The organism is Prevotella sp. MGM2, from assembly GCF_002933955.1.
In the GTDB taxonomy this organism is placed as follows: Bacteria; Bacteroidota; Bacteroidia; order Bacteroidales; family Bacteroidaceae; genus Alloprevotella.
Genome location: NZ_BEWW01000259.1, coordinates 1 through 57545 on the forward strand (window position 1 = coordinate 1; position 57545 = coordinate 57545).

Sequence of the window (57545 nt, forward strand, 5' to 3'; positions counted from 1 at the left end):
ACCCTGGACCCACTGATTAAGAGTCAGTTGCTCTACCAACTGAGCTAAGAGTGCAAATGGCCTTTCCGTTTTGCGAGTGCAAAGTTACATGTTTTTTATATATCAGCCAAATGAATTTATATTTTTTTGAAATTACTTTTCAGGTAACCTCCATATTGGAGGGATGAAGCAGAATAAACTGAACCGATGAGGAAAAACAAAAAGTGTAAGAATAACATTTTCCGTATTCCGAAGTCAGGAAAAACTGAAAGAATTATATCGGTAAAAACTTACCACAGAAAAAAAACACATAAGATTTTAAAAATCAATTATATATACAATACACACAAAACAGGACAACATTTTAACACTATTTGCTTTCGGCGAAAAAAAGTCGTATATTTGTAACAGCGAAGCGGGGCCTTGCATGAGGAGGTCCCGCTTTTTCTATGTTTTTCAGACATATTCCAATCATTTTCCGCCCTGTTTTTCCTGAAAAATCCCCGTATTGCAGTTAAAACTCCAAGTATTCGTGTTAAAATTTCGATACGGACTTTTTTCTCACCATTACTTTAAACCTATATTTTAACACATCGAAATGTAACGGAAGGTTAAAAATGTTAAAGTCCTATTTTCAACAAAAAATCACCATTCAGCAGCACTATCAATCCCATAGCGCATAACACCATTACTCTTGACTGGAATTTACTAAGAAGACAAGAACCATCTCACCTCATCGGCTATCGAGATGCAGGAAACGGCAATAAAGGGCAGCAGGACCATACAGAAGACCATACGGTTATACGTAAAGTTTTTGAGTGGCATACTTCAGAACCTCCGGACGATGGGTGATAAAAATCAATGTACGTCCTGTGTTCATCGAAACGATATTGCGTATCACCGTCTGCTCGGTGGCCGCATCAAGTGACGATGTCGCCTCATCGAGCAAAAGAACCGGAGCCGGCCGAAGCAACGCACGCGCAATGGCTATACGCTGTGCCTGCCCTTCGGAAAGCCCCTCTCCCATTTCACCACAAACGGTGTCAATGCCTTTAGGCAAACTCTCAACAAAGTCAGCTCCGGCCATTTGGAGTGCCTGCTTCATTTCCTCACGGCTGGCTTGAGGATTGCCCATTTGAAGATTTTCCAGAATAGTACCGCTCAGAAGCGTATTGCCTTGAGGCACATATGAAAAATTACATCTGGTAGCCGGCGAGACTCTATAAGTCGTTTCCTCTTCTGAGGCATAAAGCCCGATATCACCACTTGCAGGAGTCAACAAAGCCAGCATCATACGTATGAGAGTGGTTTTACCGGAACCTGTCTCACCAAGAATAGCTGTTATACTCCCCGGAGGGAAGTCGTAAGAGAAGTTATCGAAAATAAGACGGCTGTCCCGTGCATAGGAAAATGACACATCGGAAAAACGTATGCCAATGCTTCTAGTACAAAAGCGCTGCGGTTCGTTTTGCTCTTCACAGGGAATACGCTCAAGTTCCATTAGACGTTCAGATGCCGTAAAAGCCGTAATAAATACCGGAACAAACTTTGAGAATGTACGGACAGGTTCTTGAATTTGCCCGACCAACTGCACAAAGGCTATCAACATACCATAAGTGATGAGTCCTTGCTCCAGATTTGTCACTCCCCAAATGAACGCTACCAGATATCCCGCAGCAAAACCGGCATTCATAATGACAGATGACACCGTAGCATACTTTGTTTTTCCAATAACCATCGAATGCAACTGAGCCTGAAGTTTTTTCAGGCGTCCGACCATATTGCTGGCCTGTTCCAAAGTTTTTATCACCAGTGTATGTTGCAATCCTTCCTGAATCGTAGTCTGCACACGGCTTTCCGTTTCACGGATTTCATGCGTGAGGCGACGCATTTTCCTCACATAAAGCCTGCTGCAGACAATGAAGAACGGTATGATCAAAACAATTACACAGGCCAATGTCCTGTCCATCAGAAACAGGAATACAAACGAACCTATAAATTTCAAGAAGGTATTCGCCAAAGCAGGAATGCTTTCTGTAAGAAACGTAATGACATCTGTCACATCCCGCTCCATGCGGTTAAGGAGATTACCGGTATGAAAACTTCTCAGCCTTTTCCACCGGCACGCAAGCAGACGGCCCAAAAGTTTTTGGCGCATATTATTTTGAGCTTTAACCCCCAGCATGGCTTTGACCCACCTAGAGGCTATCCCCAGCAATATTTGCAGCACTATAATACTGACAAGCAAAGGAATGGACGTATGCAAGGACATGGATGTATTCACACCTGTAGCAATGTCAATAGACATTTTCGTTGCCCAAACAAAAGCCAAGTCCGACAAAACGGTAAGGCAACCTATCAACATATTAAGAAAAGCCTGCATACGATAACCTTTCCATACTCCCCATAACCAAACGGCTAGTTGCGGTACGCCGCTAAAGGACGCCCTGCTTTTCCTTGATAAAACCGACACTATAATTCTATTTAAAACATAATAAAAACTACCGGCACCAGAGCTTAGAACCTCTGGTCTGCCCCCCACATCATTTTATCGCGCAAGGTTTCAAAAAAATTCTTATGCTTAATCTTCATCACTCCTATAGTATAAGGCGCACGGCGTAATGTTATAACCGTTCCGTCTGGGAAGCTCTCACTTCGTCCGTCTACGGATATAAGAAAATTCCGGCTACGGCTGTGCACTTCAAGCGAGATTTCCACATCATCGCAAAGAATAACCGGCCGTGTACTCAAACTATGGGGTGCAACAGCAGATATACAAAAAGTACCTGACCGCGGCACTATTATAGGACCTCCAACACTAAGAGAATAACCGGTAGAACCGGTCGGCGTACACACAATAAGACCATCGGCCATATAATTAGTCAGCAAAGCACCGTCAATACATGTCTTGATCTCAATGAGCGAAGAATTGTCATGTTTCAACACTGCAACCTCATTAAGGGCATAGGGATATCCTCCAAGTGGTTTGCCATCCTTACTGACGGCAATGACTGCACGCTGTTCCACATTATACTCCCCACGCCAAACCGCATCAAGGGCACTATCAATAAAATCCGGAGAAACATCAGCCAAAAAGCCCAACCGTCCGGTATTGATACCTAATATGGGGATACCTCTTTCGCCTATACGGGCCGCAGTGTTGAGAAAAGTGCCATCTCCTCCCATTGATATCGCTAAATCCGGAGATATGGCATCAGTATCCGTCGTTGCATGCTCTGTCGATATTTTCAAACGCTCCTTTATAAAACCGGCAAATTCAGGTTCTATGCAAATATCTGCTTTGAGTTGCTGCAATTTTCTCAACACAGCCTCCACATAAATATTTTTTTTCGTCTGATAGACATTTCCGTACAATGCAACTTTCATATTCTCTTATAATATAAGGATGAAAACAGTTTCACCTATCGCTCCTCAAAATAAACAGACATATCAACTTTCCCTATTGGCGAAAACACCGGAAAGCTTATATTATGCCTCATTTTTGCTTAGTATGCGATATGTTTATTTTTGCTAAATATAAAATCTAGATAATGACAAGACGGAAACTTTTAGTAATTTTGTACAGACTTAATATCGACCGGCATAAAACGCACCCAACAAAAGCAGAGTGCATCATCACCAAGTTCTAAGAATGAAAATATAAAATTCCACGCCTGCCGAGCAAAATTAGTTATTATTTTTCATACGAAAATACTCTGACATGACAAAGTTAAGTGTAAATATAAACAAAATTGCCACTTTACGTAATGCACGAGGGGGCAATAACCCTAATATCATAACAGTAGCACTTGACTGCGAACGTTTTGGAGCACAAGGCATCACTGTGCACCCGCGCCCAGACGAACGCCATATTCGCTATCAGGATGTACGTCACATAAAACCGGAACTTAGTACAGAATTCAATATTGAAGGATTCCCGAGTGCAGATTTCTGTGAATTGGTGACAGAGGTAAAGCCTGCTCAGGTTACTCTGGTACCAGATGCTCCCGGACAAATCACCTCCAATCACGGATGGGACATACCGACCTACGAAAACTTCCTGAGTGAAACCATCCACCTGTTCAAAAGCCATGGCATCCGAACTTCAATCTTCATCAATCCCATACCGGCCATGGCAGAAGCCGCAGCCAAAATCGGAGCCGACCGTATAGAAATGTATACGGAACCCTATGCCGCCGGATTTCATACAGACAAGAAAAAGGCTATCACTCCATTCATCGAAACAGCTAAAGTTTGCCGCAAGTTGGGATTAGGATTAAACGCCGGACATGACCTTAGTCTGGAAAATCTGACCTACTTTCACGAAATGATTCCCTGGACTGATGAAGTCAGCATCGGACACGCACTGATCTGCGATGCACTTTATTACGGACTGGAAGATACCATTTGCCGCTATTTAGCTTGTCTGAACAATTGATATTCCTTAAATTTACATTTCATCACTTCACGTTACATTTTCAAACTGAATTATGTTAAGTCTATTCCTTGCTGAAGGTTTCGAAGAAATCGAAGCACTCACCACACTGGATATTTTACGCCGCTTAGGACTTGAAGTTACAACTGTCAGTATCACAGGCAAACGTCTCATACACGGCGCACACAACATTCCTATCATGGCCGACAGCCTTTTTCGCCGTTCCGTCATTGAACAAAGTGAAGGCCTCATACTACCGGGCGGAATGCCAGGAGCTAAAAACCTTATGATTTATGAAGGCTTGCGCAAAATGCTCATAACCCATAACAAAAGAGGCAAACTTATTGCCGCCATCTGTGCAGCTCCTATGATTATTGGCCGGCTAGGCATTCTCGAAGGACGACGAGCCACTTGCTATCCCGGCTTTGAAAGCCATCTCACAGGCGCAAAAATCGTAGAAGATTATGTTGTAGAGGACAACAATATCATTACAGCAAAGGGGCCGGCCGCTGCTGTTGACTTCGCTTTCACTATAGCTGCACGTTTTGTCAATAAAGATGCTATTATGAAAGTCAAGAATGACATGCTGATGCATATCACAGAAGAAAGAGACTGAAACTTCCACACACATCTTTATATAAAAGGCATCCGCCACTTCTGAAAAGGAAGACATTGGATATCCTCTCACAAAACATAAAATACCTCAAGGGAGTGGGGCCAGCCCGCGCAAAAACACTCGGTGATGAGTTCAAGATTTTCACCGTGCGCGACTTATTATATACTTTTCCTTACAAATACATCGACCGGACGGTTATACATACCATCAACCGTTTACAAGAAGATATGCCTTACGTACAATTGAAAGGACATATCATCAATCTGGAGACAGAAGGCTTCGGCCGGAAATTGCACTTGGTGGCTACTTTTACCGACGGCACCGGCTATGTCGATCTGGTATGGTTCAATTCCATAAAACGCCTGCAACAGACTTTGCGTGTTGACCAAACCTATCTGCTGTTTGGAAAACCATCAACTTTTAACGGCCGTTTTTCTTTCACCCATCCGGAATTAGACGTTCTGCAAACCGGCAACAGCGGAACAGACAACTGCAACAAAGTACCGGCTCTCCTGCCCCATTTCACCAGCGGCCTGCAACCCTACTATCACACTACGGAAAAGATGAAGCGTAACTATTTCACTTCACGCCTCATTTCCGAAATTATACACAACGCATTTCTTGCCATCGGAGAAAAGACGGAAGAAACCCTGCCCCATCATATTATCGCCGAACACAACCTCATGCCTTTGCATGAAGCTCTCCGGACAGTCCATTTCCCAGCATCGTCAGAAGCACTGCCACCGGCACGCCGCCGTCTTAAATTCGAAGAACTTTTCTATTTGCAGATAGACATACTCCGCTACGCAAAAAACCGCCGCCTCAACTACGCCGGTTTCACATTTCCACAAATAGGCGACCTGTTCAACACATTCTACACCGAATGCCTGCCGTTTCCACTCACCGGCGCCCAAAAACGCGTCATCAAAGAAATCAGGCGCGACCTCAACACCGGCCGACAAATGAACCGTCTTTTACAGGGAGACGTTGGGAGCGGCAAAACAATGGTTGCACTGATGGTTTCCCTAATAGCCCTCGACAACGGCTACCAAACTTGCCTGATGGCTCCTACAGAAATTCTGGCAGAACAGCACCTATCCACGTTGCGCCGCCAGCTGAAGGATCTTCCCGTTGTGGTTGAGTTGCTGACAGGAAACGTAACCGGCAGCAAACGGCGCGACATTCTCGAACGCACCGCCAACGGTGAAATACACCTCCTAGTAGGGACACACGCCCTCATTGAACCCACAGTAAAATTCCGTAATCTGGGCCTGGCCATCATTGACGAGCAACACCGTTTTGGAGTGAAGCAGCGAGCAAAACTCTGGAACAAAAACGTACGTCCGCCACACATACTCGTCATGACCGCCACGCCAATCCCCCGTACATTAGCCATGACAGTTTACGGCGACTTGGAAGTATCAGTCATCAACGAACTGCCCCCCGGCCGAAAGCCAGTGGAAACCCTCCACTACACCATCAACGACACTCCTCAACTCTATGAAGGCATACGCCGGCAACTGGCTGCCGGCAGACAGGTTTATGTGGTATACCCCCTCATAGCCGAAAGCGAAAAAATAGACCTGCAAGACCTGGAAAACGGCTATGGACACATTTGCTCCGCATTTCCTGGATACTCCGTAGGACGTGTTCACGGCCGTATGCAACCGGTAGAAAAAGAGGCTGCCATGCAGGCTTTCAGCCATGGGGACACACAGATTTTAGTATCAACTACAGTCATAGAAGTCGGTGTCAACGTACCCAACGCCACCGTCATGGTTATACAGAACGCCGACCGCTTCGGCCTTTCACAGCTCCACCAGTTGCGCGGAAGAGTCGGGCGGGGAGCCGACCGCAGCTACTGCATTCTGGTCACACAAGGCCGGCTTTCCGACAACACCCGACGGCGCATCGGCATCATGACCGAAACAACTGACGGATTTCTCATAGCCGAAGAAGACTTACGGCTGCGCGGCCCCGGCGATTTGCAGGGAACAGCCCAAAGCGGCCTGCCCTTTGAACTGAAGATAGCAGATGTTGTGCGTGACAACGAACTCATGGCCGTTTGTCGCGAAGCTGCCGCAAAGACACTCCAACAAGACCCCTACGAGCAGCTATCGCAAAACGCCGTCATCTGGCGCCAGCTGAAAGTAATGACTGAGCGCCGGACCAACTTCTCAGCCATCTCATAACCCATAAACCGACAATCCCTCTACTCCCCACTTCCTGACAAATCCACGCCGGCAGTCAGCCATTAAAGCATTTCACCGGACTTCTCACACAATCACTCAGAACGTATTAAAGAGACATCACGGCACTTCCAGCATTAACATTTTTAACCTTTAGAAACATCTTCCACCATCAAAAAACAGGTGGCAAATATTAAAATCACCAAAATCCGTATTCGAATTTAAACTCCAAGTATTGGTTTTTAAATTCCAAGTAATGCTTTTTGAACTCTAAAAACAACATTTCTGACAGAAAAATCACCTGAAAACAACGTAAAAGCGGGCAATCTTCCAGAGACTGCCCGCTTCGCTGTTACAAAGATACAACATTTCCACTCCAAAAGCAAGAAATGTTAAAACGGGCAATCTCACCAACAGCAAGGATTCAGAGAAACAGCTCCTAGAGTTGACATCTCTTTTTTTGGCAGATAAAAAGACCGCAAATATTTTATATTTTCGTATCTTTGTCAGTCGGAACACACCTTTCAAAAAAGGCCTGCATCCACGTGCTGAAACTATAAAAACAACACTATATGAAATTTGTAATCTCCAGTTCAACCTTGTCATCGCGCCTGCAAATCATCGGACGCGCCATCGCCTCGAAAAACAATCTGCCCATTCTGGACTGTTTCCTGTTCGAAATCAAAAACGGTCGGCTCACACTGACGGCTTCCGACAACGAAACAACGCTTACCACATGGGTAGACCTAGTGGAAAACGATGCAGACATCTCTTTTGCTGTAGGCGCCAAAACGATTCAGGACGCAATGAAGGAAATTCCTGAACAACCACTCGATTTCTATGTCAACGACAACACACTGGAAATCACTGTGGAATATCAAAACGGGAAATACAATTTCATGGGCCAGCCAGCCGATGAATATCCCCAGCCGCCAGCCGACGATGAACAGGCCGCCCAACTCAGTATGCCGGTGCCAGTGCTGCTGTCAGGTTTGGGACGCGCCCTCTTTGCCACAGCCGACGACACCTTAAGACCGGTAATGAACGGCATCTACTTCGACATTGCCGAAAGCCAAGTAACAGTAGTTGCCAGCGATGGCCACAAATTGGCCTTGAGCACGCTCAATGGCATCGGCATTTCATCTGCAGGCTCTTTCATCCTCCCCAAAAAACCCGCCACCCTTGTACGCAACATACTGCAAAAAGAGGAAGGAGACACAGTTATCCGATTTGGCAGCCGCAATGCCGTCATCTCCACCGAAAGTTACAAAATGAACTGCCGCCTCATCGAAGGCCGCTACCCCAACTACAACAGTGTCATTCCGCAAAACAACCCCAATGAAGTAACCGTGAACCGGGCAGCCATGCTGAGCGCTCTGCGCCGCGTACAGGTATTCTCCAGCGTCAACAGTTCCCTTATAAAATTGCGTCTTGATCCTGGAAAAATGACTGTATCAAGCCAGGATATAGACTTTTCAATGTCCGCTGAAGAAGCCCTGCTCTGCGACTACAACGGCATGCCTATGAGCATCGGTTTCAAAGGCACTTTCCTGCTTGAACTGCTCGGCAACATCGACAGCGAAGAAATTATCATCAAACTGGCAGACTCCAGCCGGGCCGGCCTCATACTGCCGGCCGTACAACCGGAAAACAGCAGCGTGCTCATGCTGCTCATGCCCATGATGCTGAACGACTGACAATCACTGCCGGTGGGCGGTCACATTCCAAACGACCACCCACCGACATAAACTCTTTCCAATGAAACTCCAACTCAACCGCCCCATCGTTTTCTTCGACATAGAAGCAACAGGGCTCAACACCGCAACCGACCGCATCGTAGAACTGTGTTTCATCAAAGTCCACCCAAACGGCAATGAGGAATCACAAACGCTGCGTTTCAACCCCGGCATACACATTTCGGAAGAAGCAACAGCCGTAAACGGCATCAAAGACGAAGACGTTGCCGACTGCCCGAAATTCAAAGAGAAAGCCGAAGAACTGGCTGCAATGTTCAAAGACTGCGACATAGCCGGCTTTAACTCCAACCATTTCGACATCCCCCTCCTTGTGGAAGAATTCATCCGCGCAGGAGTCAATTTCGACATTTCAGGTTGCCGGTTCGTTGACGTACAGACCATCTACCACAAAATGGAGAAACGTAACCTCTCTGCCGCCTATAAATTCTATTGCAACAAAGACTTGGAGGACGCACACACCGCACTGGCCGACACACGGGCCACTTATGAGGTATTGCAAAGCCAGCTCGACCGTTATACAGATGAGTTGCATAACGACATCGGATTCTTGGCAGAGTTTTCACGCCGCAACAACAACGTGGATCTGGCGGGACGTATTGTACTCAATGAGCAAAAAGAACCGGTCATCAACTTCGGGAAATATCGCGGCCGGGCCGTACGCGAAGTCCTACAACGCGACCCCGGATATTTTGCATGGATCATGCAAGGCGACTTTACCCAAAACACCAAACAAACATTCATGCGTCTGAAACTCCAGATGGGCCTCTGAAAAAACACAAATGGTACAAGAAAAACCTTCCCCTCTCACCAATCTTCTGCCACCACTGAAGGGCCGCCACATTGTGCTTGGCATAACCGGCAGTATAGCCGCCTATAAGTCCTGTACGCTCATACGTTTACTCATCAAGGCTGGCGCCGAAGTACAAACCGTCATCACCCCGGCCGGAAAAGAATTCATCACTCCGGTAACATTGTCTGCCCTGACTTCAAAACCCGTCATCAGCGAGTTCTTTGCCCAACGTGACGGCTCATGGCACAGCCATGTAGACCTGGGGTTATGGGCTGATGCCATGATCATAGCACCAGCCACAGCAGCCACTATAGGTAAAATGGCAGCCGGCGTGGCCGACAACATGCTTATAACAACCTATCTATCGATGAAAGCGCCTGTCTTTGTAGCACCAGCCATGGACTTGGACATGTATGCTCATCCTTCCACGCAAGCCAATCTTAACCGCCTGCGCAACTACGGCAACATCATTATCGAACCAGCCACTGGAGAATTGGCCAGTCACTTAGTTGGAAAGGGAAGAATGGAAGAACCGGAAAACATTTTCAACGTGATAAACGGCTTCTTTTCCCAATCTGGCCGATTATCGGGTAAACACGTAGTCATAACGGCCGGACCGACTTATGAACGTATAGACCCGGTACGTTTCATCGGCAACTATTCCAGTGGCAAAATGGGATTCGCATTAGCTGAAGCCTGCGCAGACGAAGGTGCCGATGTTGAACTGATAACCGGTCCTGTAAACCTCACAGTCAACCATCCCCGTATTAACCGCACCGATGTAGAAAGCGCGGCAGAAATGTTTGGAGCCGCAACGGAGGCGTTCAAAACAGCCGATGCAGCCATACTATGTGCAGCCGTGGCAGATTTCGCCCCAGCTACACAAGCCCAAGAGAAAATGAAACGGGGAAAAGAAAACCTGACACTTCAGTTACATCCCACTCAGGATATAGCCGCGGCATTAGGAAACATGAAAAGTGACAAACAAAAACTGGTGGGGTTTGCACTGGAAACAACAGATGAGCGTGCCAACGCACAACGCAAACTGGAAAATAAAAAATTAGATTTTATAGTACTTAACTCCCTCAATGACAAGGGGGCGGGTTTTGCACATGAAACCAATAAAATAACAATCATCTCACACGACAAAGAAACAGCATTCCCGCTCAAGTCTAAACGGGAAGTTGCCCGCGACATCATCGACTGCTTATGCAAGCTCTACGACTGACAGCCTTCATCGGCTTCATACTCCTATCTGCCTGCTTCATCCGAACAACACAGGCACAGGAACTTAATGCACGTGTTACCGTCAATCATCAACAGGTGCAGGGAACGAGTGTGGGGGTCTTTGAAAATCTGGAAACGCAATTGGCAGAACTGCTCAACGACAGGCAATGGACAAACATGCAATACAAACGCAACGAGCGCATCAACTGCACATTCAACATTACTGTAACAAAGCACGATGAAAGCAAGAACCTAATGGAATGCAAACTCATTGTACAAAGCACACGCCCCGTCTTCAATTCCAACTACACCTCTACAGTTTTCAGTACACAGGACGGCAATTTCAATTTCACCTTTCAAGAATTTGACAAGCTCGACTTTCGGGCTGATGTCATAGACAACGACCTGACCGCCATGATAGCCTATTACGCTTATCTCATCATTGGATTAGATATGGACACTATGGCACCTTCCGGTGGTACGGAAATGTTACGTATGGCACAAACCATTGTCAACAATGCCCAAAGTCTCACCATTTCGGCCAAAGGTTGGAAAGCTTTCACTGACGGCAAAAATCGCTATGCTGTCATTAACGATTATCTTGACAGCGGTATGGAAACATTTCGCAAAATGCACTATAAATATTACCGAGAAGGATTCGACATTATGGCAGAAAATCCCGACCGCGGACGGGCAGCCGTAACAGAAGCAATAACTTTGCTGAAACAATCGCATGAAAACAAACCTTTGAGTATGTTGCCACAACTTTTCACAGAATATAAACGCGATGAAATTATCGGCATTTATCAAGGCAAAGGCACAGCAAAAGACAAAGAAAACATTTACGAAACACTCATGGCCATTAATGCTTCACAAAGCAGTTATTGGAATAAAATAAAGAACTAAGCAAATCTTTTTCTATGCTTAAGAATTTACACATCTCCAACTACGCACTTATCGAGAAATTAGACATAAATTTTCCCGAAGGTTTTTCTGTCATAACAGGTGAAACCGGAGCTGGGAAAAGCATCATTCTAGGAGCATTAGGCTTATTGCTTGGAGGACGTGCCGATGCCAAAGCCATCAAAACCGGTGCCTCAAAATGCTGCGTAGAAGGTACATTCGATGTAAAAAAACTGGATTTGTCCGCTTTCTTTGAAGAAAACGACATAGATTTCGATGGAGAGGAATGTATCATCCGAAGAGAAGTCAATGCTGCCGGAAAGAGCCGCGCGTTCGTCAACGATAGTCCGGTATCATTAGCTAAAGTCAAAGAAGTCTGCCAGGCCGTCATCGACATACATTCTCAACACCAGAATCTCCTGATGGGAAATGAGATGTTCCTGACAGACACATTAGACACGATAGCCGGCAATAAAAACATATTCGAACAATACCAACAAGCCTACAAACTATGGATTGCAGCCCGAAAAGAACTCGAAGAACTCAAAGCACAAGCTGAAAAAGACCGGACGGACAATGACTATCTGCAATTTCAGCTGCAACAACTAGTAGATGCCAATTTACAGGAAGGAGAACAGGAGGACTTGGAACAAGAGTCTGAAACATTAGGACACGCAGAGGAAATAAAAGAAGCCTTATTCCAAGCGGCTAATGCTTTATCGGAAAACGATAATGAACAAAGTCCGGTCAGCCGTCTAAAACAAGGCATACAAACGTTAGAAGGAATTGCCAGAGTGTCCAACACAGCATCTTTATTGGCGGAACGGCTGGAAAGCATACGAATTGAATTAGAAGATATTTCCTCTGAATTGGAAAGGGCCGTAGACCGTATAGAATTTGACCCTGAACGACTGGCCTTTGTTGATGACCGCCTAGGACTGATCTATGACTTAGAGAAAAGACATCATGTTGAAAATATTTCACAACTGCTGTATTTGATTAAAGAATTACGGCAACGCCTTGACCTGACAGAACAGATTGATGAAATAATAGCAAAGAAAGAGGCCGAAACGGAAAATCTTTTCAAAAGCCTTATCATTTGTGCCAAACGTTTAACTGAAAGTCGACAAAAAGCTGCCGACCACACGTCTTCAGTACTCTCTGAATCTATAGCCTTTTTAGGAATGCCCAATGCAAAACTACACTTTGAGTTCAAGCAGCGTCTACACCCAGAAACCTCTGGATGTGATAATATTACATTCTTTTTCAGTGCCAATAAAAACGTTCCGGAACAAGATGTAACTCAAATAGCTTCGGGCGGAGAAATAGCCCGTCTTATGCTGGCATTGAAAGCCTTAACCTCAACCAAAAGAAATCTGCCTACTATTATTTTCGATGAAATTGATACAGGGGTATCAGGTACAATGGCTGAAAAGATGGCCAATGTCATGCAAAAAATGGCTCAAAACTGTCAGGTTATCTGTATTACTCACCTACCACAAATCGCTGCACTCGGCGACAGCCATTACCGCGTATATAAATCAGAAAATGAGAACAACACGACCAGCCATATCGATCAGCTCAACAACGATGAGCGCATAAAAGAAATCGCAAAGATGCTAAGCGGTGCAGAAATCACCCAAGCTGCCATTGACAACGCCCGATCTTTATTACATCTAGCCCTCTAAGAAAATCATCCCCATTACATAACAAATGAATTATCATCATGAAAAAAACAATACTTCCATTTTTACTTATCTTCTGGATGCTCATTCCTAACAGCATCTCCGCACTCCAATATGCTGAAACTGGAAAAATACAGATAGACGAAATAAAAAATGCTTATAAAGCCATCGTAAAAATAACTACATACGCATTAGAGGGTAACATTCTTCATACCGGAACTGGAGTATTCATCAACGAAGATGGCACCTGTCTGGCTCCGTATTCCCTTTTCAAGAATGCGACACATGCTGAGATCACAGACTTCAGAGGCAATAAACTAACAGTGAAACGTATTTTAGGTGCTAACAGCAACTATGACTTAGTAAAATTCTCCACTGAAGGCGGAAAGAAAGTTGAAGCGCTCACAGTGTCTGATGCTTCAACTGTCACCACAGGCACTCCAGTGCATCTCATGCACTATACGACTAAAAAGAAAGAAATAATGCCAACGGTGCATATTCTTAAAGTAGAAGAGTATGACAATTATAAATATTTTCGTGTATCCGTAGACAACACCAAAGAAAATTTCGGACGTCCATTGGTTTCCTCTACGAGACAACTCATTGCCTTTGTACAAAAAAACGAGGCAAAAGATGACAGTTTGGCCTGTGCCATCGACACTCGTTTTGCCAACGATCTTACCATCACCGCAACCAGCGCCATAAACGCCGATTTGCGTGCCATTAATATTCCCAAAGCACTCCCAAGTAAAGAAAAGGATGCTCTCACATATATTTACATGTTAGGCACACGCGACTCTGTTTCTGCTCTTACAGCCCTTAACGACTTCATTGACACTTATCCCGAAAATGCAGAAGGCTACACCAACCGAGCCAATTACTATGCTTCACATGGAGAATACATAAAATGTGAACAAGACTACCTCACAGCTCTGACAAAAGCCCCTAATACGCAATCCACTCTCAAAGCAGACGAAGTGCATAACGAATTCAGCAAACAAATATATAAAAGAGCAACAGCCACAACAGAACATCCTGTTGAGGGATGGACTTTCGAGCGTGCCTGTGAAGAAGCGGAAAAGGCCCATTCCCTGGTTCCAAATCCTTACTATCTCTTGCAACAAGGACGCTGCTACTTCGCTCTAAAAGAATATCAAAAGGCCTACCAGAAATTTGTAGAACTGGCTTCAAGCGACAACACAACCGATTCACTGTCATGGTCACAAGTGGCACGCGCAGAAGCATGGTTCTATGCCGCCCGTTCATTAGAGATGGCCGGAGGCGACAGTCTGAAGGTCATTGCATTAATGGACAGCACAATATCTAAATTTCCTATACCATATACTCAAGATGCAGCCCCCTATCTGCTCTACCGAGCACAACTGCTAGAGCAGGCTGGCGAATATCGCAGAGCCGTAACCGACTACAACGAATATGAAAAAGCCATCGGCCCTAAAAATCTCAATGCCAAATTCTATTATCTGCGCGAACAAATAGAACTCCGTGCCCGTATGTTCCAACAAGCTCTCGATGACATCCGTACAGCCATCAACTATGCCCCAGAAGAACCAATTTTCCGCATAGAAGAAGCATTAGTACTTCTGCGTGCCGGACTCTTTGAAGAAACCGTCAGCACTTGCCAGAACTTACTGAAAACATATCCCAAAGCAGCCAATATACATAAAATTTTGGGCATAGCCTACGGCGAATTAGGCAAAAAATCACAAGCCATAACCGAACTCAACAAAGCGAAAGAACTAGGCGACTCAAATGCCGAGACATTCTTACAAAAATACAAATAAACACATGCTTTCAGCAGAATAAAAAACTCTGCTTCATGAAAACGCTACAGTCATTAGTCCGTCCCAACATACAAGCACTCGCACGCCGCAAAAAAACAGGTTCTCTTATAAAGGAAACAATAACCTTACATCTGGACAAAGGCGAAAGTCCTTTCAATGCCCCTTACAACCGTTATCCTGACAAAACATTAGAGCTGGAAATGGCAACTGCAATCTCTGCCATGCGGCAACTGACGCCAGAATATACCGCACTGACAAACGGGACTTACCAATCCATAGACCTACTCATACGCATATTCTGTATCCCTCAACGTGACAATATCATAATTCCCGAACCGTCTTCTGAAAAAACAAATCAAATTGCAGCAATCAACGATGTTGAATGCCGTCATATACATCTTGACGAAAACTTCGATATTTATGCAGAAGACGTATTGAAATTAGCAGGTCCACACACCAAAGCCGTTATTCTGACCTCTCCCAATATCCCGACAGGTAATCTTATTGCCAAAGATGAAATTCTAAAACTTGCCAACCTGTTTCAAGGCCTTATTATTGTTGACGAATCTTACATCGACTATGCCCGAACTCCTTCTTTAGCAAAAGAAATACCCCAAACTCCCAATCTAATCATTGTCGGTTCACTTTCCAAGGGCTTCGCCTCTGCCGCCCTTCGCATAGGATTCATTTTAGCACATCCAGAAATTATACACTATGTCAGCATAGTCACCCCTCCACATCCCCTGCCAACAAACTCACTTCAGGAAGGCATGAATATACTTCGCCATCATTTTGATGTAGATAAATGGGTAAAATGGCAACTTGAGGAACGTACAAAAGTTATTGCAGCCATCAAACAGTTGCCTTTCTGCCAGAAAGTCTATCCCACTGACACCAATTTCTTTATGCTTAAAGTTACTGACCCACAATCCCTGCAAAATTATCTGACATCTCAAGGTATTAAGGTACACGACTGTTCCTCATTATCCGGATGCGAAAACTGTCTGGCAATAACCATTGGACTGACAGGTGACAATAACACCTTGCTTGGGGCTCTTCGCCGATACAGCGAGAACCATCATTAACCAATCCTTACTCTCATCATGCCATTGCGTATCCTTCCGATTTTCCTCCTTTTATTAGCTCTTCTGCCTTCAGCCTGTGGAAAAATAGAACTGCCGGACGAAGAAAATAGTGATACAGGCAATAACCAAGAGGAAGTTCCAACCGAACAAACAGGAGACACCCTCCTTCCCAGCCAAGTACTAAAATGCCAGACAGATACGTTCATCTGTGTCAGCGGCTATATCGTAGGATACATACGAGGGACCAGTCTCACTCACGCCATATTCGGCATACCAAACGATGCTCCCAATAGCAATATGCTACTGGCTGATAGGCCCAGCGAAACCTCTATAACTAATTGTCTGGTCGTTGAGCTAAGCAAAAATAATGATGAAGTACCACGAGAAATAATCAATCTCTATGATCATCCAAGAAATTACAAAAAACGCATCATACTAATCGGATATGTTACCGAATACTTCAGAACAATTGGACTTAAAAATTTATATTCATACGAATGGGCTGACAGTAAGCCCACTGATAATGAAAGTGACAATGATACTCCACCCCCTTCCGATAAACCAACTCCAGGGATTGATGACAATCCACAACTCATTCCAGATGGCCGATAAATGCCGTAATCAAAAAAAATCGTAAAATCCTTCTTCAATATTTCTTGTTTTTGGCAAGAAAAGCACTATCTTTGTCTCAATATAATAATTTTAATTTAAATGAATGTAGCAAAAAGAAAATATATCCAGCCAGAAAGTTTGGTAGTATCTATGATTAGCGAAAGCCCGATTCTTGCAACTTCTCTAAACGCTAATGATAGGCAATATCAAACCCCTTCTGATGATAGTAGTACTAGTGGATGTGGCGATCAGTTGTCTAATAGGTATTCAGGATGGAATTCTGATCAATGGAGTGATGACTGACATAAATTGGTAAAATATTTAACCTTGAATCCTTAATATGAAACAGAATATTTTTCGTCTTATTTCTTTGATAGTATCTTTGATAATAGGTACTGTAATGGCTTTTGCTCAAACTTATGTTTATGAACTAGTAACTTTGGACGAAGTTAAATTAGGTGGCGAATTTATTGTAGCTACTTCTAATGATTTGAAAGCAGAAGGAACTTACGTTATGAATGGAATTGGAGGGACGGATAAGAATGGAATTATTTCAGGCAGTCTTTCAAAAGAACTTGTTTCTTATCATAAATTAAAGATAACTCCGAAGAGTAGTGGTACCTATTTTGATTTAAATATTGATGGTACGAATATATTTCGATTGGAAAACAATTTATGCTGGAAAAATTACTCCGGTTATAATAAAGAGTGGTTATTGGAAGATGGACTCAACTCCAATGCCATTGTTATAAAAATGAAGAAACCGGAAACTCGCTTTTTAGCTTTTAGTGATGGAGTTACAGGATTTAAACTTTACACAGAAGGGTATGGCGTGTCGGAACTTTATTTTTTCAAAGAAGTCGAATATCATGAACCGGAACAGACTATAGGAAATATCACCATGAGTGATGCAGGATTTTCAACTTATTATGTAGACCATACTTTTATTATGCCAGAAGGATTGACTGGAGGTATCGTTACAGAAACCGTAGAAAATATCAATGCGGGAGAAACTCCAACGTATCAATTGATTTATGATTGGGGATATACATCTGGTACCATTGTTCCAGCTTTTACACCTATCATTTTAAGAGGTAAGAGTGGAATTTATGTTTATGAAATTTGTGATGAAGACGGAATTGTTTTAAACGGCAATAATCTTCTCCATGGAACCCTGAAAGAAGAAGCAACTAATGCCTCAGGACTTGCTGATGAGAATTATTATTTTTACTTATTGACCTACAGTTGGAATGATGTTACGAATTGTCGGGATTTAGGCTTTTGGTGGGGACAAGAAGATGGTAGTTCCTTTCTTAATGCGCCCAACAAGGCTTTTTTAGCACTCCCTAAAGAGCGTAATTATTCTGCCAATAGCTTTAAATTTAGTGGACCCACTACTAGTGTGGATAAAGCCCATTATGAATGTAAATCAAAAATTACTGAAGTCTATACATTGGCCGGTAGATTACTGCTCAAAGCAGAAAACATTAAAGAGAGCATAAAAGATTTGAACCCGGGATTATATCTTATTAACGGTCAAAAAGTTCTTGTTCGATAAAAGATTCTTATTGAACTCTATAAATAAAAAAGAAGTTGCATAATCTACTTGATTTGATGCAACTTCTTTTATATGTAAGAATGTAAAATAATTTTCTATAGGGATTCTTCAAAATCCATATAATACTCTACAATCGGAATCAACTCCTCTGCGTCAACGGTGCAGACACCTTCTTTTTTTGCCTTTTCAGCTATGTATGCAGCTACCTCATAGAGATTTACATCTATAAACCCCTCGGCATCAGGATCATCATCAAGAATACCACTATCTGCATAATATTCTACCATAACATCAATGAAATAGTAAAGAATATCATCAGTAAATTTATCAGTTTGTTCTCGTTTCAGATGTTCACGGATATAAGCAACCGCTTTGGCATCTTCTTCTGCGTCTAGCAACAATTCGTCATCGAAAGAACTCATTGTCTTTTATATAATTAAATCAATGCTTCGATTTTTTCAACGAAATCTTTCTTCGAAGCAACTCCTACATGCTTGTCAACAATGTTTCCGTCTTTGTCCATGAAGATGACTGTTGGTACATTGCGGATTCCGTATTTGGCCGTTAGTTCATCGTTTTCATCGACATCGCATTTGTAAATGTTCACACGACCATCATAATCACCGGAAAGTTGCTCTATAATTGGAGCAATTTTTTGGCAAGGGCCGCACCATGTCGCGGAGAAATCTATTACAAGAGGAAGTCCTTCTGCAAGTACATTCTCAAAATTTTTGTCAGTGATAATTTTTTCCATTGTGTTCAGGTTTATTATTGTTTCAATAATTCAGATAATACTCAAGAAAAAAGAAAAGTAAGACTTCTTCTGTCTTTGAGCACAACAAAGATACCAAAATAATTATAGCTGTACAAATATATATATCGGTTTACAACAGTTATTGGTTTTATTTATAGCCTGTTTCAACTTACGTTCATAGAATCTCAAGCCTATTTACATTATATAGTTATACGTTATTTAGTGTTTTTCAGGATATTTCTAAAGATAGAGCTTCGTTATTTTCTATGTAATCAACAAGAGTTTTTGAAATATTAATATTGCCAGCGTTGCACTTTAAAGTTATGTTAGACTGTAATTCAACATCAAAGATTTTGAACAAGATCTCTGATGACCCTGTTCCTGGAGCAAGTAAAGTTGTGAGATCATTAACTGTAGACGCGCAGAGTTGGTCTAGGCGTGCAGTAATAATGATGCGTTGGAGTTTTTTGTCCTTTATATCAGATAAGAATTCTATGCGACCGATACGTAACTCATTAGTCTCTGGACGCCATTGTTTGGGTTCAATTCTAGCTGTAATAAAAATAGAGTTACCGACTCCCATATGTCCGCGCCATCTAGCCCATTCTTCTCCAAACAAGGCTATTTCTCCAGCTCCGGAATAATCTTCCAACTTTACTATACCATAAGGTTTTCCATTCCGTGTTTGTCCTTCTCTGACATCTGTAACTATTCCGCCTAATGTAACCTCTTCCCCACTGTGATGATCTATATCTTCCAGTTCTATGGCTGTCATAGTACAAACATTTTTCACAATGATAGAAAATTCGTCAAGTGGATGCCCAGAAATATAAATACCGATTAGATCACGTTCTTTGTTGAGACGCTCAAGATCATTCCAATGGATATAATCACTGGGAGGCAGTGGTTTGGCTATATCAATGGTATCACTTTCTCCAAAAAGACTGGCTGCAGCTCCGGCTTTGTCTTGTTGATAGCGCAATCCATAACGCACAAGTGTGTCAAGAAAGTTACCTTGTCCATCAGTGGCAAAGAACTGTTCACGCCTGACTTGTTCGAAACTATCAAAAGCTCCGGCTAAAGCTAGATTTTCAATGTTTTTTTTGTTACAAGCCGTTAGGTTTATGCGCTCTACAAAATCATATATAGAAGTAAAAAGACCATTTTTTTCTCGTTCTTCAATAATAGCGGTAACCGCACTTTCTCCAACCCCTTTAATAGCTCCCATGCCAAAACGAATGCTCCCAGTACTGTTGACACTGAATTTGTGTCGGCTCTCGTTAACATCCGGGCCTAATGTCCGAATACCTAAAATTTTACATTCGTCCATTAATTTGGTAATACTCTTGATGTCAGCAAGACTTCGACTCATCACAGCCGCCATATATTGAGCAGGATAATTGGCTTTTAAGTAAGCCGTTTGATAAGCTACCCATGAATAGCATGTCGCATGACTTTTATTAAAAGCATAAGAGGCAAATGCACGCCAGTCTTCCCATATTTTTTCAAGTACTTTCGGATCATGACCATTATTCGTTCCCCCTTTGATAAACTTGGGATACATGTGGTTTAGCTTTTCTATAAGTTTTTTACCCATAGCCTTTCTCAACGCATCGCTTTCACCGCGTGTAAAATTGGCTATAACACGAGACAGAAGCATGACCTGTTCCTGATACACCGTAATGCCATAAGTGTCTTTCAAATATTTCTCCATACATGGCAAATCATAGGTGATGGGCTCTTCTCCATGTTTGCGTTTGATAAATTGAGGAATATATTGCATAGGCCCCGGACGATAGAGGGCATTCATGGCAATAAGGTCTTCAAAAGTAGACGGCTGTAATTCTCTAAGGTATTTTTGCATACCGGAAGATTCAAACTGAAAAGTCCCGACAGTATTACCATCACAATAGAGCTGATAGGTGGCGGGGTCTTCTATGCTTATATTATCAATATTGAGTTTTATATGCAGGCTCAACCACACGTTTTCTACAGTCTCTTTAATAATGGACAAGGTTTTTAGCCCGAGAAAGTCCATTTTTATCAGTCCAGTCTCTTCTATAACTCGTCCTTCATATTGTGTACAGGCCACTTTTTCTCCTGTTTCTTTGTCTTCGGCAGTTGAAACCGGGACCCAATCGGAAATTTCATCGCGGCAAATGATAAAACCACAGGCATGCACACCTGTATTTCTAACATTACCTTCCAACATCTTTGCATAGCGTATTGTATCGTGAAGCAAAGGGTCTTGTGAGGCTTCGGCTTCACGCAATTCAGGAATGCAGGCTATGGCATTGGTCAGATTCATTTTAGGCACTTTGCCGTCAGGACCTTCCGGAAGTTTGTCAGGAATAGACTTGCAAAGGCGGTTGCTTTGGTCTATAGGTAATTTCTGTACACGCGCCACGTCCTTTATGGCTGATTTCGTCGCCATAGTTCCATAGGTAATAATGTGTGCACAGTTTTCCGGACGATATTTCTGTGTTACCCAATTCAACACTCTGCCACGGCCATCATCATCAAAGTCTACATCAATATCCGGTAATGAAATACGATCTGGATTGAGGAAACGTTCAAACAGCAAATCATATTTTATTGGGTCTATTTGAGTAATGCCAAGGCAGTAGGCTACTGCACTCCCAGCTGCAGAGCCGCGACCGGGACCTACTGAAACATCCAGTTCTTCACGAGCTGCTCGTATATAATCCTGCACGATAAGAAAATAACCTGGAAAACCCATAGTTTTCATGATGTGCAACTCAAAGTTGATACGTTCTGACGTTTCTTCATTGAGAGGATCGCCATAACGCTTTTTAGCTCCTTGATATGCCAATAATGCCAAATAGTCTGCCTCGAGTTTTATGCGATATAATTTGTCATAACCGCCTAATTTTTGAATCTTTTCCTCGCCCTGTTGTCGTGTTAAGACTACATTTCCATTTTCATCTTGAGTAAATTCATCATACAGGTTTTCTTCTGAATACTTTTGGCGGTACAAATCTTCTGTACCAAAATCTTCTGGGATATCGAAGTTAGGCATAATAGGCTCATGGTCTATTGAATAGACTTCCACTTTATCACATATTTCACAAGTGTTGTCAAGAGCTTCCGGAATATCAGCGAATACTTCGTTCATTTCAGCTCTTGTTTTAAACCACTCCTGTTTGGTGTAAAGCATGCGATTTGACGCTTCAAGATCCTTACCAGTAGCGAGACAGATAAGACGGTCGTGTGCTTCACCATTCTCTTCATCCACAAAATGGCAATCGTTTGAGCATATAAGTTTGATATCGTGTTTGTTAGCCAATTCTATTAAACCTGCATTGGATATTTGTTGTAACTTAAAAGTTTCTTTGTTGGCTTTGATAGATAGGTCTTTTACCTCATGACGTTGTAGTTCAAGATAGTAATCTTCTCCGAAAAGCTGTTTATACCATAATACGGATTTTTCAGCTTCCTCCATCTGTCCCGACAGAATTTTCCGAGGCACTTCTCCACCAATACATGCGGAGCAAACAATCAAGCCTTCATGGTAACGTTCCAAATCCGCAGGGTCTGTACGTGGACGCATATAAAAGCCATCTACCCATGAACGTGAAACTAGTTTAATAAGGTTATGATAGCCTTTCTCATTTTTAGCCAAAACAATAAGGTGCCAGCCCGATTGGTCTATTTTACCTTCATGTAAGCTTTTGTTGCCTCGTCTTGCCACATACATCTCACAACCAAATATGGGAGTAAAATTCACTATTTTTATTTGCTTAGCTATAACTTTTTGAGTTTCTTCTATGAGTTGTTCTGTGGTTTTTCCAACATCAGGATTGTTACCATTTTTGTCCGATACAGGTACATAGCTCCCATTTTGGAGCGCGATAAGTTTTTCTTCGGCACTCTTCAATGCTCCTTTGGCCTTTCCTTTTACTTTTTGAGTATAATTAAAAAATTCCTTGATACCCATCATGTTGCCATGATCAGTAATGGCCATACCTCGCATGCCATCTTTAATGGCTTTATCAACAAGTGCCGGAATAGACGCTTGTCCGTCAAGGATAGAGTATTGTGTATGTACGTGTAGGTGTACGAAATCCTGCATAATCGAAGATAATTATAATGGCTTTTGAAGCAGTTTGTTATTCTTTGCAATCCTTGAGGCGGTGGGAAATACGCATTGCGCAGAAATTAGGACCGCACATGGTGCAAAAATTGCCATTTTCATAATGGGCTTCTTTATAGTATTGTAATGCCAAATCAGGGTCAAGACTGAGATTGAATTGGTCTTTCCAGCGGAACTCATACCGTGCCTTTGACAGAGCATTATCGCGTATCTGTGCTCCAGGATGACCTTTGGCCAAATCGGCTGCATGAGCAGCCAATTTGTAAGTAACGACTCCTGTACGCACATCGTCTCGATTGGGAAGTGCCAGATGTTCTTTTGGGGTAACATAACAGAGCATGGCAGTGCCTAACCACGCTATTTGTGCTGCGCCTATAGCAGACGTAATATGGTCATATCCAGGAGCTATATCTGTTACGAGCGGGCCTAACGTATAGAATGGTGCATTATGACATTTTTCAATTTGGCGTTCCATGTTCTCACGTATTTTATGCATGGGAACGTGTCCGGGACCTTCAATGAATGCTTGCACATTCTTTGCCCATGCTCTTTTTACCAATTCACCCATTGTATCAAGCTCGGCAAACTGTGCCGCATCATTGGCATCATGAATAGACCCAGGACGCAGACCATCTCCCAATGATATAGCCACATCATATTGACCACAAATGTCACAAATATCATCGAAATGTTCATAAAGGAAACTTTCCTTGTCATTTTGCAGACACCACTCCGAAATGATGGAACCTCCACGGCTGACCATCCCTGTCATGCGTCCTTGTGACAAATGGATGTTCTTGCGCCGGATACCACAATGGATCGTGAAATAATCAACCCCCTGTTCGCATTGTTCTATTAAAGTGTCACGATATAACTCCCATGTAAGATCTTTAGCCACACCTTTGACTTTTTCCATTGCCTGATACATAGGTACAGTTCCTACCGGTACTGGGCAATTACGTACAATCCATTCACGTGTTTCGTGGATGTTCTCTCCTGTGGAGAGATCCATTAGAGTATCGCCCCCCCATTTACAACTCCAAATGGCTTTTTCCACCTCTTCTTCAATGCTGGAAGTGGTTGCCGAATTACCAATATTGGTGTTGATTTTTACCAAAAAATTCCGACCTATAATCATTGGCTCCGCTTCCGGGTGATTAATGTTTGCTGGAATGACAGCCCTCCCTTCTGCTATTTCCTGACGTACAAACTCTGGTGTTATATGGGTGGTAATGCCCAAATCCGCACAATTCATGTTTTCACGAATAGCAACGTATTCCATCTCCGGAGTAATAATACCCATTTTGGCATAAGCCATTTGAGTAATGCTCTTTCCTGGAAGCGCTTTATAAGGTAGAGTTGTATGGGAAAAACGCAGATAATCCAACGCATGATTAGACATTCGTTCGCGACAATATTCGGAGGAATAGTCTTTCAACTTCTCCACATCCCCTCGTTGTTTTATCCAAGGTTCGCGCAAACGAGGCAGACCTTTCTTCAAATCGGTTTCACAGGTAGGGTCGCTATAAGGACCACTAGTATCATAAATCATAACAGGCCTATTTTCCGAAAACAGCTTTTGGCCATCTGCATCTTTAGTCACTGTAGGAGTAAGAGTAACCTGGCGCATGGCCACCTTAATTTCCGGATGAAGAGTACCTTGTGTGTATACTTTCTCGCTTGAAGGATATTTAATACGTGTTGTTCCTTTCATATTGGAGTATTTTTGCAAAGGTTGTATCTTTAATAAAAGAGTCAAATATTTATATGAAAAAGATTTATGCGATGTGTATAAAGTCATTCATCATTTTTTCAGGATTAGGCGAACGTAGAATCGCCCCGCTGACAGCGATACCGTTAACTCCTGTATTGAGCAAGTCTGGAATGTCTTCAAGGGTAATACCCCCAATAGCACAAACGGGTAGTCTAATGCCTTCTTTTTGCATTTCCGTAATAATAGAACGATATCCTTCCAATCCTAAAATGGGAGAGAGATTGGTTTTGGTTTCTGTAAATCGAAAAGGACCACAACCGATATAGTCAGCCGATTCGCGGTGTAACCTACGCACATCCTCTATTGTATTGGCCGTCCCTCCTATGATGAAACCTTCTCCTAACACTTGGCGAGCTTGTGCGAGTGGCATGTCATTCTTACCCAGATGAACTCCGTCCGCTTCTATATTCTTGACCAATTCCACATGATCATCAATAATAAATGTGGCACCGAATTTTCGGCATTGGGCGAGCAAGCGACGGGCAATAGGTTTTATTTCCTCTTCCGAAGCCTCTTTCATGCGCAATTGTATCCACCGACACCCTCCGCGCAATGCAAGCATGGCTGATTCTTCATGGGAAATAGTACTGGTGTGATGAGTTATGAACTGTATGGGTACCATGTTTTTTGAATAATTGCTTTAGGGAAAAGTACACAAAGGGAATAAGTTCGGAATGCTACTTATTTTATTAGTTTATGTATAGTTCCAACAATGGGGCAGATTAGAGGGGCTTATCTATCGCTTATTATAACACATTCCCTCTGTTATTATTTATGCAAAGTTATTATTATTTTTTTATATGTTCTTCTTCTTCTTTGTGAAACCTATACATGATTTTAAAAGTCGGCCCAGACTTTAACGTTTTTAACGTTCCCTTGCGTTGTTGATATTCAAATATAGCCTTTACATTAACAACACTTACAACCTACATTTTAGCACTTTTGTATATTGCAGAGAATTTAAGATATTGACATTCGCGGACTGTTTCCCACGATATTCTTACTTTGACACAATACAAGCCATCCACATCGCACACTAAACAGACTCTCCTACTCTCATCTATAATTTCTCAATTCAATATTCAGATTTTACAGTTGTGATAAATTCAGAAGCTATAGCCACAGAAGATCGAAAAGCCTTTTCCTGTCCCGGAACTGTAATAAAAAGATGAACTGCATCAGAAAATTCTATTCGCTGTATTTTATCTGCAGAAAGTTTATTGGAAAACTCTATTCCCTGATCGCGCAAGATGTCACGACCGGCAGCAATAAGAAGTGTGCGCGGAAGACATTCAAGTTGTGCAGACGAAGCCATACCAACATCTATCTGTGGAACTCCAGATGGAATTTGAGGAGCATATGCCTTGTTAAATTGTTCCATCAAAAAAGCATCAAGTCCATACCCTTTAGCATATTTATTCCAAGATAGAGAATTATCGGCAAAAGCCTTTGTCACAGGATAAAACAATACCAAGGACGCTATTTTTCCCACACATTCAGAACTAAGTGCTGTCGCAATAGCCAAATTACCACCAGAACTGTCGCCTCCTACAGAAATAGAATTAGGATTAATCCCTAATAAGTAGCAATTATCAATCGCATATTTAACGCTGTTGATGCAATCAACATAGCCACTAGGATAAGGATTTTCAGGAGCCAGCCTATAATTTACGGCCATTACTTTCATCTTACCTGTAGCAGCCATAGCATCACAAAATCGGCCACAACTATTGATACTCCCAAAAGTCCATCCACCACCATGAAAATAAATCAACAACGGTAATTGTCGTTCTCCTGTTCCCATCGGCTCATATAACCGCAAACTGGAGGACAAATCTTTTACAGAGACATTATCGGAAATTTGGGGATATTTATCGCGGACTGATCGTACTTCTTTCAAAAACGAATAATCTCCTTCGATAGCTCTTGCCACAGCCTGTGCCTGATAGAACTGCAAACTATCTGGCATCATACGAAGAAATGAATCCGCTTGTTCTCTCATAATCCTGCTAGCTATAGTCTGTGACAGACATTCCGTCCCATTCATAACGATGAGAACTAACATTATAATAAATCCGGATTTAATCATAATAAAACCTAATACGCTTTATCACATGCCCTAAAGCAAGTAAAAGAAAAATAAGACCAACCTTTCCATGTATGCCCCCAATAGGCGAATGGATATAAGTTACCATCCAATGAAAAACTGCAATAATCGCACTCATGCACGTTAGGATTATGAGAACAGAAAGCCATTTATTCATTATTTTCTTTTGCCTGTACACTCTTCTGATCCACGAGTTCCACCCATAATGAAGATATAAATGCCACACAACATTACCCACAAACAAGCATCCCACAAAAATATGTCCCCATATCCAAAAAGGATTACTACTTCCGATTATTTCAAGCTGAACACTTGACACGAAAATCATCAGCGTCATAAAAAATAAAAGTCTATTGCACAATCTAAGTTTACCAATCTTTGTCATTATTTTATTGATACGTCTGTTATCTCCAATATTTACAGCAGAACCCCTAATCCTAGAAACGGTAACAGAGATTGTGCTAATTGCTGCATCATCTGCAGCAAATTACTGAAACTTTCAATAAAACCGAAGGAAACTCTCTGCCTCAACAAAGAGTTTCCTTCATTTTTATTTTACCTCATGGTATTTATCCTCCGAAATTATCATACATGATACTTTCCGGCTCCACTCCTAAGCTATCAAGCATACCTACTACAGCCTTGGACATAGGTCCAGGACCACACATATAATATTCAATATCTTCAGGAGCAGGATGATCCTTCAAATAAGTTTCATACATAACTTGATGTACAAAACCAGCGGTATATTTCACACCGGCTTCATCGGCCACAGGATCCGGACGGTCAAGAGCAAGATGGAAATGGAAATTAGGAAATTCCTTTTCCAATCCATGAAAATCTTCCAAATAGAAAACCTCATTAAGGGCACGTGCCCCATAGAAATAGTGCATTTCACGATCTGTCGTGCGAAGTGTCTTAGTCATGTGCATAATCTGCGCACGAAGAGGTGCCATACCGGCGCCGCCGCCAACCCAAATCATCTCTTTCTTTGAATTAAAATGAGGATGGAAATCACCATAAGGACCACTCATTATTACTTTATCACCAGGTTTCAGTGTAAAGATATAAGAAGAAGCAATACCAGGATTTACGTCCATAAATCCACTGCGATCAGCCTTAAACGGTGGGGTAGCAATACGAACAGTAAGCATAAACACATTACCCTCTGCAGGATAATTGGCCATAGAATAAGCACGAATAGTCGGCTCGGTATTCACACATTTCAAAGAAAACAGACCGAACTTCTCCCATGCGGGCAAATACTCCTCACCAATAAGGCTTTTATCAAAATCTTTATTGAAATCAATATTAAAAGCAGGAATTTTAATCTGGGCATACGAACCGGGAATAAAATCCATAGCGGCTCCTTCAGGAAGTTGCACTTTAAATTCCTTAATAAACGTGGCCACATTCTTGTTGGAAATTACGGTGCACTCATATTCTTTAACGCCCATCACAGATTCATCCACCTGAATGCTAAGATCGCCTTTCACCTTACACTGACAAGCCAAACGCCAATGATCTTTCACCTGTTTACGGGTAAACTGTCCACGTTCCGAATCTAGGATTTCACCCCCACCTTCAGGAACCTGACACTTACACTGACCACAGCTACCCTTACCACCACAGGCCGAAGAAAGATAAATGTCATTAGCCGCAAGTGTTGCAAGCAAACTACTACCTTGTTCCACAGAAATAGAATCTTTACCATTAATGGTAATATTAACCTTCCCACTAGGAGAAAGATAGCGTTTTGCTATAAGCAAGATAATGACTAAAAGGAGAATGATTACGAGAAAAACTCCTATACTTGATAAAATTAAGTTAATATTCATTGTATCGTTCCTTTTAGATATTAAGACCAGAGAAACACATGAACGCCATAGCCATAAGGCCTACAGTAATAAATGTTATGCCAAGGCCTTGCAAAGGTTTGGGTACATTTGTATAAGCCATTTTTTCGCTAATAGCAGCAAGTCCGACAATAGCCAACAACCAGCCGACCCCAGAACCAAGAGCATATACGACAGCATCACCTATTCCGCCAATATACTGACTACTATTGGGATCCATTCCTATACGTTGTTGCATAAAAAGACTTGCTCCCATAATCGCACAATTCACAGCTATCAACGGCAGAAATATACCTAACGCAGCATAAAGTGAAGGAGAAAAACGTTCTACAATCATTTCCACCAACTGCACAATACCGGCAATTACGGCAATAAAGAGAATAAAAGAAAGGAAAGACAAATCAACTCCTTCAACAAGACAATCAGGACCTAAAACTCTGGTTTGCAGCAAATAATCAACCGGTACTGTAACGACCAGTACAAAAATAACAGCTACACCAAGGCCAAACGCAGTCTTGACATTTTTGGATACCGCCAAATAAGAGCACATACCCAGAAAGAATGCGAAAATCATATTATCCACGAAAATGGACCGGACGAATAAACTTAACATTTGTTCCATTGTTTTCTTCTTTTGTAGTTATTAGGTATGTTTTAGTTACGGCCCTTACGGCTATTGTAAGCCCGATGTCCCCAAATGATGCATCCTACCAGAATCAAGGCCATAGCAGGCATCGTCATCATACCGTTATTGACATAAAAGCCACCGTTTTCAACATAAATGCTCTCAGGAATTACGCGCAAACCTAAAAGTGTTCCAGCACCAAAAAGTTCACGTACAAAACCAACTGCCACCAATATCCAGGCGTATCCCAGCCCACTGCCAACACCGTCAAGGAAAGATTCCCATGGCCCATTCTGCATGGCAAAAGCTTCCAAACGCCCCATCAAGATACAATTGGTTATAATAAGACCTACATAAACAGAAAGTTGGACGCTGACATCATAAACATAGGCTTTTAGCACTTGGCTGACAAGAGTAACCAATGTGGCCACTACAACTAACTGTACAATTATACGAATACGATTAGGAATCGTCTTACGCAAGAGAGAGATAATCACATTGGCAAAAGCTGTAATAACTGTTACAGACAGTCCCATAACGATAGCCGGTTCCAATTGAGCTGTAACAGCCAACGCGGAACAAATACCTAGAACTTGTACAGCTACCGGATTATCTAAATTCAGAGGATTAGTAAAGACCTCCTTATTTGCTTTTGAAAATAATTTGCTCATATTTATTCCGCCATTTACTTTTTACTTGCATTAAAGAAACCGACATACTGCTGCAAACCACTATTTACCATGGCCGCTGCACCTTTGGTTGTCAGTGTTGCGCCAGTGAGTCCATCCACTTCATAAGTGTCATCCTTTACCTGTCCTTTCTTTACGACAGTAAGTGCCACTTGTGATGTTGCAGAATCTGTAAAAATTTGTTTCCCTTTAAATTGATCCTGAAATTTTTGCTCTGCAATAGGAGAGCCGAGTCCTGCAGTTTCACTTTCATGAGAAAAATAAGCTCCAAAAACCGTTCTGAAGTCATCATTCACGGCCATATAGCCCCAAAGACCTCCCCAAAGACCGCGTCCGGACATTGGCACAACATACTTTGTTGAGCCGTTAATCTTGCAGACATATACAGGCAAACAACCGGAGTTGATATCCTTATTATCCACTTTAAAGCCATCTTCATCTTTCTCCTTACCAGTTTTGACGCATGAACCGTCTGCTTTAACAACCATATCCGCGATGACCACCTCATCGTATTTGTTCTCCACTTCATTGGCAGTCTGCAAATCACGGATATTCAAAGCAGCCAATATCTGTCTCTTTTTGTCAAGCTCCACATTTTTGTCTTGTGTAGGTTTAAGAACTGATGAGACAAAAGCCAAAAGGAACGCCACGATAACGACCATTACCGAAGCATAAACTATAGTATAAGAATTACTATTTGTATTCATTTTCATATTGCTTTATAATGGTTGGTTACTTTCCCGCACGCTTAAGCCGGCGACTAATATTACGTTGCACAAAACAATAGTCAATAAGCGGTGCAAACATATTCATGAAAAGAATGGCAAGCATCATGCCCTCAGGATAACCAGGATTAAGCACACGAATCGTTATGGCCAAAGCACCAATGAGAAAACCATAGATATACTTGCCATTTTCCGTACGGGCACTTGTAACCGGATCTGTTGCCATAAACACAGCACCGAAAGCAAATCCGCCAGCGGCCAAGTGTTCATACCAAGGTATTTGTGCAACAAGATTTCCTTCCATTCCAGCTATGTTAAACAACCAGCCAACGATAGCACCTCCTATAAAAACGCTTGTCATTGTTTTCCATGATGCAATACGTGTATAAAGCAAAATAACCGCTCCTATAGCAATGGCTATTACGCTGGTCTCACCAATAGAACCGGGTATAAGGCCAATAACCATATCTGAGAATCCAGCCGTAACTTCCACATTTGAAGCAGCTTGTCCAAGCGGTGTCGCCATAGTCATGGCATCGGCCGTCAGTTGATTACCTAAGCCGAATATTGTTTCATTAGCCACCCATACCTGGTCGCCACTCATGCTTGTCGGATATGCAAAGAAAAGGAAAGCACGGGCCACAAGCGCCGGATTAAAGATATTCATACCCGTACCGCCATATATTTCCTTGGCGATGATTACGGCAAAAGCGACTGCTATGGCCAACATCCAAAGCGGACAATTGACAGGAACAATCATAGGAATGAGGAGACCGGACACCAGAAAGCCTTCCTGAATTTCTTCCTTTTTCCACTGAGCCACAACAAATTCTATACCTAAACCCACGGCATAAGACACTATTATCTTAGGTAATGTTGCCAAGAAGCCGTATATAAACATCTCCATGAAACCAGCCTCAACATTTGCCTGATGATAGTTTTGATAACCGATATTATACATACCGAAGAGCAACGCCGGCAACAAAGCTATAACAACAAACGACATGATGCGCTTTGAGTCGATGGCATCGTGTATGCTACACCCGACTTTCGACGTGGTGGATGGTACCAACAAGAATGTTTCCATGCCTTCGAATACTGAATGGAAAGCGTGCAACTTTCCCTTTTCCTCGAAGTGCGGTCTCAGCTTGTCTAGAAATTTCTTAACCATTGATTTTTATTTATTTTAAAAACATTCGGCTTCTCGATTTTCTCATGTTTCTAGAAGAAGAAAGAGAGGCGAAAGTACATTTTTTGTTTTTACGACTTATATGATTCAGGCATTCTCTTTTCTCAGTATATCCAAACCTTCACGAACAATGCGCTGCAACTCCAATTTGGAAGAATCTATGAATTCGGCAACAGCAAAGTCCTCCGGAGCCACCTCATAAATGCCCAAAGCCTCCTGACGATCAATGTCGCCGGTTATGATAGCCTTAACCAAATAACTGGAATAAATATCCATCGGGAACACCCTTTCATATTCGGCACTCATAATCATGTGACGCTGCCCTCCTTTAATTCTACAATCCAGATTATAACTTTTAGAGCGACCTAAAAGCCAGGAGAAATAACTGCGGCTGGTTGAAAAATCATTCAAGCGGGGACGTATCCATCCCAAAAGTTCATGAACATCATCACCTTCAGGAATCGCACAGACTTCAGTATTGAACGCGCCCAAAAAGCCATCAACACCAGACTTCACACCTACGAGCGGATTACCGTTGATGATTCGCACATGCGCAGTATCGCCTTGGAGTCGTCCCTTCAGAACATCAGACAAAGGAGTGCCGATTTTAGTTTCCAGATAACAGGGGGCAGACACACAGGAACCGGCCACCGCAATACGACGGGTCAGATCAACAAATCCCGTCATAGCCAGATGACCTATCATCGCTACGATTTCAGCGCCTACAGTCCAAACGGTCTCCCCTTTGTTAACGGGCATCACATGATTGATGTGAACTCCAACATTTCCCGAAGGGTTAGGACCGTCAAAAACATTTACATTAGCTTCGGCCACTGGCAGCAGGGAAGTATTGATTTGTTCAGGTGAAATGCCCAGATAAACCGGTGCCAGCTTGGAAAGTACCTTCACACCTGCCTTAAAAGCCTCTTCACGCCCCTGCAGTACATAATTAATATCGGCGGCCAAAGGCATTTTGCTGAAAGTCGAAACGAAAACGGCTTTCGGAGCATCTGCTGGAGAAGCCACAACATCATAAGGCCGCTGGCGGATAAAAGCGAACATACCGCTATTCAGCAGATATTCCACCACATCTTCACGCGAAGCCTTTCCGGCATCAAGTTTACCAAAATCCTTGTTCTCCTGTTGTGCCGAAGCCTTCACACACACGTGCAGAAGTTTTCGCCGTTCACCGCGTTCAATGGCTGTTATCTCACCACTGACCGGCGATACAAACTTTATACGCTCGGAGGCTTTGTCTACAAAAAGTGCTTCGCCCGCCATCACATAATCGCCAACCTTAACGGTCAAACGCGGCGTAATGCCTGTGAAATCCAACGGCGAAACCGCATATTCGTTTGATGGCAAAAGCGTTTGAAGTTCTTTTGCCGCCACTCCGTCGAGGTTTATATCTAACCCTCTTTTGATTTTATACAATGGTTTCATTATAGATAATAACAAAAAATTTCTGCAAAATTATAAAAAATATTTTTAGAAACGAAAAGCTACAGCCATATTATTCTTTCACTGCAGATGGATGGTCACCCGCCGGTTATACGAGAATGGTGAAATCGTATCCACCCCTCCTTTGGCCTCTACGACAATCCTCTCACGGGTTATTCCCATTTTCACCAGTTCCTCAACTATAGCCTGCGCTCTTTTTTCAGAAAGCTTCCTATTGTAAGCCTCACCTCCGGTTTTCCGGTCGGCATAACCGGTTACAACTATTTTGCGGTCTTCTTCCCGGACCATTTCCACCAACTCTTTAACATTGACCAAATCTTTCCGGCTGGCAATCCGAGAAGAACCGATATCGAAAAATACCGACAAAGGCATTATGCGGATTTTTTCGATTACGGATGTTTTTTCCGGTCCGCCGGGTATTTTAGCATCAAGCATTTGCTGTAACCGCTCATTTTCCTCACGCTGACTTTCCAGTTCCGCATTGAGGGCATTCATCTGCTCCTGATTCATTGCGATAAGAGCCTCTACATTAGGAGCCTTTTTCCAAGTGCTTTTACCGATATTATAAGTAACGCCTACAGACAGCCCTACTATTTTATCATAATGACGCGCCTCAAGCCGACGGTATCCGTTCCAGCCATCGTTTAAAGCGCCGTCCATATTGCCCTTAGCAGCTAGAGCAAAGATATCCAGAAAAACATTCAAATGGTTGTTTATCCGAAAATTATTTAAAAGACCGACATTATAAGAAACATTATAGGCCCGGCCTCCACGGCTCATATTACGCACAACACCCAATCCGACATAAGGGATGAAATTCCACAAACGGCTCTCATCATATCCTCCTAAAAGATTCGTCAGATTAAACATCACGTCTTCATGTAAATTCCAATATTTATATGAAGGATGCAGATTTCCGGTATTAACCTGTTTTGCCCAAACTCCTTGAAATTTAGTACGGAGACCGATACCGGGAGTAAACCATTTACCAACAGCCACATCAAAACCGAAAGTACCACGGTCGGAACTGAAAGGATTTTTATTAGGACATTTCTCCTGTGAGGAATAAGCCGCATTAAAATCAAATCCGCCCGACACAAACCAGTTTGCCCAAAACTTATTTGTCATCACCGAATGTTTTTCACCAGGCACTTCAGTATCTTGCGCGGCAGCAGTGCCTAAACCGGCAGCCACCAGAACCAGAAACATTAAAACTTTTCTCATATTATGTTATATTCTATTGATTTCAAGATAGTCTGCTGGCAAAGTTAATAAATTACTTTTTAAAATAGTGAAAGAAAACAAAAAAGATGACAGTAAAATCCTTTTGTCAATTTTTATACACTTTAAAGAACATCAAGACGGATGAGGATATTAACATTTTTAACCTTTAGAAACATATTCTCTTATCTTTTTCTCCAAAGAATTATTATCATATAAAGAAGAATAAGGGATTTTCAAAAAGGATTACTTACATTTTTTACGGCAATAAGGAGTTTTTAGAATCAAGAAAGCACTGAAAACACAAAGAGAGACATCTTTAAAAGGCTGTCTCTCTTCTTTGATGTAAAGATAAATCTTTTTTCGTCAAAAGCAAAAAGTGTTAAAATGCGATTTTGTCAAAATTACATCACAATATTATTATCACTTAGCTCCTAACGACACATTATTACTAAGCAACAATTACAAGATTCGCATAATCTTACCATTTATCCTGTTCAAAAAAAGAGAACAACATCAATCAAGATCCTAAAAAACAGACCGGTGAAGCGACTTTTAAACATATAGTATCTATTTTTGCTATAGGGTTATACCTGTTTTTCGCGCAAATAGACTAACTTTGTAGCCCAAATAACGTAAGCAACAATAAAAAGTATATGAAATTCACCGAGCGTAACGGACTCCATCTCTATGAGATAAACAAAGAAGTACTTGAAAGCTGGGACAAGAAAGATTTGTTCCACCGCAGTATGACAGAACGCGAGGGCTGCCCCTCATTCGTATTCTTCGAAGGACCGCCTTCAGCAAACGGGCATCCGGGCATTCACCACGTCATGGCACGCACTATCAAGGACGTATTCTGCCGTTACAAAACGATGCAGGGATTTCAGGTAAAACGCAAAGCAGGCTGGGATACGCATGGTCTGCCTGTCGAACTTGGCGTGGAAAAAGAACTAGGCATCACCAAAGAAGACATCGGCAAAACCATTAGCATAGAGGAATACAATGCACGTTGCCGACGCAATGTCATGATGTTCACTCAGGAATGGACAGACCTCAGCCATCTCATGGGATACTGGGTTGACATGGAACATCCTTATATCACATACGAGAACTCCTATATAGAAACATTGTGGTGGTTACTGGCGCAGCTTCACAAAAAAGGATTACTCTACAAAGGCTATACCATTCAGCCCTATAGTCCGGCTGCTGGAACCGGCCTCTCCAGTCATGAGCTCAACCAGCCGGGTTGCTACCGCGATGTTAAGGACACGACCATGACGGTACAGTTTGAAATCGTCAATCCCTCACCCGAACTCACAGGATGGGGAACTCCGCATTTCATAGCCTGGACAACGACTCCATGGACTTTGCCTTCCAATACGGCATTATGTGTCGGCCCGCAATTCGACTATGTTGCCGTGCGCACATATAACGCATATACCTCCCAGCCCGTCACGGTTGTTTTGGCAAAAGACTGCATAAGCTCATACTTTAAACCCGAAGGAGCCGACATGCCTCTGGAAGACTATTCCGCAGGAGACAAAATCATCCCCTATAAAATTGTTGCAGAATACAAAGGTGCTGATCTGGTCGGCATGCGCTATCGCCAGCTAATGCCGTGGGTCAAGCCGGCAGAAAAGGTCGACAGCCTCTCACCCGACTTCGTGCAAGAATATGCGTCATCTCATCCCGATAAATGCTTCAGCGTAGGCCACGACCGGTTCGTTGAACTGGAAGAGCAGGCATTCCGTGTGATCCCTGGCGATTATGTCACCACTGAAGACGGTACGGGCATTGTACATATAGCTCCGACTTTCGGTGCCGATGACGCCAAAGTAGCCAAAGCGGCTCAAATCCCTTCCCTTTTCATGATAAACAAAAAGGGGGAGACACGTCCAATGGTCGACCTTACCGGCAAGTATTACATAATGCCTGAACTGGCTGATAATTTTGTCGCGACTTGTGTCGACACAGCCGTTTATAGCCAACATGCAGGCGATTATGTAAAAAACGCTTATGCACCGGAATTCAACAAAGACGGTAAATACGACGAAAAAGCCGCTGAAAAAGCTGAAGACCTGAACATTATCCTCTGCATGGAGATGAAGCAGCAGGGCACAGCCTTTAAAATAGAGAAAAAAGTTCATAATTATCCTCACTGCTGGCGAACGGACAAACCCGTTCTTTACTATCCGCTCGACAGCTGGTTTATCCGGTCTACTGCCGCAAAGGAACGTATGATGGAACTCAACAAGACCATCAACTGGAAACCGGCTTCTACTGGAACAGGACGCTTTGGCAAATGGTTGGAAAACCTGAACGACTGGAATCTGAGCCGGAGCCGTTATTGGGGAACTCCGCTCCCCATTTGGCGAAACGAAGAATCGCGCGAGGAGATATGTATTGGCTCCGTGGCTGAGCTATATGACGAAATAGAAAAAAGCGTCGCAGCCGGATTCATGAAGTCCAACCCGATGAAAGACAACGGATTCGTCCCTGGCGACTACAGCAAGGAAAACTATGACAAGATAGATCTGCACCGCCCTTACGTTGATGATATCCTACTCGTATCTCCGACTGGATTACCCATGAAGCGCGAAACAGACCTCATCGACGTGTGGTTCGACTCCGGCTCCATGCCTTATGCCCAACTCCACTATCCTTTCGAAAACCGTGAACTGGTAGACAACGGAATAGCCTATCCCGCCGACTTCATTGCTGAAGGCGTAGACCAGACACGCGGATGGTTCTTCACTCTCCATGCTATTGCGACAATGGTATTCGACAGCGTTTCCTTCAAAGCCGTAATCAGCAACGGACTGGTTCTCGACAAAAATGGCAACAAGATGTCAAAACGTCTCGGCAATGCGATTGAACCTTTCGGCGCTATCGAAAAATATGGATCGGACCCTCTGCGGTGGTACATGATTACCAACTCTTCACCATGGGATAACCTGAAGTTTGACGAAGACGGTGTAACGGAAGTGTCACGCACATTCTTCGGTAAACTGTATCAGACCTATTCTTTCTTTGCTATGTACGCCAATGTTGACGGCTTTACCGGCAAAGAACCTTCCGTTCCCGTAAACAGACGCCCGGAAATTGACCGCTGGATCATCTCCGAACTGAACACATTAATTAAAGAAGTCACAACCGACTTCAACGAATACGAACCGACACGCGCCGGACGCAGAATCAGTACCTTTGTTATTGACAATCTCTCCAATTGGTATGTCCGCCTCTGCCGTAAACGTTTTTGGGCTGGAGAAATGGACGAAGACAAACTCAGCGCCCATCAAACTCTTTGGAATTGCTTATTCACCATCAGCAAACTCATGGCCCCCATTGCCCCGTTCTATGCCGAACGTCTTTATGGCGACTTGGCCGTTGCCGCACAGGAAGCATCAGACAGCGTACACCTGAGCCTATTCCCGATATGCGATGAGACACTCGTAGACAAAGCGCTGGAACAACGCATGGAACTTGCACAACGCATAACCTCCATGGTTCTGTCCATCCGCAAAAAAGAACATGTCATAGTCCGTCAGCCACTCCAGAAAATTTGCATTCCTGTAAACGATGAAGCCCGCAAAACAGACATATCCGCAATGTCTTCACTCGTACTTAATGAAGTCAACGTCAAAGAAATAGAATTTGTAGAAGGAGACATGTTGGAAAAGAAAGTCAAGTGTAACTTCCGCATCATGGGCAAAAAATTCGGAAAATTAATGAAACCCATAGCAGCAGAAGTTGCCAATCTCTCTCAAGAAGACATAGCCAACCTCGAGAAAAACGGAAAATTCACCTTACAAGTAGAGAACCAACCTGTAACTATCGAGCGCGAAGATGTCGATATTGTAAGCGAAGATATTCCAGGGTGGAGTGTGGCGAACGATGGTGCGCTTACCGTTGCATTGGACTTGTCCATCACTCCAGAACTCAGGAAAGAAGGTTGGGCACGTGAAATCGTCAAAAGAATACAGACATTCCGTAAAGAAAACGGTTTCGACATCACAGATCATATCAACATTGTGTTTGACCACCATGAAGAAATGGAAAATGTTGTTGCAGACTTTAAAGACTATATCTGCACACAAGTTCTGGCAGACAATCTGACATTCGATAACGTAACTGGCAACTGCGCCCTTAACTTTGAAGACTTCAAACTCAACGTAAAAATAGAAAAAAGTTAAGCAGCGTCAACGACATGTGTAGCCGGTATTCCATCATCGGACATCCGGCTATACATGACCGTATTCCTCATTTGTCGGGCATTACAAACAAATCAACTTATCGTATCAAAAACATAAATCCACTTATTATATGGCAGAAAAAACACGTTACTCCGATGAGGAATTAGCGGAATTCAAAGCGCTTATCCTTGAGAAAATTGAATTAGCAAGCCGTGACTACCAGCAAATGATGGACGTACTTACCAACAAGGACGGCAACGGCGTAGAAGACACCATGCCAACTTACAAAGTGCTGGAAGAAGGTTCTATGACACAGACCAAAGAAGAACTTACGACAATGGCAGCCCGTCAGCAAAAGTTCATCCAGGGTTTACAGGCAGCCTTAGTCCGCATAGAAAACAAGACATACGGCATTTGTCGTGTCACAGGAAAGCTAATCCCAAAAGAACGTCTGCGCGCAGTGCCTCATGCAACATTAAGCATCGAAGCCAAACTTGCACAAAAGTAATTGCATTCAGACACATAACTTTTAAATGGTAAATAAACGGGCTCTCGGACAAAAAATCCGATAGTTCCCGTTTATTGATTTGAAGACTGTTTTCTCCTACCAGTAAATCCGATTTATCTTCCATCTCAAGCCAACTGATTTCAAATAATATTCATGAACACTTCCTCGGTTAGTATAAAATCTGCAATAGCCATATTGGTTGTAATCTGTACTCTCATAGCTGACCAGATTATAAAAATAACAGTCAAAACCAACATGGGACTTTACGAAATCATTAATGTAACCAATTGGTTTGAAATACGTTTTACTGAAAATGACGGAATGGCCTTCGGCATGGATTTCATCGGCACCATGTTTTTAGCCCTATTCCGTATGGCCGCCATCATCTTTTTCAGCTATATTTTATATAATATAGTCAGAAAGAACGCGCCAACGGGATTTATTGTTTGTTTCTCATTAGTAGTAGCCGGAGCTGCCGGCAACATTATCGACAACTGCCTCTACGGCCTTATTTTCACAGAAAGCATTTACGGTATGCCGCCGGCCCATTTCGTGCCTATTGGACAAGGATATGGTTCGTTTTTGTCCGGCCATGTTGTAGATATGTTTTATTTTCCACTCTTTGAATGGCCTTCATGGATGCCTTTAGTCGGTGGAAATGTTTTCTTCGGGGCTATTTTCAACTTTGCCGATGCCGCCATCAGCTGCGGTGCAGTAGCCTTGTTTATATTCTACCACAAACTACTTTCACTGGACTACCTCCTGAAAGCCCGCCAATAGTCCTTCTCTCCCGTTTTGACACCTTAGGAAAATAACAGGTTGCCATCATACGCCCAAAGCCTCTTTTGTAAATATGCCTTCAGTCTACCGTATCTTCTCCGCCCTACTCTTTTCCGGAGTCATCTTTTTTATTTCCGCTTGCACATCAGATACTCCTGAGAATGTGCTGAGCCAATCAGAAATGGAAGAAGTCCTGTATGATTATCACTTGGCTTTAGCCATAGAAGGCGCTGAGGGCATTCCTTCACGGCAAACGACGGACGAACCGACGGCTAGAAATTACTATATCCAAGCCGTCTATAAAAAATACGGCCTGACCGAAAAAGATTTCAACCGTTCCTTACAATGGTACACACGCCATTCTGAAATTCTCTTCAACATCTATAAAAACATAGACCAACGCCTGAGTGAAAGCGGGAATATGGGAACAATTTTCAATTCCGCCACAACCGGCACGCACACAGGTGACACATTGAACATCTGGCGCGGCGTTCAGGCTGTTCTACTTTCATCAACAGGAGTCAACCGTTTCAGTTTCACACAAAAGGCCGATACTTCACTTCAAGAAGGCGACCGTTTGACACTTCGTTTCAACGCGCATTGGATTTATCGTGAAGGCAGCAAAACAGCTGTAGCGCAAATAGCCATCCGTTATGACAACGATTCTGTTGCCGCCAGCACCCAATATTTTTATAGTGCCGGCTACCAAAATCTCACCATACGTGTCGGCTCACGGCCTGTAAAGTCCGTCACCGGTTTCATTTATCAGACAGCCGATTGGTCCGAACGGCCAAAGCTACTGACATTGTCCGATTTCTCCCTGCTACGCATCCGCAGCAGGCACGAATTAAAGCCGGTACCTCAGCAAACGACCACACAGTCGGAAGACACTTTAAGAAAAGCTGTAACGGCTGAACAACGTTTACGCGACAGCCTTATCATCAGAGAAGAAACCGAAAATCGCCGCTCTCATTTTGAACCGATAGACGTATCTCAAAGAAAAAGATAACGACATCTATGTTTCCCCCCGACAAATCTTTCCATCGTTTTGCCGTCAGCCGCCTGCACCTTCCTGACGGCAGCGTATTGAAAAATCAGGTTATTGAATACCAACAAACCTCTGAGAACAAGTTTTCAGCCCGATATTATCCTCTCACCGAAGAAATCCCTTTCACAGAATGGAGAGGAGGGGATTTCCATTGGCCTTCAGATATATAAATTCGTTCATTGGTATTTTTCTCCGCAGAATTGTTATAAAAATCCTATTCTGAACAAAAAAATGCCATATTTTTTTTCATTTAAGACGGATTTTTTAATTTTGCTTCAGTTTTCGGGAACATTACATGCTCCTATAAGTTTAACAAAAAAACTACAAACAATGAAGAAGTTACTCTTAACCCTCGTTCTGGTTATCAGTTCGCTGACTGCCGGTGCACAAGTTTATCTTGGAGGCGAAGTCGGCCTTTGGCGCGATTGGAACAACAACGAAACTACTTTTGCCCTACAGCCTGAAATTGGCTACCAATTTTCCGACAAATGGGCTGCTGGTTTGCAAATCGGCTATGCACATCACTATAATGATGGTGCCAAAATCAATGCGTTCAACTTTTCTCCTTATGCCCGTTACACTGTGGGTAAAGTCGGCATTGTCAGCTTTATTGTTGACGGAGGTTTCGGCTTCAGCAGCCTCAAGGAAAAGAACAGCGACTCAGCCACCGCTTGGGAAATCGGCCTCAAACCTGGCGTAAAAGTACAACTGGCCCCGCAACTTCACTTCGTTGCCCACCTCGGCTTCCTAGGCTATCGCGACAACGACCACGGTGCTTTAGCTTTCGGCAGTCAGGGACTAGGTTTTGCCTTCTCCAGCCAAGATTTAAAATTCGGTCTTCTTTATGAATTCTAAGACTACCGCAAATGTGAGGAACAAATAGAAAACAGTTCCCCCACACCGAAAGATGAAAATGCAATGAATGCGGCAAGTTCTCATAGAGCACTTGCCGCATTCATTATGCCAAGAAGCACCAGAAATGATAAATTACATTAAAATACGTCTTTTTACGTATTAACACATTTAACTTTCAGAAACATTTAAGATTGCCATTCACACCTCAAATCCATAGTTTTTGAAGGCAGAACAGAGACTGTTGGAAAAAGGTTACTGAAAAAATAAACGGCAATACGGAGAATTTTAATTCCAATACGGAGAATTTAAACTTCGAAAGCACCATTTTCATACCCATTTCTCCGAATACAACCAATAATAAAAAGGATAATCCTTCGGACTATCCTCTTCGCCATTGCAAATATACGATTTTTCTCTCCCAAAACCAAGAAATGTTAAAACAGCCGGCCATTGAACAATTTCACTTATTTAACAAAACACACCAGAAACGGACTGATAAAGAGCATATCGTTATCATGCCTTTTCTCCTTCATGAAACTCTAGCTTTGACACTATCCGGGCTTGCGGGGATGACTGCAAATTCGTAAATTTGCACCTATTATGACAGAAACAGACCACCATAACAATTTTGCCTTTTCAGCGCCTGCAACCGAATTAGTTACAGTAGCCGCCGAATACTGCAAAGCACTCGAGGGACAGGACTTCAAAAAACCAGTCCACTTTAACGATGTCATGCGTAACCTCCTCTCCATGATTTACCTGAAGATGTCTCTTCTTCCACAAGTTCCGGATGTTCAAGGATTTAACGAAAGCCGCGTCACTGAAGACGATTACGAATACATTCGCGCACGTGTCAAGCGCTACACCGGAGCCGAAGATGACTATCTTGACGTTTTCGTTGAGGATTTCAAATATTCCGACCGCCCTATCCTGCGCACTATCAGTGAAGATATGGCCGATGTTTACCAGGCTCTGCGCGAACTTGTTGAAACGTTCCGCGGCGGATTTGAGGAGGCCATGATGGCAGGACTTCGTGAAGTACAGGAAGAGTTCAGGCTACATTGGGGGCAACGGGCCTTAAACGCCCTGAAAGCGCTTCACGACATCCGTTTCGGCGAAACAGGAACTCCTGAAGAACATGACTTTTAAAAAAGAATATACGGTTTCAGCCGGCGAATAACTTTCATTCCCTCTCAGAAGCCAAGCCATCTTGCCCCGACAACATGACCAAACAGAAATTATTCAAAAAAACCAATAAAGACTTCATAGCCTCACTGCCCCGTTTTCTCTACGACGGCCCCATTGAGATTATCGACCAAAAAGATGCGGCGGAAACCACCGTTCAAAAACTCCTGCAAGCAGGCGGAATACTGGGATTCGACACCGAAACCCGCCCATCCTTCAAGCGGGGCGAAGGGCATAAAGTGGCCCTCCTTCAGATAGCAGACAAAGAGAAATGTTATTTGTTCCGCTTGTCAAAGACAGGGCTGACCGATGGCCTTACCGCCTTATTGTCCAACCCCGAGATACTAAAAATAGGCCTGTCGCTCCGTGACGACCTTTCAGCTCTCCGGAAACGCCGCAACTTCGAACCGAAAAACTGTCTGGACCTACAAAACCTCGTGCGCAGGCTGGGCATTGAAGATATGAGCCTGCAGAAGCTATATGCCAATGTTTTCGGACAACGTATTTCCAAAAAGACCCGGCTGACCAACTGGGAAGCTCCGGAACTTACTGAAAACCAACAACGCTATGCCGCTACCGATGCCGTGGCCTGCATCAGACTCTATGAGCGTCTCATGGCATTAAGTGCATCGGGTAATTACGAACTGCTGATCCCTGACGATGAAACGCAGCAAACACCATCCACAGTTCAAGCAGCCTCTGAGAAAAACGATAAAACCAACCACTGAACATTCATACATAACAAGATGATTACCATACGACTGAAAAGAGGTAAGTCCGAAAGTCTCAAACGCTTTCACCCTTGGATTTTTTCCGGAGCCATTGCTTCCATGAGCGAACAGCCACAAGAAGGCGAAATCGTTGAGGTGGTCGATTCTGAAGGTCACTTTGCAGCCCTCGGCCACTACCAGATAGGCTCCATAACGGTAAGGGTTTTAAGTTTCGAACGCAGCCGCATTGACACGGATTTCTGGAAGAGACGCCTCCACGAAGCCTGGCTCATGCGCAAAGCCATCGGAGTTACCGGCCTGTCCGACAACAACATCTACCGTCTGGTTCACGGCGAAGGCGACCGCCTGCCCGGACTCATCATCGATGTTTACGGCAACACGGCCGTAATGCAAGCCCACTCCGTAGGCATGCACCGTCAACGCATGCAAATAGCCGAAGCGCTCGCAGAAGCCACGGAAGGCGAAATAAGCAACGTCTACTATAAATCCGAAACGACATTACCTTTCAAAGCCGGCCTTGGACAAGAAGACGGCTTTATTCTGGGAGGTGAAACCGGCAACATAGCGACCGAATATGGCCTGCAATTCCACATCGACTGGCTGAAAGGACAGAAAACAGGTTTTTTCGTAGACCAGCGTGAAAACCGCCGCCTTCTGGAACACTACGCCAAAGGAAAAAAAGTACTCAACATGTTCTGCTACACCGGTGGCTTTTCCGTATACGCCTTGCGTGGCGGCGCCGAACTGGTACATTCCGTAGACAGCAGCGCCAAGGCCATAGACCTGACACGCGCCAACGTTTCTCTGAACTTCACCGGCGACAACCGCCACGAAGCCTTTGCCGAGGACGCCTTCAAGTTCCTCTCCCGCGCCGATGACATCTACGACCTCATCGTACTCGATCCTCCGGCTTTCGCCAAACATAAAGACGCTCTTCGCAACGCGCTCAAAGGCTACACCAGACTGAATGCCATTGCCTTTGAGAAAATCAAAAAAGGCGGCATTCTTTTCACTTTCAGCTGCTCACAGGCAGTCAACAAAGACCAGTTCCGCCTGGCAGTATTCACAGCCGCAGCCCAAAGCGGCCGGCATGTCCGCATTCTTCACCAGCTGCACCAGCCAGCCGACCATCCTGTCAACATTTATCATCCTGAAGGCGAATACCTCAAAGGACTGGTTTTATATGTAGAATAAGAAAACCGCCGGAATGACCGCCGGGTCTTTCCGGTATCCAACGTTTCCGATATCCTCATGCTATTACTCCCCAATGCCAAAATAAACATCGGCCTGTTCGTGACGGAAAAACGGCCGGACGGTTACCACAATCTGGAAACAGTGTTCTATCCCATTCCTCTGCGAGACAACCTTGAAATCAAACGTCTGGAAAAAGAGGATGTTCCCTATCTGCTCCAAACAGCAGGACATAAAATAGAAGGTGTTCCTGAAGATAACCTCATAATCAAGGTATACCGTGACCTGCAGGCAGAGTTCAAGCTACCTCCTGTCGAAATTTATTTATATAAGAACATCCCCATGGGAGCCGGACTTGGAGGCGGCAGCAGTGACGCAGCCGCCATGATGCGGGGACTCAACGAAATTTTCGGCTTAAATCTTACAGACGATGAAATGGTCTCCCGTTTGGCCGGATACGGGGCCGACTGCGCATTCTTCGTCCACAACCGGCCAGCTCACGCCACTGGCATAGGCAACGTGCTCTCGCCCATTGCTCTGACCCTGAAAGGCTGGACACTGGTATTGGTGAAACCTGATATTTTCATTTCAACCAAACTCGCTTATAGCGGAATCATACCCCGCCCCGCCCCATGCCGGCTTCCGGAAGTCGTATTACGCAATGTGGAAACATGGCGTGAATGCATTCACAATGATTTCGAAGCCTCAGTATTCCCGCAATATCCAGCTATTGCCGCCATCAAAGAAACTCTCTACGACATGGGAGCCAGCTATGCTGCCATGAGCGGCAGCGGCAGTACAGTCTTCGGCCTGTTCAAACATTCATGCGAGGAAGCCGAACGTGTTTTCCATGATTGTTACGTCTTCCGGAAAACCTTATCCGTATGATTTATTACTTCTCAGGTACAGGCAACAGCCTGCACATAGCTCAGATACTTTCACGTCAAACAGGCTGGTCCTTGCGGCCGATGATTCTCTGTGACGAAGAGACCCCTGAAGAAAGTGAGGTAACAGGCATGGTTTTTCCGGTCTACGGATGGCGTTTACCTCGTATCGTAGAACAATTTCTGCAAAATCTTCCATTAACAAAAAAGCGGTCTGCGTATTTTTTTGCCATTCTCACCTGTGGTGACGATATTGGAAGAACCCATGAACTGCTTCGCAGAAAACTGAAGGAAAAGGATATAAAACTGGACGCCGTTTGGTCTGTCACAATGCCTAACACTTATGTGGCATTACCTGGTTTCGACATAGATCCGAAGGAGTTACAGGAAAATAAACTAAAGGCCGCTCAACAAAGATTAGATGATATCATATCAGTCATCAATCGCCGTGATTCTTCTATTACAGATGTGCATACAGGAACTCTTGCCTATGTCAAAACGTACATTTTAGGACATCTATTCAACCGTTTTCTGACCAAGCACAAATATTTCAGACACGAAAGCACCTGCATTGGCTGTCGTAAATGTGAACGGATTTGTCCTGTCGGGAATATCAGATGCGATGGGAAAGGCCGGCCTGTATGGCTACACGACTGCACCATGTGTCTGTCCTGCTACCATCATTGCCCTATCCACAGCATTGCTTACGGACCTTTCACACAAGGAAAAGGACAATATATTTGTAAAAAATCATAAAGCGGCATCAGTTTTTATTCGTATCTTTGCAAATCAACATACATAAAATAAAATGAGTTTTAACCTTCCGAAAACAGATAAAAAAAGAGTGGTCATCGTTGGTGGTGGATTTGGTGGTCTCAAATTGGCCAACAAGCTGAAAAATTCTAACTTTCAGGTTGTTCTGATAGACCGCAACAACTACCACCAGTTTCCGCCCCTTATCTATCAAATAGCTTCCGCCGGCATCGAACCCAGCTCCATTTCCTTCCCTTTCAGAAAGATATTCCAAAAGCGCAAGAACTTCTTTTTCCGTATGGCAGAGGTTCGTTCCATATTTCCGGAACACAAAATAATACAAACCTCCATCGGTAAAGTAAAATATGATTATTTGGTATTGGCAGCTGGGGCTACCACGAATTTCTTTGGCAACAACCATGTGGAAGAAGAGGCTATGCCAATGAAAAACGTGAGTGAGGCTATGGGGCTGCGCAATGCTCTGCTGGACAATTTTGAACGTGCCCTGACCTGTGCCGGAGAAAAGGAACGGCAAGAGTTGCTCAACATCGTAATAGTGGGCGGCGGCGCAACAGGAGTGGAGATAGCCGGAGCACTCTCGGAAATGAAGAACTTTGTTTTACCCAAAGACTACCCAGATTTGCCTTCCAGCCTGATGCACATCTACCTGATAGAAGCAGGTCCGCGTCTGCTGCCGGCTATGAGCGAAGATTCTTCCGCACATGTTGAAAAATATTTACGCACCATGGGGGTTAATGTGTTACTCAACAAAATGGTAACAGACTATAAAGACCATTGTGTCATTCTGAAAGACGGAAGCTCCATTGCCACACGTACTTTTATATGGGTAAGCGGCATCATGGCACAGCCTATCGGTAATCTCGACAACAACCATCTGGGACGTGGCGGGCGAATAAAGGTTAACGCCTACAACCAAGTGGAAGGGCTGAAAGACGTATATTGCATCGGTGACCAATGCATCATGGCAGAAGGGGACAAGGCTTGGACTGGCGGACATCCCCAATTGGCTCAAGTGGCCATACAGCAGGGTAAGCTACTAGCTAAAAACCTGAAAAATCATGAGAAAGGAAAAGCCATGAAACCATTTAAGTACAAGAATCTGGGAACCATGGCTACTGTGGGCCGCAATCGGGCTGTAGCAGAATTTAAAAAAATAAAAATGGCAGGTTTTGTTGCCTGGTTCATGTGGCTTGTCGTACATCTACGTTCCATACTTGGTGTCCGTAATAAAGTCATCGTCTTGTTCAATTGGATTTGGAATTATTTCTCCTATGGGCAATCACTGAGAATGATCATCTACGCCAAAAAAGCAAAAGAAGTGATTGAACGGGAACGCCGTCTGGCATCAACACACTGGGGCACCGACCTCATGAGCGAAGGTTCAGAAGATATCAGCAGAGAATAATATATCTGCGGCAAAAAAAACGACCGTCATCAAAACGAACAAATTAATCATGAAACCCATATTTATAGCCGGACCTTGTGTGATAGAGTCTGAAGAGTTGCTTAATGAAGTGGCCTCTACTTTAAAAGACATAGCTCATCGTCTGAACATCGAGATAATATTCAAAGCGTCATTTGACAAAGCCAACCGTACTTCCGTCCATTCTTTCAGAGGCCCGGGAATGGAACGTGGGTTACAAATGCTTCACGACATCAAAGAACAATACGGTTTGCGCTTATTGACAGACATCCACGAAAGCTATCAGGCGGAAGCCGTAGGCGATGTGGTAGATGTGCTGCAAATTCCCGCTTTTCTATGCCGGCAGACTGATTTGCTGGTAGCTGCGTCTAAAACAGGTAGAATTATAAATATAAAGAAAGCTCAATTTCTGGCAGGTGAGGACATGCGTTATCCTGTAGAAAAATGCAGGGAAACCGGCGCACATGAAGTTTGGCTAACAGAAAGAGGTACAACATTCGGCTATCAGAATTTGGTAGTAGACTTCCGCAATATTCCTATTATGACTCCTTTAGCTGACCGTATCATTATGGATTGCACTCACAGTGTACAGCGCCCCGGAGCTGCAGGAGGCAGCACCGGGGGTGACAGAAAGTATGTACCGGCCATGGCACTCGCTGCTAAAGCTTTCGGAGCAACCGGATATTTCTTTGAAACCCATCCGCAACCAGACCAGGCAATGAGCGACGGGCCGAACATGTTGCCTTTATCTGACATAGAACATTTATTAAGCCAATTGATTTAAAGATACATATGAGTAACTGGACAGAAACTGCCATCAAATGCCTGCGCGATGAGGCAGAAGCTCTATTGGGGTTAATACCCAACATCGATGAAAATTTTGACAAAACCGTTAAAATAATCTTGAATTGCACCGGAAAACTCATTGTCACCGGCGTTGGTAAAAGTGGACACATTGGAGCAAAAATTGCCGCCACTCTTTCCAGTACCGGAACTCCAAGTTTCTTCATTAACCCTCTTGATGCTTTCCATGGCGATTTAGGAGTTATCAAACATGGAGATGTTGTTTTGGCCATATCCAACTCCGGACAAACAGACGAGTTGCTTCGTTTCCTGCCTTATTTTATTGAACAAAACATACCTGTTATCGGTATGAGTGGTAATCCTACCTCTCTATTGGCTCAATATGCAACCGCTCACCTTAATGTTGCTGTTCAAAGAGAAGCCTGCCCCTTGGGCCTAGCTCCCACTTCATCCACAACAGCAACTCTGGCTATGGGAGACGCTCTTGCCTGCGCTCTTATGGAAGCCAGACACTTTAAAGCATCTGATTTTGCACAATTCCATCCGGGAGGAACTTTAGGGAAACGTTTGTTGACCAAAGCCAAAGACGTGATGCGTACTGAAGATTTACCTACAATATCTCCTACAATGAAACTAGGAGAAGCTGTAATTCATGTTAGCCGCGGGCGGTTGGGCCTCTGCATTGCTGAAGACAATCATGGAAAAGTAATCGGCATAATTACTGATGGCGATGTGCGACGGGCCATGGAAACTTCACAAGATAACTTCTTCGATCTGACCGTAAAAGACATAATGTCCATACATCCTAAATGTGTGACCCCTGACACAAAAATAACTGAAATAGAAAATATTTTACAGAGTAATAAAATTCATTCCGTTCTAGTTGTCAACGAGCAGCAACAACTCCTTGGTATTGTTGACTCCTTCAGTACAATGATTTAATCTACAATTAATTCTGCCTTTTTCTTTTACTTTAGACATGCATCATTTCAAAAGTAAAAACCCTATCTGGTGTTCATATAAGTTTCTATTGGCAGGAATGCTATTTTGCTTCTGCTCAATTAAAGCACAGAACATTCAGAACAAAATCATTCATAGCTCCATAACACGCAGCGACTCGATTATTGTACATTATTTACACAATGACTGGAACGTAAACTTTTCACAAAATAACAGCATTGTCATTTTCAAGAATGGACAAGAAAAATTTGATGATCTATTCAAATCTATACGATCAGCTCAAAAGAGCATACATCTAGAATATTTCAACTTCCGAAATGATTCTATATCAAAGGAACTTTTCTCTTTATTGGCAGAACGTGCCAAGAACGGAGTAAAAGTTCGCGCTCTGTTTGACGGATTCGGCAATAGTTCTAACAACCGCCCTCTTCGCAAAAAACATTTGAAAGCACTACAGGAAGTCGGCATTGAAATTTATGAATTTGATCCGCTACGCTTTCCGTATATAAACCATGCGCTGCATCGTGACCATCGGAAAATAGTTGTTATAGACGGTTGTATTGCCTACACTGGAGGAATGAATGTAGCAGATTACTACATCAAAGGAAAGCCGGAATTCGGAGATTGGCGCGATATCCATGCCCGCGTGGAAGGAGATGCCGTAGGCAATCTACAAGGCATCTTCATCAAATTTTGGAATGAAACTACAGGACAATCTGTTTCGGGACCGGAATACTATCCAGGAGAACATGCTGCACGAAACAGCTTTCCTATGTTATCTCAAGATACAAGTACAACGGCCGGACATCAGAAAGTGGGAGTTATTGACAGAAATCCCCGTATATCTCCCCGCATCATACACGACACTTTTGTCAAAGCAATAGATAATGCACACAGTCAGATACAGATTATCAATCCGTATCTAACATTATGTCGTCACATTAAACGTTCTCTAAAAAAAGCAATCAAACGTGGCGTTGACATACAGATTATGGTTTCCGCTAAAAGCGACATTCCCATAACCCCTCGTATCGTTGAATATAATGTCAACAAACTGATGAAATACGGTGCTAAAATTTATTTTTATGAAGGGGGATTTCATCATAGCAAAATAATGATGGTAGATAGTATCTATTCTTTCATAGGTTCAGCGAACCTTAATAGCCGAAGCCTCTCTTTTGATTATGAATGTAATTTACTAATAGCAGATATCCCCACCACTCAAACATTGCAGCGAATATTTGAAACAGATAAATTAACAAGATGCTTCCAACTAACCCCTGAAAGATGGAAACAATTCGGCCGGTGGAAACATTTCAAAGGATGGCTTTTTCATTTTCTGACACCATTTGTACGGCAAGAGAATAAGCAAAAGACAATAAATAGACAAATAGCAAAACTGTCACCTTTATTTATCCAGGAAAAAACAGAGCAACCCCAACCTGCCCTCAAAAACAATAAAACAACAAGATGAAGAAAGATATGCGAGAGCCAAGTTTTTCCATTTGTAAAGCCATAGCCATCATTTTAGTAGTTATGTCACATGCTTGTGTACCTGGTTGGACTTACAAATTCATATACCAATTTCATGTCCCCATATTCTTTATCTGTGCTGGATATTTTTTCAACACACAATATATCAATGATGAGCGAACATTCCTAGCCAAGCGTATTAAAGGGCTTTATATTCCTTTTATAAAGTGGAGCATCTCCTTTCTAATTCTTCATAATCTGTTTTTTACATTCGGATTACTTAACGAACAATACGGCAATGGCAGCGGAGGCGTTCTTCATCCATATTCCTGGCATGAATTCAGCCAGCGTTTATTCAATATCATTTTCAACATGTCCGGTTATGACGAGTTTATAGCAGGATCTTTTTGGTTTTTCCGGGCTTTACTAATTGCAAGCATTATTCATTTCATTCTATTTAAATTATTCAAAATACTCCGTCCTATTGACACAGACAAACAAACGAGTCTTTTTATTCTTTTCTTCTCATTCATAGCGACGTTTTGGCTAGTAGCAGGTAATATCCGTATAGCCGGACTCGCCGGCGGAGGTTACAGAGAACTACTAGGCGTCTTATTCATTTGCATAGGTTTCCTTTTCAGACAATACCGTAGTCAACTTTTATTAAGTTGGCCTTTGGCACTCTGTTGTTTTATTATTTCAGCAATAGGAGCCACTTATTGTCCATCCTCCATGGGGCACGCCGCCTCCATATCACAATTCTTGTCTTTATTGCTACCGGCCATCACCGGCTTTATCTTTGTTTATTTTATCTCCGTCAATTTAGCCAAACGCAATAACATTATATCGAAGTCCTTAGTCTATGTTGGTGACCGAACTATTTATATATTCGCGTTCCATCTTTTAGCCTTCAAGTTAGTTAGTGTCATTAAAGTGGCTTATTATGGTTTAGCCTGGGGAATGGTGGGTGGACACACCGTTGTCAATACGTACACAAACGATACTTTTTGGATATTATACACTGTTACTGGCGTATCATTACCTTTAGCCGTGTTGGCAGTTTACCGCCACTATGCGGCGAAAACAGACTTTTCATATCCTTCTATAGTACGTCATTTATTCAAACAAATTCTCAAATTCATAGCCGTCTGCGGTATTCTAATAAAAAAAATGATTCGACTAATATGGGATATTATGCAAGGTATTTCAAAAGGTGTCAAAGACATCATCAATGCGTCAAATCCCAAAGACGAATAACATAAATCATCACGCCAAAATCTAGTATCATGAAATGCAATATCGATTTCTTCATAGTTGCAAAAGATATCACTCCTGACTTCATATCAACAATAAAGTCAATAGCCGAAAATCCTACCATTGAGCAAATTAACCTGCTCTCTACGGCCAATACATCTAGAGGAGAAGAACTTCCGCCCAATTGTAAAATCATACAAACGGAGTCATACACATCTTCCAAAGCATTGCGCACTATTGCCAAATATGCTACGGCTCGTTACACAGCACTATTCTTGAGTGAGCACATCTTTCTCCCATGCTATCGTCTCTTCGACCGTATGGTTCAAGTAGCAGATGACTGCGGGGCACTGATGGTTTACAGCGACCGTTATGAACTGCAGAATCAAAATCAAATACCACATCCTGTCATCGATTACCAATTAGGCAGTGTGCGCGATGATTTTGATTTCGGACATCTTTGGCTAGTTCGTACCGAAGCGCTCCATACCTTCATTGCAGAAAATAATAAACATCGCTTTAAATACGCAGCTCCATATTCATTACGACTTTATTTGAGCCGACATGGAGAAATATACCACCTGCGGGAATTTCTTTATGCAGAAGGAGAAACTGACTTACGGAAAAGCGGACAAAAACAATTCGATTACGTTACCCCTACAGCAAAAGAGGTCCAACTGGAGTATGAACGTGTTTGCACCGCTCATCTCAAAGCTATAGGAGCCTGGCTGGCTCCCGAAGAATTTGACCAATTGCCAAGAGACGAAGAAAATTATCCCGTTGAAGCATCCGTCATCATCCCAGTTCGAAATCGAAGGCGAACAATTAGCGATGCAATACAAAGTGTATTGACACAAAAAACTTCATTTACCTATAATGTCATTGTAATTGACAATCATTCTACCGATGGGACCACAGAAGCCATTAAAGCGATAGCCCAAAACGACAGCCGTGTTGTTTTGTTACAACCTCAAAGAACAGATTTAGGTATAGGAGGATGCTGGGACCTTGCAATCCGGCACACCTCATGCGGCCGTTTTGCAATTCAACTTGACTCAGATGACCTATACAGCAGTCCTCAAACACTGACCCGCATCGTAGACGCTTTTAACCAGCAAAATGCGGCTATGGTTATCGGAGCTTACAGAATCGTTGATTTCGATTTGAATACACTCCCTCCCGGCCTGATAGCACATAATGAATGGACAGCAGATAACGGACGCAACAACGCATTGCGCATTGGAGGATTAGGTGCGCCGCGTGCATTCAGAACCCATTTATTACGAAAAATAGGTTTCCCCAATACATCCTACGGAGAAGATTATGCCATGGGACTTACTTTTTCACGTCATTTCCGAATAGCCCGTATTTTTGACGAACTATACCTATGCCGCCGATGGGACGGCAATTCCGATACAGCTCTGCCGCTCGAAAAAGCCAATACCTACAATTTATACAAAGACAGTTTGAGAACAGTCGAAATCCGCACAAGGCAAGCTATGATAAACCGTTGGGAACATAAAGCCAGTCAGAAAGAAATAGAACTTTTTTTTGACAAACAAATGAAAATATGGGAAGATGTGCGCCAGCGTTTTGAAGAGTTGGAAAATGACATTCAAACCAAACCACTCTCAACCGAAGATTACAGTCTGGCCGTTCAATTCAATCCTCGTCGTATAGTCTCCACCGCCGCACGTGTTGATAAGAAAAATCTGAAAAAGCGCCCATGCTTCCTTTGTGATCACAATCGTCCCCAAGAACAAAAAGAACTTCCTGTAGAAGGGAAATACCATGTTTTGGTCAATCCCTTCCCCATTTTGCCTCATCATCTCACAATACCCACCCGCCGCCATCAACCGCAGCGCCTGTCTGCTATGTTAGGAGCCCTCAACCGAATGGCATGGAACATGCCGGATTACCTGTTATTTTACAATGGCGGAAGATGTGGAGCCTCCGCACCTGATCATGCACACATACAAGCCGGAGAAAAAGGATATGTTCCTTTACAGCGTGACTGGAAGTTCTATGAAAACAGACTTGAAAAGATATATCCTCTAACCGGAAGCGATGAAGCAGAACTGGAAGAGAAAGGGTACAACACGATGGGAGTCGGACTTTACCTGTTGCATGGATATGCCTGCCCTGCATTTGTTTTATTGGGAGGACAAGCCGAAGGCGATTATTTCTTACTAAGCAAACTCCTGAGCGTATTGCCAAAACCGACAGGAGAAGAAGAGGCTGACATCAACCTGCTGGCATGGCGTCAGGAAGGCGGACCGGCAGACAAAGACAGTGTTATCATGGTGTTGTTTCCCCGCCGAAAACACCGTCCTGACTGCTATTTTGAAACAGGAGAAAAACAATTCATCATCAGTCCGGGAGCTCTAGACATGGGAGGGCTACTCATTACACCGCGTGAGGAAGATTATCTGCGCATCACACCGCAAATAGCTTCCGAACTGTTGCGCGAAGTCACTCTCACAGAAGGCCAAATGCAACAAATAGCCCGCAAACTGCATAATAGCAACCGACAAACAAATGCCGAAGAAGCCAGCGAAGATTTATCGCTGAAGAAAGAACCGGAGGTTTCCGTTGGCATTTTACGGGATGACCACCTTACTTTCATCCTCAACGGTAATTTCATGGCCAAAGGAGCGGTTGTCGAAGGCAAACAGGAAGCCTCATGCCAAGATGGCGGCATCCTATGGAATGGCAATCTTTACAGTGAACTGATCTTTCAACCACAAGCCCCTTCTTCCACATTCACAATAGAATCAGTTGTTATTGGAAAAGATTTCCACTGGCAGCAGCATGAGACACAAACCTTTAAAGGTATTCTCCGAATAATCGTGGATGAAGAGAAGTTGGTTATAATCAACCAATTGCCTGTCGAAACCTACTTAGAAAGCGTTATCAGTTCCGAAATGAACGCGACATCTTCCCCTGAACTCCTTCGCGCTCATGCTATCGTTTCGCGCAGCTGGCTTTTCTATCAAATGCGCCAACGCCGCCAACCCCAAAAACATACCGGCTACTTCTCCTTCGTGCGCAAAGAAGATGAATATATCCGCTGGTACGACCGTGAAGACCACACCCTGTTTGATGTCTGCGCCGATGACCACTGCCAACGTTACCAAGGCATCACCCGCACGACATTGCCCGAAGTAAAGCAAGCTGTAGAAGCCACACGTGGTCTGATACTCACTGACAGTGAAGGAAAAATCTGTGATGCACGGTTTTCAAAATGCTGTGGAGGAGTAACCGAACGTTTTTCCACTTGCTGGAACGACTTCGACGTACCTTACCTTGTACCAGTACGCGACTTTTCCGATAACACCACACAAGTCCTTCCTGATCTGTCGGTCGAAGAGAATGCTGAAAACTGGATACGCACTACCCCAAACGCATTCTGCCACACAACAGACAAATCTTTAATCGGACAGGTTCTCAATAATTACGACCAAAAGACCACAGATTTCTTCAGATGGCAAGTAGAATACAGCCAGGAGGAATTGAGCCAAATTCTCAAAGAAAAACGAGAAGAAGACTTTGGCAATATCATTGACCTGCAACCAATAGAGAGAGGTCCTAGCGGACGGCTGAAACGGCTGAAAATAGTCGGAACGAACCATACGCTCATCATTGGGAAAGAACTTGAAATCAGACGTTCATTATCTGCCAGTCATCTGTACAGTTCTGCTTTCATTGTGGAAAAAGGTCCTGTAGAAAACGGCATACCCTCCAGTTTCACTCTCATCGGAGCCGGCTGGGGACATGGTGTGGGACTATGCCAGATTGGTGCAGCCGCCATGAGTAACAACGGATATGAACACAAAAAAATTCTGAAACATTATTACCCCAATTCGTCACTCCGCAAACTATACAAATAAACCAGAATACTTCAATCCACCATCGCATGAACAAATCACGAGCCCCCTGGCAATGGATACCGTCTCTCTATTTTGCCGAAGGACTACCTAATATTATCGTCACCTACATAGCCCTTGTCATGTACAAACGATTAGGTCTGAGCAATGCTGAAGCGGCACTCTACACTTCATGGCTCTATCTGCCTTGGGTGATAAAACCATTCTGGAGTCCTGTCGTTGATATTCTGCGCACCAAGCGCTGGTGGATACTGCTCATGCAACTTTTCATCGGCACCTCGCTGGCCGGAGTCGCCTTCACCCTCCATTGCTCTCCTATGGTTCAATGGACACTTGCCTTTTTCTGGCTAATGGCCTTTAGCAGTGCCACACATGACATTGCAGCAGATGGTTTCTACATGCTGGAGCTTCCAACAAAAGAACAGGCACTCTATGTCGG

The 57545-nt window shown here is 43.3% G+C and carries 45 protein-coding genes and 1 pseudogene; 31 read left to right on the top strand and 15 right to left on the bottom strand.

Features of this window, described 5'->3' with window-relative positions; genetic code table 11:
* Positions 1-778 precede the first annotated feature (778 nt).
* Both C5S62_RS06410 and C5S62_RS06415 read right to left on the bottom strand, forming a co-directional pair.
* Entirely contained in the window at positions 779-2362 is a 1584-nt protein-coding gene (locus C5S62_RS06410) for an ABC transporter ATP-binding protein (protein ID WP_172486051.1), read from the bottom strand.
* Positions 2363-2496: 134 nt separating this feature from the next.
* Positions 2497-3366, bottom strand: coding sequence for an NAD kinase (locus C5S62_RS06415; protein ID WP_104404567.1), 870 nt, complete (start codon positions 3364-3366; stop codon positions 2497-2499).
* A 334-nt stretch (positions 3367-3700) separates the two neighbouring features.
* Here C5S62_RS06415 and C5S62_RS06420 point away from each other — a divergent pair, with 334 nt between their 5' ends.
* The 13 genes from C5S62_RS06420 (at position 3701) to C5S62_RS06475 (ending at position 18638) form a co-directional block, all read left to right on the top strand.
* Positions 3701-4417, top strand: a complete 717-nt coding sequence (locus C5S62_RS06420) for a pyridoxine 5'-phosphate synthase (protein WP_104404568.1) — start codon at positions 3701-3703, stop codon at positions 4415-4417.
* Between the two features lie 52 nt (positions 4418-4469).
* The gene (locus C5S62_RS06425) at positions 4470-5030 is read left to right on the top strand and encodes a DJ-1 family glyoxalase III (RefSeq protein ID WP_104404569.1); all 561 of its coding nucleotides are present in this window, start codon (positions 4470-4472) and stop codon (positions 5028-5030) included.
* 56 nt (positions 5031-5086) lie between these two features.
* Entirely contained in the window at positions 5087-7222 is a 2136-nt protein-coding gene (gene recG, locus C5S62_RS06430; protein WP_104404570.1) for an ATP-dependent DNA helicase RecG, read from the top strand.
* A 569-nt stretch (positions 7223-7791) separates the two neighbouring features.
* Positions 7792-8916: a DNA polymerase III subunit beta gene (dnaN, locus tag C5S62_RS06435; protein WP_104404571.1), complete on the top strand. Its 1125-nt coding sequence runs from the start codon at positions 7792-7794 to the stop codon at positions 8914-8916.
* A gap of 61 nt (positions 8917-8977) precedes the next feature.
* Positions 8978-9745: a 3'-5' exonuclease gene (locus C5S62_RS06440; RefSeq protein ID WP_104404572.1), complete on the top strand. Its 768-nt coding sequence runs from the start codon at positions 8978-8980 to the stop codon at positions 9743-9745.
* Positions 9746-9755: 10 nt separating this feature from the next.
* Complete coding sequence (gene coaBC / locus C5S62_RS06445) at positions 9756-10994, top strand: bifunctional phosphopantothenoylcysteine decarboxylase/phosphopantothenate--cysteine ligase CoaBC (RefSeq protein ID WP_172486050.1); 1239 nt, start codon at positions 9756-9758, stop codon at positions 10992-10994.
* A complete protein-coding gene (locus C5S62_RS06450; RefSeq protein WP_104404573.1) occupies positions 10976-11899 on the top strand; it encodes a DUF4835 family protein in 924 nt (307 codons plus the stop codon). The genes coaBC and C5S62_RS06450 overlap by 19 nt, the downstream gene beginning before the upstream one ends.
* Before the next feature lie 14 nt (positions 11900-11913).
* The gene (recN, locus tag C5S62_RS06455; protein WP_104404574.1) at positions 11914-13584 is read left to right on the top strand and encodes a DNA repair protein RecN; all 1671 of its coding nucleotides are present in this window, start codon (positions 11914-11916) and stop codon (positions 13582-13584) included.
* Positions 13585-13622: 38 nt separating this feature from the next.
* Positions 13623-15383, top strand: coding sequence for a trypsin-like peptidase domain-containing protein (locus C5S62_RS06460; RefSeq protein ID WP_133159523.1), 1761 nt, complete (start codon positions 13623-13625; stop codon positions 15381-15383).
* Between the two features lie 35 nt (positions 15384-15418).
* Positions 15419-16468: an aminotransferase class I/II-fold pyridoxal phosphate-dependent enzyme gene (locus C5S62_RS06465; RefSeq protein WP_104404576.1), complete on the top strand. Its 1050-nt coding sequence runs from the start codon at positions 15419-15421 to the stop codon at positions 16466-16468.
* A gap of 18 nt (positions 16469-16486) precedes the next feature.
* Positions 16487-17080, top strand: a complete 594-nt coding sequence (locus tag C5S62_RS06470) for a DUF6359 domain-containing protein (protein ID WP_104404577.1) — start codon at positions 16487-16489, stop codon at positions 17078-17080.
* Between the two features lie 99 nt (positions 17081-17179).
* Positions 17180-17383 carry a hypothetical protein gene (locus tag C5S62_RS13260; protein ID WP_133159524.1) on the top strand — a complete coding sequence of 68 codons (204 nt, stop codon included), beginning with the start codon at positions 17180-17182 and terminating at the stop codon, positions 17381-17383.
* A 37-nt stretch (positions 17384-17420) separates the two neighbouring features.
* Complete coding sequence (locus C5S62_RS06475; RefSeq protein WP_104404578.1) at positions 17421-18638, top strand: hypothetical protein; 1218 nt, start codon at positions 17421-17423, stop codon at positions 18636-18638.
* Positions 18639-18733: 95 nt separating this feature from the next.
* Here C5S62_RS06475 and C5S62_RS06480 read toward each other — a convergent pair whose 3' ends face one another.
* From C5S62_RS06480 to C5S62_RS06545, 13 genes are all read right to left on the bottom strand, one after another.
* Positions 18734-19060, bottom strand: a complete 327-nt coding sequence (locus C5S62_RS06480; RefSeq protein WP_104404579.1) for a hypothetical protein — start codon at positions 19058-19060, stop codon at positions 18734-18736.
* 14 nt (positions 19061-19074) lie between these two features.
* The gene (gene trxA, locus C5S62_RS06485; RefSeq protein WP_104404580.1) at positions 19075-19392 is read right to left on the bottom strand and encodes a thioredoxin; all 318 of its coding nucleotides are present in this window, start codon (positions 19390-19392) and stop codon (positions 19075-19077) included.
* Between the two features lie 229 nt (positions 19393-19621).
* Positions 19622-23485 carry a DNA polymerase III subunit alpha gene (dnaE, locus tag C5S62_RS06490; RefSeq protein WP_104404581.1) on the bottom strand — a complete coding sequence of 1288 codons (3864 nt, stop codon included), beginning with the start codon at positions 23483-23485 and terminating at the stop codon, positions 19622-19624.
* 37 nt (positions 23486-23522) lie between these two features.
* Positions 23523-25220 (bottom strand): phosphomethylpyrimidine synthase ThiC, encoded by a 1698-nt coding sequence (gene thiC, locus C5S62_RS06495; RefSeq protein WP_104404582.1) that lies wholly within the window; start codon positions 25218-25220, stop codon positions 23523-23525.
* Positions 25221-25284: 64 nt separating this feature from the next.
* On the bottom strand, positions 25285-25902 hold the full coding sequence (locus C5S62_RS06500; protein WP_104404583.1) for a thiamine phosphate synthase: 618 nt from the start codon (positions 25900-25902) through the stop codon (positions 25285-25287).
* A gap of 453 nt (positions 25903-26355) precedes the next feature.
* Positions 26356-27282, bottom strand: a complete 927-nt coding sequence (locus tag C5S62_RS06505; RefSeq protein WP_223301171.1) for an alpha/beta hydrolase — start codon at positions 27280-27282, stop codon at positions 26356-26358.
* A gap of 674 nt (positions 27283-27956) precedes the next feature.
* Positions 27957-29225, bottom strand: coding sequence for an NADH:ubiquinone reductase (Na(+)-transporting) subunit F (gene nqrF, locus C5S62_RS06515; protein ID WP_104404585.1), 1269 nt, complete (start codon positions 29223-29225; stop codon positions 27957-27959).
* A 13-nt stretch (positions 29226-29238) separates the two neighbouring features.
* Positions 29239-29865: an NADH:ubiquinone reductase (Na(+)-transporting) subunit E gene (gene nqrE / locus C5S62_RS06520; RefSeq protein ID WP_104404586.1), complete on the bottom strand. Its 627-nt coding sequence runs from the start codon at positions 29863-29865 to the stop codon at positions 29239-29241.
* A gap of 32 nt (positions 29866-29897) precedes the next feature.
* Positions 29898-30539: an NADH:ubiquinone reductase (Na(+)-transporting) subunit D gene (locus tag C5S62_RS06525; protein WP_104404587.1), complete on the bottom strand. Its 642-nt coding sequence runs from the start codon at positions 30537-30539 to the stop codon at positions 29898-29900.
* Positions 30540-30553: 14 nt separating this feature from the next.
* A complete protein-coding gene (nqrC, locus tag C5S62_RS06530; protein ID WP_104404610.1) occupies positions 30554-31264 on the bottom strand; it encodes an NADH:ubiquinone reductase (Na(+)-transporting) subunit C in 711 nt (236 codons plus the stop codon).
* A gap of 25 nt (positions 31265-31289) precedes the next feature.
* Entirely contained in the window at positions 31290-32453 is a 1164-nt protein-coding gene (locus C5S62_RS06535) for an NADH:ubiquinone reductase (Na(+)-transporting) subunit B (RefSeq protein ID WP_104404588.1), read from the bottom strand.
* Between the two features lie 105 nt (positions 32454-32558).
* Positions 32559-33914 (bottom strand): Na(+)-translocating NADH-quinone reductase subunit A, encoded by a 1356-nt coding sequence (locus C5S62_RS06540; protein WP_104404589.1) that lies wholly within the window; start codon positions 33912-33914, stop codon positions 32559-32561.
* A gap of 78 nt (positions 33915-33992) precedes the next feature.
* Positions 33993-35156: an OmpA family protein gene (locus tag C5S62_RS06545; protein WP_104404590.1), complete on the bottom strand. Its 1164-nt coding sequence runs from the start codon at positions 35154-35156 to the stop codon at positions 33993-33995.
* A gap of 653 nt (positions 35157-35809) precedes the next feature.
* Between C5S62_RS06545 and ileS the strand changes: the two genes are divergently transcribed.
* The 18 genes and pseudogenes from ileS to C5S62_RS06635 all read left to right on the top strand — a co-directional run.
* On the top strand, positions 35810-39349 hold the full coding sequence (gene ileS / locus C5S62_RS06550) for an isoleucine--tRNA ligase (RefSeq protein ID WP_104404591.1): 3540 nt from the start codon (positions 35810-35812) through the stop codon (positions 39347-39349).
* Between the two features lie 130 nt (positions 39350-39479).
* Complete coding sequence (locus tag C5S62_RS06555; protein WP_104404592.1) at positions 39480-39857, top strand: TraR/DksA C4-type zinc finger protein; 378 nt, start codon at positions 39480-39482, stop codon at positions 39855-39857.
* A 153-nt stretch (positions 39858-40010) separates the two neighbouring features.
* Complete coding sequence (locus C5S62_RS06560; protein WP_104404593.1) at positions 40011-40637, top strand: lipoprotein signal peptidase; 627 nt, start codon at positions 40011-40013, stop codon at positions 40635-40637.
* A 73-nt stretch (positions 40638-40710) separates the two neighbouring features.
* Positions 40711-41646 carry a DUF4296 domain-containing protein gene (locus C5S62_RS06565; RefSeq protein ID WP_104404594.1) on the top strand — a complete coding sequence of 312 codons (936 nt, stop codon included), beginning with the start codon at positions 40711-40713 and terminating at the stop codon, positions 41644-41646.
* A gap of 8 nt (positions 41647-41654) precedes the next feature.
* The gene (locus C5S62_RS06570) at positions 41655-41855 is read left to right on the top strand and encodes a hypothetical protein (RefSeq protein WP_104404595.1); all 201 of its coding nucleotides are present in this window, start codon (positions 41655-41657) and stop codon (positions 41853-41855) included.
* Between the two features lie 160 nt (positions 41856-42015).
* Positions 42016-42540: an outer membrane beta-barrel protein gene (locus C5S62_RS06575; RefSeq protein ID WP_172486049.1), complete on the top strand. Its 525-nt coding sequence runs from the start codon at positions 42016-42018 to the stop codon at positions 42538-42540.
* 600 nt (positions 42541-43140) lie between these two features.
* A complete protein-coding gene (locus tag C5S62_RS06580) occupies positions 43141-43689 on the top strand; it encodes a DUF5063 domain-containing protein (RefSeq protein WP_104404597.1) in 549 nt (182 codons plus the stop codon).
* A gap of 74 nt (positions 43690-43763) precedes the next feature.
* Complete coding sequence (locus C5S62_RS06585) at positions 43764-44453, top strand: 3'-5' exonuclease (RefSeq protein ID WP_104404598.1); 690 nt, start codon at positions 43764-43766, stop codon at positions 44451-44453.
* Positions 44454-44471: 18 nt separating this feature from the next.
* On the top strand, positions 44472-45650 hold the full coding sequence (locus tag C5S62_RS06590; protein WP_104404599.1) for a class I SAM-dependent rRNA methyltransferase: 1179 nt from the start codon (positions 44472-44474) through the stop codon (positions 45648-45650).
* Positions 45651-45707: 57 nt separating this feature from the next.
* Positions 45708-46535: a 4-(cytidine 5'-diphospho)-2-C-methyl-D-erythritol kinase gene (gene ispE / locus C5S62_RS06595; RefSeq protein ID WP_104404600.1), complete on the top strand. Its 828-nt coding sequence runs from the start codon at positions 45708-45710 to the stop codon at positions 46533-46535.
* Positions 46532-47287, top strand: a complete 756-nt coding sequence (locus C5S62_RS06600; protein WP_104404601.1) for an EFR1 family ferrodoxin — start codon at positions 46532-46534, stop codon at positions 47285-47287. The genes ispE and C5S62_RS06600 overlap by 4 nt, the downstream gene beginning before the upstream one ends.
* 52 nt (positions 47288-47339) lie before the next feature.
* Positions 47340-48710, top strand: a complete 1371-nt coding sequence (locus C5S62_RS06605) for an NAD(P)/FAD-dependent oxidoreductase (protein ID WP_104404602.1) — start codon at positions 47340-47342, stop codon at positions 48708-48710.
* Between the two features lie 49 nt (positions 48711-48759).
* A complete protein-coding gene (gene kdsA / locus C5S62_RS06610) occupies positions 48760-49512 on the top strand; it encodes a 3-deoxy-8-phosphooctulonate synthase (RefSeq protein ID WP_104404603.1) in 753 nt (250 codons plus the stop codon).
* Positions 49513-49520: 8 nt separating this feature from the next.
* The gene (locus C5S62_RS06615) at positions 49521-50474 is read left to right on the top strand and encodes an SIS domain-containing protein (protein ID WP_104404604.1); all 954 of its coding nucleotides are present in this window, start codon (positions 49521-49523) and stop codon (positions 50472-50474) included.
* 37 nt (positions 50475-50511) lie between these two features.
* Positions 50512-51966, top strand: a complete 1455-nt coding sequence (locus C5S62_RS06620; RefSeq protein ID WP_223301172.1) for a phosphatidylserine/phosphatidylglycerophosphate/cardiolipin synthase family protein — start codon at positions 50512-50514, stop codon at positions 51964-51966.
* Entirely contained in the window at positions 51963-53222 is a 1260-nt protein-coding gene (locus tag C5S62_RS06625; RefSeq protein ID WP_104404605.1) for an acyltransferase family protein, read from the top strand. The genes C5S62_RS06620 and C5S62_RS06625 overlap by 4 nt, the downstream gene beginning before the upstream one ends.
* Positions 53223-53251: 29 nt before the next feature.
* Complete coding sequence (locus C5S62_RS06630) at positions 53252-57109, top strand: DUF4922 domain-containing protein (protein WP_104404606.1); 3858 nt, start codon at positions 53252-53254, stop codon at positions 57107-57109.
* A gap of 26 nt (positions 57110-57135) precedes the next feature.
* Positions 57136-57545, top strand: a pseudogene (locus C5S62_RS06635) (MFS transporter); the annotation flags it as partial.

Coding starts and splice junctions, on each gene's coding strand:
- C5S62_RS06410 (WP_172486051.1), bottom strand. CDS start 2,362: ATGCAGGCTTTTCTTAATATGTTGATAGGTTGCCTTACCGTTTTGTCG.
- C5S62_RS06415 (WP_104404567.1), bottom strand. CDS start 3,366: ATGAAAGTTGCATTGTACGGAAATGTCTATCAGACGAAAAAAAATATT.
- C5S62_RS06420 (WP_104404568.1), top strand. CDS start 3,701: ATGACAAAGTTAAGTGTAAATATAAACAAAATTGCCACTTTACGTAAT.
- C5S62_RS06425 (WP_104404569.1), top strand. CDS start 4,470: ATGTTAAGTCTATTCCTTGCTGAAGGTTTCGAAGAAATCGAAGCACTC.
- dnaN (WP_104404571.1), top strand. CDS start 7,792: ATGAAATTTGTAATCTCCAGTTCAACCTTGTCATCGCGCCTGCAAATC.
- C5S62_RS06440 (WP_104404572.1), top strand. CDS start 8,978: ATGAAACTCCAACTCAACCGCCCCATCGTTTTCTTCGACATAGAAGCA.
- coaBC (WP_172486050.1), top strand. CDS start 9,756: ATGGTACAAGAAAAACCTTCCCCTCTCACCAATCTTCTGCCACCACTG.
- C5S62_RS06450 (WP_104404573.1), top strand. CDS start 10,976: ATGCAAGCTCTACGACTGACAGCCTTCATCGGCTTCATACTCCTATCT.
- recN (WP_104404574.1), top strand. CDS start 11,914: ATGCTTAAGAATTTACACATCTCCAACTACGCACTTATCGAGAAATTA.
- C5S62_RS06460 (WP_133159523.1), top strand. CDS start 13,623: ATGAAAAAAACAATACTTCCATTTTTACTTATCTTCTGGATGCTCATT.
- C5S62_RS06465 (WP_104404576.1), top strand. CDS start 15,419: ATGAAAACGCTACAGTCATTAGTCCGTCCCAACATACAAGCACTCGCA.
- C5S62_RS06470 (WP_104404577.1), top strand. CDS start 16,487: ATGCCATTGCGTATCCTTCCGATTTTCCTCCTTTTATTAGCTCTTCTG.
- C5S62_RS13260 (WP_133159524.1), top strand. CDS start 17,180: ATGAATGTAGCAAAAAGAAAATATATCCAGCCAGAAAGTTTGGTAGTA.
- C5S62_RS06475 (WP_104404578.1), top strand. CDS start 17,421: ATGAAACAGAATATTTTTCGTCTTATTTCTTTGATAGTATCTTTGATA.
- C5S62_RS06480 (WP_104404579.1), bottom strand. CDS start 19,060: ATGAGTTCTTTCGATGACGAATTGTTGCTAGACGCAGAAGAAGATGCC.
- trxA (WP_104404580.1), bottom strand. CDS start 19,392: ATGGAAAAAATTATCACTGACAAAAATTTTGAGAATGTACTTGCAGAA.
- dnaE (WP_104404581.1), bottom strand. CDS start 23,485: ATGCAGGATTTCGTACACCTACACGTACATACACAATACTCTATCCTT.
- thiC (WP_104404582.1), bottom strand. CDS start 25,220: ATGAAAGGAACAACACGTATTAAATATCCTTCAAGCGAGAAAGTATAC.
- C5S62_RS06500 (WP_104404583.1), bottom strand. CDS start 25,902: ATGGTACCCATACAGTTCATAACTCATCACACCAGTACTATTTCCCAT.
- C5S62_RS06505 (WP_223301171.1), bottom strand. CDS start 27,282: ATGAGAGAACAAGCGGATTCATTTCTTCGTATGATGCCAGATAGTTTG.
- nqrF (WP_104404585.1), bottom strand. CDS start 29,225: ATGAATATTAACTTAATTTTATCAAGTATAGGAGTTTTTCTCGTAATC.
- nqrE (WP_104404586.1), bottom strand. CDS start 29,865: ATGGAACAAATGTTAAGTTTATTCGTCCGGTCCATTTTCGTGGATAAT.
- C5S62_RS06525 (WP_104404587.1), bottom strand. CDS start 30,539: ATGAGCAAATTATTTTCAAAAGCAAATAAGGAGGTCTTTACTAATCCT.
- nqrC (WP_104404610.1), bottom strand. CDS start 31,264: ATGAATACAAATAGTAATTCTTATACTATAGTTTATGCTTCGGTAATG.
- C5S62_RS06535 (WP_104404588.1), bottom strand. CDS start 32,453: ATGGTTAAGAAATTTCTAGACAAGCTGAGACCGCACTTCGAGGAAAAG.
- C5S62_RS06540 (WP_104404589.1), bottom strand. CDS start 33,914: ATGAAACCATTGTATAAAATCAAAAGAGGGTTAGATATAAACCTCGAC.
- C5S62_RS06545 (WP_104404590.1), bottom strand. CDS start 35,156: ATGAGAAAAGTTTTAATGTTTCTGGTTCTGGTGGCTGCCGGTTTAGGC.
- ileS (WP_104404591.1), top strand. CDS start 35,810: ATGAAATTCACCGAGCGTAACGGACTCCATCTCTATGAGATAAACAAA.
- C5S62_RS06555 (WP_104404592.1), top strand. CDS start 39,480: ATGGCAGAAAAAACACGTTACTCCGATGAGGAATTAGCGGAATTCAAA.
- C5S62_RS06560 (WP_104404593.1), top strand. CDS start 40,011: ATGAACACTTCCTCGGTTAGTATAAAATCTGCAATAGCCATATTGGTT.
- C5S62_RS06565 (WP_104404594.1), top strand. CDS start 40,711: ATGCCTTCAGTCTACCGTATCTTCTCCGCCCTACTCTTTTCCGGAGTC.
- C5S62_RS06570 (WP_104404595.1), top strand. CDS start 41,655: ATGTTTCCCCCCGACAAATCTTTCCATCGTTTTGCCGTCAGCCGCCTG.
- C5S62_RS06575 (WP_172486049.1), top strand. CDS start 42,016: ATGAAGAAGTTACTCTTAACCCTCGTTCTGGTTATCAGTTCGCTGACT.
- C5S62_RS06580 (WP_104404597.1), top strand. CDS start 43,141: ATGACAGAAACAGACCACCATAACAATTTTGCCTTTTCAGCGCCTGCA.
- C5S62_RS06585 (WP_104404598.1), top strand. CDS start 43,764: ATGACCAAACAGAAATTATTCAAAAAAACCAATAAAGACTTCATAGCC.
- C5S62_RS06590 (WP_104404599.1), top strand. CDS start 44,472: ATGATTACCATACGACTGAAAAGAGGTAAGTCCGAAAGTCTCAAACGC.
- ispE (WP_104404600.1), top strand. CDS start 45,708: ATGCTATTACTCCCCAATGCCAAAATAAACATCGGCCTGTTCGTGACG.
- C5S62_RS06600 (WP_104404601.1), top strand. CDS start 46,532: ATGATTTATTACTTCTCAGGTACAGGCAACAGCCTGCACATAGCTCAG.
- C5S62_RS06605 (WP_104404602.1), top strand. CDS start 47,340: ATGAGTTTTAACCTTCCGAAAACAGATAAAAAAAGAGTGGTCATCGTT.
- kdsA (WP_104404603.1), top strand. CDS start 48,760: ATGAAACCCATATTTATAGCCGGACCTTGTGTGATAGAGTCTGAAGAG.
- C5S62_RS06615 (WP_104404604.1), top strand. CDS start 49,521: ATGAGTAACTGGACAGAAACTGCCATCAAATGCCTGCGCGATGAGGCA.
- C5S62_RS06620 (WP_223301172.1), top strand. CDS start 50,512: ATGCATCATTTCAAAAGTAAAAACCCTATCTGGTGTTCATATAAGTTT.
- C5S62_RS06625 (WP_104404605.1), top strand. CDS start 51,963: ATGAAGAAAGATATGCGAGAGCCAAGTTTTTCCATTTGTAAAGCCATA.
- C5S62_RS06630 (WP_104404606.1), top strand. CDS start 53,252: ATGAAATGCAATATCGATTTCTTCATAGTTGCAAAAGATATCACTCCT.